Genomic DNA, 57671 nt, shown 5'->3' on the forward strand with positions numbered 1-57671 from the left:
TTTTAAAGTCGATAAGGTGATTAGGACTTCGTGTTCGACTGCCTCATCTTGGCCAAGACAATAGCCGTTAAACAGGCCGTATATATGGTAGTTAACCTGCGCTTTTAATCATACTACTGACTTGCAATACTGGGGGAGAGCATATATGTGAGCCACAATACTCAAATTGGACGCCGTAATCACCAAACTAGACCCAAACCAAAACTGCCAAGCGAGGGGAATCACTCTTAAATTGTTTGTGAGATGCCCGACCGCTGAGCCTGGTTTAGTAGTGGTAACGACATGAAATTATTGTGATCGCTTGCTCATCGACTGCGTAAACAAGCCTATTAGTGTCGTCAATACGGCGAGACCAAAAGCCAGATAAGTTCTCTTTTAACGGTTCAGGTTTACCGATACCCTCAAAAGGAGAACGCTTAACATCATTGATAAGTTTGTTGATACGCTTAAGTGTTTTCTTATCTTGGCCTTGCCAGTACAGGTAGTCGCCCCAAGCCTCATCAGTCCACGATAGTAAACGTTGACTACTACTCATCAATTAACTCTCGTGCAGTTGTTTTTCCAGCACGGTATTGTTCTATTGACCGGTTTAGATGTTCAACATTTTGAGGAGAGCGTAGTAAGTGCACTGTCTCCATAAGGCTATTGTAGTAGTCTAAAGACATAACCACAGCATCCTCAGAGTCACGGCGTGTAATGATTGTTGTATCTGCGTCATTGACTACACCGTCTAAAACAGCTTTAAGACCATTTCTAGCTTCAGTAAAAGATACGATTCTCATAAGAACCTCCACATGTACAATTAATGGAACAAGTATAATCTTCACTCATATACTTGTACAGTAAGTTGAACATGCGATATTGATAAGGCATTTTACGCCACACTAAGACGAGAATAACGCCAAGCACCTATCACAAGCCATTGAATTATTTACATAAAAGTCAACTTTAAGCTAAAAAATGCCAAGTGCTGGGAATGGCTTCTGAACGCCTTGTTAGCTTTTAATACCTGCCCATACCATGGAAAACCCCACCAAATACCGCAGCTAGAATAGAAAAGACAATGCTCAAAATTATGAAAGCTGGAATCGATGCAATCGCAAATTTGACCATAAAAACAACCATGGACATAAATGGCATTTTCACGTCTACAACAGTAACTTCTTGCTTCCCATTTTCTACAGACATAACTGTTTCCTCATTAACAATAATACGCAACTAATCTAGCATGGCGAATGATGTAGTTCTTTGAGGTAACGTGTGCTTCTGCCTTGAAAACTAACGAATGACATGGATTCCCCCTCCCGAGGATCTGCCACACTTAAGTGGCATACATTTGCACCATGTCTGATTATTCTTATTTCTGCGGTATCGACCTAGTTAAAAACCACTTTAGTCTTCATGCCGTAGACCAAAATGGTAAGGTCATACTTCATAAGTCAGTAACCTGCTCTAAACTGCTGACTACAATAGCAAGTATGCCACTCATGCGTATAGAGATTGAAGCGTGTTGTGGTGCACATTATTGGGCAGAGCACTCAATAACTTGGGCATGATGCTCGTATTATGGCCGTTAAATACGTCATCCCTTATCGAACCAAAGGAAAAAACGACCTCAATGATGATGCGCGCGAAGCCGTACAACCCCCTCCTAGCCTCCCCCTTGTTTGGTTTGTAGGCCAATTTTCTATGGCGCAGGGGGAGGAACGAAATACCGAATGCTGAAAGCAATCACCACACGAGGGAAAAATTCAGGACGAATTTTTAGCTTTTCGGCGTCGGGAACGCCTAAAAGCGACCGGACCACACCATCGATCCCAAAGCGCCTTTCTGATGACTCTTTGGCAAGACAAAGAGTTATTGGCCCGCATTCACAAGATGCAAGAAAATCATCTAATTTGTAAGCGGGACATGCTGATTTGATAACTCTTATTAGATAAACAAGAACTCAAAAAAAGACAGGACAAATTAACCATTCACATATTGGCTTTGTGATGTCCCAGCGATCCTATCGTATTTTCACACCAAGCCGTACAACCCCCTCCTAACCTCCCCCTTGTTTGGTTTGTAGGCCAATTTTCTATGGCGCAGGGGGAGGAACTAAATACCGAATGCTGAAGCTACGCACTACTCGAGGGAAAATTTAGGACGAGTTAACCATTCACATATCAGCTTTGTGTTCACCAAGCGCTCCTATCGTACTTTCACGCCAAGCCGTACAACCCCCTCCTAACCTCCCTCTTGTTTGGTTTGTAGGCCCATTTTCTATGACGCAGGGGGAGGAACGAAATACCGAATGCTGAAGCTACGCGCACACAAGGGAAAAATTCAGGACGAATTTTTAGCTTTTCGGCGTCGGGAACGCCTAAAAGCGACCGGACCACACCATCGTTCCCAAAGCGCCTTTCTGATGACTCTTTGGCAAGACAAAGAGTTATTGGCCCGCATTCACCAGATGCAAGAAAATCATCTAATTTGTAAGCGGGACATACTGATTTGATAACTCTTATTAGATAAACCAGAACTCACAAAAAGACAGTACGAATTAACCATTCACATATCAGCTTTGTGTTCACCAAGCGCTCCTATCGTACTTTCACACCAAGCCGTACAACCCCCTCCTAACCTCCTCCTTGTTTAGTTTTTAGGCCAATTATCTATGACGCAGGGGGAGGAACGAAATATCGAACACTGAAGATTCGCACCACTCGAGGGAAAAATTCAGGACGAGTTAACCATTCACATATTAGCTCTGTGTTCACCAAGAGATCCTATTGCACTTTCACATCAAGCCGTACAACCCTCTCCTAACCTCCCTCTTGTTTGGTTTGTAGGCCCATTTTCTATGGCGCAGAGGGAGGAACGAAATACCGAATGCTGAAGATACGCACCACACGAGGGAACGAATGAAATACCGAACGCTGCAGATGCAGTGACAAACGCGATATTTCAAGGCCGCATTTCGATTTTACCTTGCGCTAAACAGGCGTGATATCGGATACTTACCGTTAAGAAACGACCACTATTTCTTTGTGTTTCAGTGTTTATTGTCTTTTTGGTTATATAGTGAGCTTGTTTTAGCCATAATAGTTAAAGCAAACAGCCAAACTGGTAGAGACATTGTGACTTCTCAGCGGTCAGCAAAATTAGGTTTATACACGCCCCATGAATACTACTGAACAAGCAACATTCTTCTTTTTCGACTACGAAACGTGGGGCACAAGCCCAGCGACTGATCGCCCGTGCCAATTTGCTGGTGTTCGCACCGATATGGACTTCAACATTATCGGTGAACCATTGGTGATTTACTGCCAACCACCTGCCGACTACTTACCCGCTCCAGAAGCTGCGTTGATTACCGGAATCGTACCGCAAACGGCAGTGAATCAAGGTTTACCAGAACCAGAATTTATTGCAAAAATCCATGCTGAGCTTGCGAAACCCAATACCATCAGTGTTGGCTATAACAATATTCGTTTCGACGATGAAGTGACTCGTTATACTTGCTACCGCAACTTTATCGATCCTTATGCTTGGAGTTGGAAAAATGGTAACTCTCGCTGGGATCTCCTCGACGTTATGCGCGCGTGTCATGCGTTACGTCCAGAGGGCATTGAGTGGCCTGAAAACGATGAGGGTTACATCAGCTTTAAGTTAGAACATCTTTCTGTTGCCAATGGTATTGAACATGCAAATGCCCACGATGCGATGGCCGATGTGATCGCCACTATCGAAATGGCCAAGAAAGTGAAACAAGCCCAACCTAAGCTTTTTGATTATTTCCTTTCTATGCGTCATAAACGTAAGCTGAATGAGTTAGTTGATATCGTTAACATGACACCACTAATGCATGTGTCAGGTATGCTCGGTCGTGAACGCAACTATACCAGTTGGATTGTTCCAGTTGCATGGCATCCAACCAACCAAAACGCTGTGATTACCGTCGACTTAGCACAAGATCCACAAGTGTTGATCGATTTAACCTCAGAGCAGCTCACCCAACGCCTTTACACGAAACGTTCTGAACGTGAAGAGAATGAACTTCCTGTCCCAGTTAAGCTCATTCACTTGAATAAATGCCCTATTTTAGCTCCGGCTAAAACACTCACCGCTGAAAATGCGGCGATCATTGGCATCGATCGAGAACAATGTTTGCAAAATTTAGCGTTACTTCGCCAACACCCTGAAATTAGAGAAAAATTATTGGGCGTGTTTAGCAATGAGCGTGAATACGAAAAAAATGGTGATGTCGATACTATGCTGTACGACAACTTCTTTTCACCAGCCGATCGCGCTTCAATGGATATTATCCTAGAGACAAAACCAGAGAACTTAGCCGCGTTAGATATTAGCTTTAACGACGATCGCATCGCACCACTGCTGTTCCGATACCGTGCGCGCAATTATCCATGGACACTCGACGAAGCTGAACAACAACGTTGGGCACTGCACAATCGAGAGTACTTCGAAACGCGTATTGAAGCGTATATGTTGAATCTAGAAAACTTAGTTCACGAATATGAAAGTGACCAAAAGAAGATCACTATTTTAAAATCGCTATATCGTTACGTTGAGAAATTGATTTCCTAATCGGTTAACTGTCTTACTCGCTTGTTTCATTATTTAACGGGAAATAAGCGAGTGGATTGAACGCTTGTGTTTTCACTCTTAACTTCACCACAACTTAAGCATCAATGATGATTACAACAATGCTCAAATACGCCGTGTCGATGGGGCTCATTTTTTTGTGTCTTTTTGCCGGAACTCATATCCAACTTTTACTCGATGTTTCCATACCGGGTAGCATCTTCGGCATGCTGATTCTGTTTGGCTTAATGGCAAGCGGACTGGTTCCCGCTGACTGGGTTCAGCCAAGCGCCTCGCTTTTTATCCGTTACATGATTTTGCTGTTTGTCCCTATTAGTGTGGGATTGATGGACCACTTCAATACCTTAATGTCAAACGCGCTTCCGATACTAGCAAGTGCCGTTGGCGGAACCTTTATTGTGCTCGTTCTATTGGGCTTGATGCTGGATCGTTTACTAAAGCGAGGTGAACAATAATGTGGTTACTCGTCACTATTGTTGTGTTTTTCTTTGCTCGCTGGCTATGCAAAAAATGTAATACACCAATTATGAACCCTCTTTTGGTTAGTTTGGCCATTCTTATACCTTTACTAACCTTGCTACATATTCCGTTCGAAACGTATTATGCCGACAACAAATGGATCAGCTACCTACTCCAACCCGCTGTCGTGGCGCTTGCCTACCCATTGTATGAACAAATCCCACAGATCCGAGCAAACTGGCGAATTATACTGCTCGCTTGTGGTGTTGGTAGCGTCATGTCGATGCTGACCACCAGCTTGATTGCCGTTTATATGAAAGCAGATATCACGCTAATCGCGAGCTTATTAGGTAAATCAGTAACAACCCCTATCGCAATGGAAGTTTCTAGTCACCTCGGCGGCGAGCCAGCGGTTGCTGCTATCTTGGTTTTGATTGTGGGTTTATGTGGCGCTATCGCGGCCTACCCAATTTACAATATTTTGAATATTACGCACCCTATCGCTAAAGGGTTAACAATGGGGACGGTTTCTCACGCCCTAGGCACCGCAACCTGTGCGGAAAAAAATGGACAAGATGCGGCCTTTAGCTCGTTAGCTCTAGTACTCTGTGGTGTCATTACTTCGGTACTGGCCCCATCCTTTTTTGCTTTTGCTCTTTGGTTGGCTCACTAGCACGTTCTTTTGCGTCAAATTGCACATCAATTTGTACTTCAATTCATCAGTATACTTTGCGCTGAATTCGTAAAAGAATGCATGAGACATAACAAACCCCACTGCTGAGTCACTTCATCAGTGGGGTTTCTTTTTAATTTATCACCCTTCACTATCATTTTCTTACTTGCGCATTACGCACACCATTGCCTATCGCGCTGACCAAAAATTGTGTGACCTCACTCTAATTGTGAAAGCTCAGTGCAAATTGCAGTAAAAAGTGTGATTAAAGCATGATTAAATCTACAAATTTGACATACAATGCAAAGCCATAGCCAATGTGTTATTGATGCTGTTTACCGTAACGTTAGCAAAGCAAATGACGTGTCGCGAAAATATCGCGATTAATGTTTCGGCCAGTTAAAAAGTTTCAGCACGTTAGTTTAGTAATGAGAAGAACAAGGATTCACTATGAGAAGCCGCATTGAACAAGCCTTGAAAGACGCACCTCAACCGATCGCCGAGTATTTATCCCCAATCCTGCTCGCTGACGATTTTGATGCGACGTTATCACAAGATCAATTTTCCGATCTTTTATCCCTCTCTGGACTCGATGATGCAGAATTGCGCGTTGCGCTACTGCCTTTTGCTGCTGCATTTTCTCACGCACCGATTTCAAACTTTTACGTAGGCGCGATTGCTCGTGGCTTAAGTGGACGTCTTTACTTCGGAGCTAACTTAGAGTTTTCTGGCGTACAACTTGGTCAAACCGTTCATGCGGAACAGTCTGCAATTAGCCATGCTTGGATGAAAGGTGAACACGGACTGACTGATATCACGATTAACTTCAGTCCATGTGGTCATTGCCGTCAGTTCATGAATGAATTGAACTCAGCACAAAACTTAGTGGTTCAATTACCACAACGTGATGCAATGACGCTACAAGAGTACTTACCAGAATCATTTGGCCCTAGCGATTTAGGCATTGAATCTGGTCTAATGGCTCCTGTAAATCATGGTAAACAAAGTGATGATTCTGATGCGCTCGTGCAATCGGCATTGCAGGCGTTAAACATGAGCCACGCACCTTATAGCCATAACTTAAGTGGTGTAAGCATCCAAACGACTCATGGTAAAACTTACTTAGGTTCTTACGCAGAAAATGCAGCGTTCAACCCAAGTTTGCCACCATTGCAAGTTGCGTTGGTTTTGTTGATGCTCGATGGCAAAACCCTTGATTCAATTGAAGCCGTAGCGCTAGTTGAATTAGAAGATGGTAGCATTAGCCACCTTGCTAACACGCAAACAACGCTTGAAGCCATTAACCCTGACGCTCCCGTGACTTATTTATCACTGTAAGTTTATCTCGGTCAGATCAAAAAAGGCGCGTAAGCGCCTTTTTTACATTCATCGTTTTATGTCGCCTTTTAATATTCAGCGGCAATCATTTACATTTCAAAAAATGGTGTCGCATCCACTTCCAAATTATGTGGCGCAATCGCACGATCAATTTTGTGCTGTGACGATTTCAAATCAATATAACTGACTTCAATAAAGCGTGAATATTTTCGTGAATAGAAACACTTCACTTCCGGCTTCAATGGTTCATCATGATTAGATGTCCATACAATACCGACTCGGCCATCACTCAGTTCAACAATTGAACCCACTGGGTAAACGCCAATGCAGTTAATGAATTTGTATACCAAGTCTTTATCTAAATGAAATGGTGTTAATGAAAGCAAAATTTTAAACGCTTCGGCTGAACTCATTCCGCGTTTATAGCAACGGTCTGCGGTCAACGCATCATAGATATCAACAATACAACTCATTCGACCGTGTACCGGGATCTGCTCGTCTTTTAACCCAAGAGGATATCCATTACCATCGAGCTTTTCATGATGCATTAAACACACATCACTACTGACATCACTTAACCCTCGAACATTGGTAATAATGTCTCTTGCATAGACCTGATGTAACTTAATATGTTCAAACTCTTCTGGTGTCAATTTGGCTGGTTTATTCAATACCTTATCATCGATATGAATTTTGCCTACATCATGAATAATGCCGCCAATCGCCATTTGCTTTAGCGTTTCTTTTTCTAAGCCAAGATGTTTACCAAACGTGACCAATAAACAAGCAACATTGACAGAGTGCTCTAGCAAATATTTATTCTTATTGCGTAGTGCCGAGACACATTGTAATGCGTCTGAATCAATCAAAACCATCTCAATCAAATCGTCAGCCCAATCATCAATGTTCGAAACGTCGATAACCTTGCCTTCAAAAGTTTGGCTGATGAGCTTTTGTGCTAAACCTCTTGCTTCGCGAATAATTCGAGCCGATCGCTTTTGATTAGAGAAACGGCTGGTCGGCTTTTTCGGTGGCGGAGAAATATTATGTGATTCTGAAATGACTGGCTCTTGAGCCGTGGGTACGGGTTTAAATACACAACCGTGAACAGATAAGCTTTGATCTACCCACGCAAATTTTATCCCTTTACGAATCAGTTGCTGAATACTGACGTTATTCGGAACTCGACCTGCATTGGCAAGATTAATTCGCTTACTATCTTCAATAGCGGTGACGAACATACCTATCATCAATGTATCAATTGGAATTTTTATCGAATTTTTCAGGTCATACTGCATAGGAATTTAGGGTGAGTTGTTCTTTAACTAATGAATTATATCGATTATATGATTCTAAGAATAACTTTACTTCTGCATTTCGTCTGTTTGTATAAATTAAAACCAAATATGCATCCAACTTGAGAGTCAGAGCAGGTTTATAAAATGCTTTTGATAAAAATGTACTTATAATGAGACTATATTTTACGCTATAAAACCAGAAAATATCTATATTAAATATAAGGTTATTGTATTAAACGGATACCCCCCACCTTAATTGGTGAGGAATCAATGGGTGTTATATTAGTAAATAAATCATGACCGCACTCGTGATAGAAAACCTCTATTCGCCTCAACCGAAAGAAAAACGGCGTAATGCAACCTAATTCAAAAGTTTAACTCCATCACAGGGAGCTCAGACTCGCTTGATAAACACGAACAACATTAAGCTTAAGCGACACAAACATAAGCCACATATCACTGCAGCTTAAGTTTGCTGTCACCATCGCCACAGCTTCAAGCAAAACGACATGTCATTTTTAATCTGTCGCTATCGTAGACGTTTTAGCACCACATTTTGATCTAAGTGCTGATGGTAATCACTGTAATCAAGGCCAACGTCAAAAATGTACTCAGTCGTTAATGTTCTGATCGCCTCAACCAAAATTTGTGCTTTCCACGGTTTTTCAAAATATTGATCTATACCAGCCTGATTGATGGCGTTTATCGTATCTGTGTGCGTTGCCTGTCCCGTTAATAAAATCTTCTTCGTTTCAACAAAACGAGAATCTTGAGAGACCTCCGTCAATAACTCCACACCCGTTTTACCCGGCATCACATGATCTGACACCAGTACTGCGATATGTTCACCTTGAGCGTCTAGTTCATCCATTAGCTCTAAAACTTCTGCTGCCGATTCACAATCTTCAATGTTGAGCCAATCCGCTAGCGACTCAAGATCTTGCAACACGGCACTTAATACTTCTCTTTGATCGTCAACACAAATTACATTAAGCCTGTCCATGTTCATCCTCGATAGGTAATTTGATTCTAAAAATGGTTTTTTCAGCATTACTTTTAACGGCAATGCTGCCACCATACCCAGCAATAATTCGTCGGACTATTGAGAGACCAAGCCCCAGTCCAAACGACAATCCACCTTTTTTAGTGGTAAAATTCGGCTGAAAGATTTGACGCCTTGTCGCTTCATCAATTTCAGGGCCGTTATTAGAAATTGTGATTAGAACGCGCTGCTTACTCACCTTAGTTTGAATTTCGATTTCAGGATCGCTGGTTTCCATCATCGCATCACACGCGTTCTTAATGATATTGATCCATATCTGTGCTAGTTCCGTTTGAGAGCCACGAAATGGGGGCAATTCAGCGGGTCTTATACGTACGGAAACTCGTCTTAAATCACTTTGCATTAAAGTAACAGCACGATGAATACTGTCATTTATATTTAGATCTTCCTCCTGGTCGATATCGCTACGGCCTAACTGTTTCACCGATTTCACGATACCAACGGTATGATGAGACGCTAAACGCAAATCATGCAAATCGCGTCCCATTTGCCAAAAACGGATCGCCTCTTTTGGGTTAGCTAGCCACTGAGAGGGAATGCTATCGGCTAGCACCGCACGCGCGAGTGCTTTTGCGATAGGTTTTGATAGTCCATATTTTCGCTCAAATAATGCACTACGCTTACGCGCCTCAATTGATGAGACTTTCTGCCCTTGCGTCAAACCTAAATCAAAAAATTGACTCGCTTCCGGATGCATTTCCTCAAGCAAGCTCATCACTTCAGTTTCTAACCGTTCAGTTTTGCTACTTACCACACCAATCGCGTTATTTAACTCATGGGCAATACCGGCAGCTAACTGCCCCAACGTCGTCATTTGTTCGGCTAAATTCAGCTTTTGTATCGCCTTTTCTTTCGCTAACGCTTCCTGAGTCGCTCTTCGCTGTCTTCGAGACAACTCATTCATGATCACTGGTGCAAACTGTGCCGTCAGTGGGCCATACTTGTCTTCGTCGATAGCTGCTATATTGCGGTCAACCCAAGCTAACTTAACTTGAGATTGTGCGATCACCGTTGAAGAAGCGGTCCAAGTTCCCGAGAAAAAACTATGTACTCCAATAAACGCGCCATCCCCAGCGAAAAACACCTTAATTAGATCTTCTCCGAGATAAGAGTAGTAACCAGCAAGTTCACCAGAAAGCACATAGTAAAGACGATCGTTATAGCCATTTTGTTCTAGTAACGTCGTTCCTTTCTCTACCGTTATAATTCGTTCCGGTTGATTAAAATAACGACGTACTAGCGTGTCGAGATCCGATTGATACTTCATTAATTAACCAATATGTCCGACAGTGTGAAGTATCCAGACCAAGACAAAACTCAGTAAAACCCCAACAATACCTAACACAACCCCCGCTTTGGCCATTTCGTTACTCTGAACATGTCCGGTGGCATGGGCAAGTGCGTTGGGCGGCGTACTGATCGGCAAAGACATACCGAGCGATGCTGCGAACGTAACCACTAGAATAAGCGTCACTTCCCCACCAAGTGGCGCCAGTGACGTCATTGATGCACCTAAAGCTGCCATGATAGGCATCAGCAAGTTTGCTGTTGCTGTATGTGACATAAAGTTTGCCATTAATAGACACAGGAATGCTGCACCTAATAACACAACATAAGGTGAATACTGATCAAATGGGATGCTGTGCACCACCAATTTCGCTAAGCCGGTTTTATCTAATGCAAGACCTAAGGCTATACCGCCAGAAACCAACCACAGCACGTCCCATGAGATTTTTTTCAAATCCTCTTTGTTGATAATTCCCGTCAAAGAGAAAATTGCAACTGGGATCAACGCTACTGTGTACGAGTTCATTCCATGAAGGGAACCCATTAACCACAGCAAAATAGTTAAACCAAAAGTGATATAAACGACGATCGCTTTAGGTGTTTTCAAAAACGAACCTTTAATCGTCAGTTCAATTTTTTGCTGTTCTGCTTTGTAGAGAAAATCAATTAAGAACCAAGCTAATGCCATCATGACCACAACAAATGGCACACCAAACGCCATCCATTCACCAAATGTAATCAGGTTGTCACCCACTAAATATTTCAGCGCGATTGCGTTAGGCGGAGTACCAATTGGCGTGCCAATGCCACCAATGTTGGCTGCGACAGGGATACATAAAGCGAATGCAATTCGACCAGGATCTTTGGGGCCAAATACGGCGATAACTGGGGTTAAAATCGACAACATCATTGCCGTTGTTGCCGTATTCGACATGAACATTGAGAAGATCGCAGTAATCAACATCAACCCTAGCATCACGTATTTAGGTCGATGACCAAACGGCTTGAGTAACACTCGCGCCAAGTTCACATCCAAACGATATTTAGTTGCGGCCATCGCCAGAAAGAAGCCGCCTAAAAACAGCATAATAATCGGACTGGCAAAGGTCGCCATAATCTCATTATATTGCAGCAACTCTCCGAAGTGCGCTTCTCCCTCATCTAAACGGAAAAAGATGATGCCCTTATTAGAAAGAAGTAGCAGTTCCAAGACTATAATTACGACCGAAGTGGCATAAATTGGGATGGGTTCAAAAACCCAACACAAGGCTGCCAATAGAAATATTGCGATCACTCTCTGCTGGATGATGGTAATTCCATCAAATGGGAAAGCACTCAACGGCATTAGAAGCACCAATAATGGGATCACTATCGGGATAATATATTTGATATAAGGGCGCATGGAACAACAACTCTTCCTGAGATTAGACATGATGGGCAAGCAAGCCCGCTTAATCATCCTCCCCCTTTCGCTCCAGAAAATGGTTTTAGATCAATGAAATTTGAATCAATCACTTAGGAGAATAGGAACTGTGCAGCATGTCTAATTTTTGTACGCAACAATGTTACAATAACACACTACGCAAACGTTTGCTTTTTGGTAAAAATTGCGTATGATCATGGCCAGTTTTCACGGTCATGGGAAAGATAGGTCTACTATGTTTGGTACTGCTACTCGCAATAATGCTACACGCGTTCTTCTATTAGGTTCTGGTGAATTAGGTAAAGAAGTCGCTATTGAATGTCAACGTTTGGGTATCGAAGTTATAGCGTGTGATCGTTATGCAGATGCTCCTGCTATGCAAGTGGCTCATCGAAGCCATGTGATTGATATGCTAGATGGCGATGCACTAGAGAAGCTAATCGAACAAGAGAAGCCTGATTTCGTCGTACCGGAAATTGAAGCTATCGCAACGGATAAACTGGTTGAACTCGAAGCAAAAGGGCTGAATGTCGTACCAAGTGCAAAAGCGACGAAATTAACCATGAATCGCGAGGGCATCCGCCGTCTCGCTGCCGAAGAATTGGGCTTAACCACTTCCCCTTACCGCTTTGCTGACAGCTATGAGGAGTTTATAGCGGCTATCGAAGCTGTCGGTATTCCTTGTGTATGCAAACCAGTTATGAGCTCTTCTGGTAAAGGTCAAAGTGTGATTAAAACAACACAAGACATTGATACTGCATGGCAATACGCGCAAGAAGGGGGGCGAACTGGCGCTGGACGCGTCATCGTCGAGGGCTTTATTGATTTTGACTATGAAATTACCCTATTAACGGTACGTGCATCTGATGGTGTTCACTTCTGTTCACCTATTGGCCATCGTCAAGAAGATGGGGATTACCGTGAGTCTTGGCAGCCTCAAATTATGGCAAAAGCTGCCCTCGATGCAGCACAAGATGCCGCAGAAAAAATCGTTAATGCTTTAGGTGGTTACGGTATTTTTGGTGTAGAGCTGTTTATTAAAGGAGACAGTGTCATTTTCAATGAGGTCTCGCCTCGCCCGCATGACACGGGTTTGGTGACTCTTATCTCTCAAGATATGTCCGAGTTTGCACTTCATGTCCGCGCTTTTACCGGTATGCCAATCAATAGTATTACTCTATTTAGCCCGGCGGCATCTGCCGTAATTCTTGGTCAAGGTACATCTGACAATGTTCGTTTTGATGGTATTGCCGATGCGTTAGCGTTACCACAAACGCAGATTCGTCTCTTTGGTAAACCAGATATCGACGGTCGACGTCGCTTAGGTGTAGTCATCAATCGTCGTAACAACATAGAGCAAGCAATTGAAGATGCAATTGAGAGCGCATCAAAGGTTCGTGTTATTTACTAACGTTCTCAGTTATTGAATAATAATCGTAAAAAAACGCTTGCCGATGGCAAGCGTTTTTTCATTTTAATCAAAAGATTAACTTTGGATTAGATACACTTCTTCAGCAAAGCGCGACAATCCTTGCTTCGCTATCTTAGGATGCATCTCACCCGCTTCATCTCGTAGTAGTTTAGTGACGGTAAATTCACTATACAGCGCTCTCACTTCAGATTCGGGCACTGAAAACGGAGGTCCTGACATTTCGTCTTGAATATAATCAAGCGTTACCAACAAAATTCGACCACCTGGTTGCAGTAAACTCTTTAGACGCTCTACATATTCCAAGCGCATTTCTTGCGGAAGTGCGACTAGAGCTGCGCGATCATAAATAAGATCCACTTTCTCAATCGGGGCGGTAAAGAAATCACCTGCATAAATGGTCAGTTCATCAAATTGATAGCATTCATGTCGGCCATTAAGCGTGGTCACTGTCGGAGTATAGAAATGCTCAGCAAAAAATGAACGCACGGCTATTTGACTTAGTTCAGCCCCTTGAACGTCGGCGTGTTTTGACGCTAGCCATACTAAATCTTCTGACTTACCGCACAGTGGCACCAACACTTTATCGTCAACGTTTGGTTCAGTTTCCTGCCAATATTTAATCAATAACGGATTGACGTCTTCAAGATGGAAACCAATTTGATTGGAAGCCCACTTGCTATGCCAAAATTCTGTATCTCTCATAACTTTCTCTTTTTTATAATTGTTCTCACTTTCCACTCGGATGGACATGTACCAGTAACATGAACCCAATATCTAAGATCTAAGGCTGAAAAGTGCTAAGACTGACTTGTAAACGTGATGATTAGCGTGATTAAACCAACTCAACACCACGATACCAATATAGACTATATGAATCTCTCAGATTATAAACCCATAAAATCGAACTCCATTAAACAAATCATGCCCACACAACCCCACATTTTATTTACTGTAGCGATATCTAATAGGTAGAAAATAGATATTTTGGTCTTAGCATACGCTATTCCCATCACTCCCCTTTATGAGTATTTTGTTCATATTATGTTCAGTGAATATGAATATAATTAGTTACATCTTATGAATGAACTGATTGAAAATTTCATACTCAAAAAGAATGAGATAGAAAGTGTGAGGGAGTTCGTAGATTACAATTCATTACACATTTAAAGCTTGTTTAAAAGGTCGTAGACCCCACATTATGTAGTGTACGATTTGTTTGCTTAGCAATGACCTTTAAGTATCTCTTTTACTAAGTGACCACAAATCAAAGGAGAGTGAATGAGCCTATTTCTGAGAACTACGGCGCTAATGCTTTTAATGCTAAGCCGTACTCCAGCGTTCGCCGCTATACCTGTTCCACCAAGTAACAATGGAAACAATGCGACCAACCAAAATGAAGTGTGTTCAAAGGCGTTCAAACACAATTTAAGTGGCCTATACGGTATTAAATCCGTCGATTTCAATCCTGTTCAACCTTACAGCGATTTTGATGTGCTTTACTCAAAGGCGCACCAAGCACAAGCTGAGCTCGAAACTATTTGTAAAAGTACCGCATTATTAACCTCAACAGACGCATTATTCGCCGGCGTGAAGTCATCTCATCGTGCCAAAGAGAAAATTGCACTAGAACTCAACAACCAACCCGAACGTATTACCGATTTAGCTCGTGCAACAATTGTTGCTAACGATGTAGCGAGTTTAATGGAGGCTTATGAAGTTCTCAGTCGAGAAACAACCATTGTTCGAGTAAAAAACCGCTTTAAAAAACCCGTAGCTTCTGGCTATCGTGACCTTAATATTTTGGTCAAACTACCAAAAACGAATTTGATTGCCGAAGTTCAACTTCACCTTAAAGCGATTGCAGATGTGAAAAGTGGCCCAGAACACAAACTCTATGAGCAAATTCAGTACATCGAACGTAACGCTGCTATTGATGCTCGTGAGCTGAGCCAATTTGAGTTAGCTCAAATCCAGACAATTCGCAGTCAGTCTCGTGAGCTGTATCAAAATGCGTGGCAGCCTTACATCACCACTCACCTTATTGCAGCATAAATAACTTGCACCATAAATAACTTAGTACTAACAAGCGCTTGTCTAGATTGACAAGCGCTTTGCGTTTATAGGAATAACCGAGTTAAACCACTCATATTCGGATAATGTTTTTTAAGGGCAATTACCGTTAAGTAATTGATTTTTTAAGCAATTAACCTTTGAAGAATGGGTTTTTTAAAGAATCAGTTTTAAGGAAGATAATGATGACACCGCAACAACGAGATTTCTTATCTCAATACCTCGACACACTGAGTGAAGCCGAGCGACAAACGATCCCCCAATTTATAGCTGAGTACTACTGCGCCGATGAATACAATGCCAATGAATGTGCTCGTTTGGTCAACGCCGGAATTAAACGTGCCTCTTGCAGCCTAAAAGCAGGGTATGAGATTGATAATGAACCAGTTCCACAAGTGGGCAGAATCACTGTTGTACTCAATTGGAATGAAGAGCCGGTCTGTATAGTTAAACATATTGAAGTCACTACCAGCCCTTTTAATCAGGTGAGCGAAGCCTTTGCTCAAGAAGAGGGCGAAGGAGATGGCAGTTATCAGTGGTGGCGCGATGCGCACATCCAATTTTTCACCGAGTATGCGCAAGAATTAGCGATTGAATTCACCGAAGAATCTGAATTGGTCCTAGAACGATTTGAAAAGGTCTACCCGCTTTAATACTTAGTCCGTCCTAATACCTAGTCCGTCCCACATGAAATAGCGAAATCTACTGCCACCGCCTATATTGTATTCAAGGTAGGTGGTTGTATGATTCGAGATATCAACGTTTGTTCATTGCTATCACGGGCAAGGCATACTTGGTTCAAAGCCAGCTCTTGGTTTGCAATATCACTGTTCATGTCTGTGGGGCTTTATAGTGCTAATACATTAGCCATTGAGCGCTACGGCCCTGTTCAAACCTATGCTCAATCCCCTTTTCACACCAATAGTTTGTCACCACAGCTTCGTTCTGGATTTGGATTATCAGCGAACACCATTGAACTGTATGGAACAGGTACTATTGCCAGTATTTGGGCTGAAACCAGTGACTATCAACTGGACTATTACCAAAATCAAATTGCTTTGGGCGGGAAATGGCAAATCAATGAACAATGGCAACTCGATTTACACTACCGTTGGAACTATGCCGGAAACAATCATCTTGATACCTTAACAACCCACTTTCACGATTGGTTTGGTATCGATCAAAATGGTCGAGACATGGTTGATGACCACAATTTCAATATTTATATTCCAGAATATGGCATTGAACTTTCAGATTTTCGCGGCGAAACGCTGAGTCATGGCTATACCGCTTATCTGCAATACCAACTTGTCGAACAAACCCATCACGGCCTATCTCTCGGTATGGCGCTTTACTTTAATGATGCTGAACACGGGATTTTTAGCTCAACAAAATTCGAGCAAGCATTGCAGTTGAACTACGGCTATAGACACCAAAAACACCAATTGGATGCGATTCTTAGTATCACTCACCGCAAAACGCCATCAGTGTTTGAGCAACTACCTTATCGTTCCACCACTTGGTCTACAGGCGCCAGTTACCAATATGCAATAGCAGAAAGGCATGAAGCAATCGTGCAGTTTATGGTGTATGAGGGGACTTCGAATGGGGATGACGAGTTTTCAAAACCATCCACGGAATTTACTCTCGCCTATCGATACCGTATGGACCAGTCGGCGATTGAATTTTCGATTATTGAAAATGTTTTTTATGCCGATAACAGTACCGACATCGCATTCACATTAGGCTACCGGTACCGGTTTGATGGGGGATTTTAGAAAAATCCCCCCACAAAGGATCTAAAACTATTTAGACGTTTGAAATAACACTAGATTGATAAAATGCGACTCACTGCGGAGCGAACTTGGTCGTCACTCGCGTTCACTGGCAAATCAAACGAGATGTATTGATCTCCGCGTCCACCAAACGAGCGATCCACCTCAGCTAAACAATGCATCGTGTTACCGTTTAAGATAAATGAAAGCTCGATCTCTTTTTTGTTAATAAAGCCATTATTACGAAACTCAATTTCTTGGTAGAAACCCGATCTTGATGAGAATGTATTGCCACGTAAGTAGCCTTTCTCAACATCCGCTTTCACCATGCCAAAACCCGCTTGCTCTATTGCTGTAATCACTTTCGCCGCGCAACCTAGTGGTTTCACTTCAACATGGTCACGATCAGATGGATCGACAGCAAAATCAATATCCAACGTTGTTTCAAGCCACACATGACATTGATTTTTATAAGCGTTTAATGCAGTAATGGGCGTTTCATCATCCAATTTTAATTCAAACGGTACTTGCTTTGTTTCATTCGGTTGAATGACAAATGGCTGAACGGCTTTCAATGTGCCAATAACAAAATCCTGATAGCTTGCACCATTTTCACTTTCCACTTTGACTTCAGTGCAGAGCTTCAAATTAATCGCATCAATCTGTTGTTCTACATCACCGCCTTGGATATGAACCGTGCCCCTTAGAGTTTCACCTTGGAAAACAGACATACTATTTAGGATGGTATCGACCTTGGCGGCCCCGATACCGAGGGATGCTTTGAGCTTGCCGAACATGGCTTTTCCTTATCATTCATTTTGTTAGTCTTTCTATCTACCGTGCTTAGGCCATAAGTTCAAGCTATTTACTATTAGAAACTGTTGCACCGTGACTGATAGCGCGACTCTTATCACGTAACTTGCTTTTTGAAGACCATTCGTTAATCATTTGTATAGTCAATTAATCAAAATGAACTCGATATGTCTCAAGCCCCGCTTTACTTGCAAATAAAACAATTTATTCACCAAAAGATCCTGTCAGGTCAGTGGCCAGTTGGGCAACGCATTAGTACAGAGTTAGAGCTAACGGAGCAGTTCAACGTCAGTCGAATGACAGTGAATAAAGCGATTCGAGATTTAGTGAATGAAGGGCATCTTCAACGCCGCCCCCGCCTTGGCACTTTTGTTTGTGCGCCAGAAGAAAAAGTCCAATCTCCCTTGCTTGATATCAGAAACATTGCCGAAGAAGTGACTCAGCGTGGCAAGCAATACAGTAATAGCGTCATTAAACAATCATCAATACTAGCGGATGAGCATACCGCAACCAAGTTAGGCGTGATGATTAACTCAACCATTTTCTATAGTGAAATCATCCACTTTGAAGACAAGTCTCCAATTCAGTTAGAAATACGCTGGGTCAATGCTAGCTATGTCCCTGATTATCTCAATCAAGATTTTTCGACAATCACCCCGAACCTCTATCTCTCACAATCTTGTCCCTTAAGCGCCATAGAACACACTGTAGAAGCCGTAGTTGCCGATGATAAAGTTCGCGATGCGCTCAAACTTAAAGCCAATGACCCTTGCCTATTATTGAACCGAAGAACATGGAGCCATGACAAGCTAGTTAGCTGCGCATTACTCTACCATCCAGGCAATAAATACAAATTAAGTTCCAAGTTAATAATGAATTAAAGGTATTTCATCTATTTATCGATCACATTTTTGCAACATCGCTCTTGATCAAAATTTAATCTTGAACCAATATTTGTATATACATTTATTAACATTGGTTTTGTCATGCAATCAGAGATTGATTTTGTTGTACTGAATGCTCGCATTGTGTCTATGCTCCCTACCGCCAACGGTTATCAAGTGAGTGACCCCTGCGCCATTCGGTTTCGTGATGGAAAGATCCATGATGTAGATCCAAGTAATCTCCTGCCTAGCGGCATCGCCAGCTTCGATTGCAACAACCAGTTAGTCACTCCCGGTTTTATTGACTGCCATACCCATCTTGTTTTTGCTGGTAACCGTGCCAACGAATATGAGATGCGCCTGCAAGGCGTTCCCTATCAAACCATTGCTCAAAATGGTGGCGGTATTTTATCGACCGTAAAAGCGACTCGCCAAGCAAGCCAAGAGGAATTAACACAATTAGCTCTGCCACGTCTCGATGGGTTAATTCGAACTGGGGTTACTAGCGTTGAAATTAAATCGGGTTACGGTTTAACACTCAATGATGAAATCAAAATGCTTAAAGCAGCCAAAGCATTAGAAAGCCATCGTCATATTCGAGTTTCTACCACTCTCTTAGCTGCGCACGCACTGCCTCCTGAATATGCTGGACAAGCAGATAGTTACATTGATTTTGTGTGCCAAGAAGTCATACCTGCGGTTGCCGAGCAACAACTCGCCACCAGCGTTGATGTGTTTTGTGAATCGATCGGGTTTAACTTACAACAAAGCGAACAAGTGTTTCTCGCCGCAAAACAACATGGTTTAGCGGTCAAAGGCCACACGGAACAACTTTCTAACCTCGGTGGCAGTGCATTAACCGCGCGATACCAAGGTTTATCTGCTGATCATATTGAATACTTAGATGAAGCTGGAGTTATCGCCCTTTCCAACTCAAATACGGTTGCTACGCTATTGCCCGGTGCTTTTTACTTTTTAAGAGAAACCCAATCTCCTCCAATCGAATTACTACGCCATCATCAAGTTCCGATGGCAATCGCCAGTGATTTTAATCCCGGCACCTCACCGTTTGCAGATTTAACTATGATGATGAATATGGGGTGTACTTTATTTGGACTCACTCCTGAAGAGTCGTTACGCGGTGTCACTTGTCATGCAGCTCAAGCTCTAGGTTATGGAGCCAGTCGCGGGCAAATCCGTGTTGGTTTTGATGCAGATCTTGCCATATGGGACGTAGAACATCCTGCTGAATTGAGCTACCAACAAGGCATGCCAAGGCTAACGGCGCGATTTATCAAAGGGGAACTGGGTTATGTCTGATGTCGCCAACACCATTTTGGACTTTCATTGGCAAGGAAGAGACGATGCTGAAGATGGCAATCTAGGATTGCGAGTCCATCACGTAGTAAAGCAAATTTCGATTAACGACATCAATACAAAACATAACGCCGTCAGCATTCTCGGTTTTTGTTGTGATGCAGGAGTCGCTCGCAATAAAGGACGTATTGGCGCGCATAAAGCGCCGGATCTGATTCGTCGCGCTCTTGCTAATATGGCTTGGCACAATAAAAGCACCCTCATTGATCTCGGCAATGTTGTTTGCGAAGACGATAAACTCGAAGAAAGCCAACAACATTGCGCCGATGTGATTGCTAAAGCACTCCCCTCAACTCCCGTTATCACGCTTGGTGGTGGTCATGAAGTGGCGTGGGCTTCGTTTCAAGGGTTAGCTCGATATTTTGAAGCGATTGATCCTCAACATGTGCCTAAGATAGGCATTATAAACTTCGATGCGCATTTCGATCTCCGTCGCTTTGATGGTTCTTTAGGTGAACATAAAGTCGCAGGAATTAAGCCAAGTTCCGGAACGCCATTTAACCAAATTCATCAATATTGCCAAGAGCGCAACTGGCCGTTTCATTATGCATGCTTAGGCGTTAGCCGTGCCAGCAATACTCAAGCTCTGTTTCAACGAGCCGATGAACTCAATGTTTGGTATGTAGAAGACAAAGATTTATGCCATCTCAACCACATTTATCATCTCACGCAGCTACAACATTTTATTGATAATTGCGATTTCATCTACCTTACCATTGATTTGGATGTCTTCCCTGCAGCTACAGCGCCAGGTGTAAGTGCACCTGCGGCTCGAGGTGTCAATATGGACACTCTCGCCTTATTTCTCGACAGAATTTTGCATTACAAACAAAAGCTGCTGTTGGCGGATATCGCTGAATATAACCCAACATACGATGTCGATAGCCAGACTGCTCGGTTAGCAGCGCGTCTGTGCTGGGATATTGCCAACGCTTTTGCCCAAAAAGAACCGTAATTTTTATCCAATATAAACCTAATTAACAAAAACAGTCATTTTACCTAATAAGAACAATAGCCCCTCACATTTACCCAAAGGGAAAATACGCCATTTGGGAAGTGAGGAGAACGTGAAACACAAGGAGTCTTACCATGACGGAACGCCAAGTTGAAGATAAGCGTCTCGATACCACTCGTACCATCCGTGCCCCACATGGCACTACATTACGCGCGAAATCTTGGTTAACGGAAGCGCCCCTGCGCATGTTGATGAATAACCTCGACCCCGATGTTGCAGAGCACCCCCATGCTCTTGTGGTATATGGCGGCATTGGCCGAGCAGCTCGTAACTGGGCCTGTTACGACAAGATTGTCGAAGTTCTCGAACGCCTTGAAGACGATCAAACGCTACTCGTTCAATCGGGTAAACCTGTTGGGGTTTTTCCTACCCATAAAAATGCGCCACGTGTCTTAATCGCTAATTCAAATTTGGTGCCCCATTGGGCTAATTGGGAGCACTTTAACGAGCTCGATAAACAAGGCTTGATGATGTATGGACAAATGACAGCAGGAAGCTGGATATACATCGGCTCTCAAGGAATTGTTCAAGGCACTTACGAAACCTTTGTTTCGGTTGCCAAACAACACTTTGATGGCAAAGCTAAGGGACGCTGGGTACTAACAGGTGGTCTTGGCGGTATGGGCGGTGCACAGCCACTCGCCGCCACCATGGCCGGCTTTTCAATGATCGCTGTCGAGTGTGATGAAAGCCGTATCGACTACCGCCTAAGAACCGGCTATGTCGACAAAAAAGCCACCAGCTTAGATGAAGCACTGACGATGATCGATCAAGCCGACTCACCGATTTCAGTGGGCTTACTTGGTAATGCCGCTGACGTATTTGCGGACATTGCTGAACGTAATATCACTCCGGACGTCGTTACCGATCAAACCTCAGCCCATGATCCTCTTAACGGATACCTACCTCAAGGTTGGAGCATGGAATACGCCGCGACAATGCGTCTTGAAGACGAAGCCGCCGTGGTTAAAGCCGCTAAAGCTTCTATGGCAAAGCAAGTTCAAGCCATGCTTACGCTGCAAGCCCAAGGCTCTGCGACGCTAGACTATGGTAATAATATTCGTCAAATGGCACTTGAAGAAGGCGTTGAGAATGCCTTTGATTTCCCAGGCTTTGTACCAGCATACATTCGCCCACTATTTTGTGAGGGAATTGGCCCATTCCGTTGGGTGGCATTATCAGGCGATCCAGAAGATATTTATAAAACAGACCAAAAAGTAAAAGAGCTGATTCCTGATAATCCGCATCTACACAATTGGCTCGACATGGCACGTGAACGTATCCAATTCCAAGGGCTCCCTGCTCGTATCTGCTGGGTTGGATTAAAAGATCGTGAGCGTTTAGGTCAAGCATTCAATGAAATGGTAAAAAATGGTGAACTAAAAGCCCCTATCGTCATTGGTCGCGACCATCTAGATTCAGGCTCCGTTGCCAGTCCAAATAGAGAGACTGAGGGAATGATGGATGGTTCGGATGCCGTTTCAGACTGGCCATTACTGAATGCTCTCCTCAATACTGCTGGCGGCGCAACTTGGGTTTCTCTTCATCATGGCGGTGGTGTTGGTATGGGATTCTCACAACACTCCGGTATGGTGATTTGTTGTGATGGTAGTGATGACGCCTCACAGCGTATTGCGCGAGTGCTGCATAACGACCCAGCAACCGGTGTGATGCGTCATGCGGATGCCGGTTACGACATCGCCAAGCAGTGCGCCGTAGAGCAAGGTCTCGATTTACCTATGATGGACACCACTTCGCTTAACTCTCAATCAGTACCAAAGTAAGGGCCGAGTCATGTTGAACTTAATCTTAAAACCGGGGCAGCTTAACTTAAGTACACTGCGTAAAGTAAGCCGTTCGCCGATTAACCTCTCTCTCGATCCTAGTGCATTCGAAGCTATCGATGAAAGTGCAAAAGTGGTTGAACAGGTCATAGCTGAAGATCGTACTGTGTATGGCATTAACACAGGGTTTGGCTTATTAGCCAATACCCGTATCGCGCCAGAAGACCTCGATACTTTACAACGCAGCATTGTACTTTCCCATGCTGCTGGTATCGGCAAACTCATGGCTGATGAAACCGTACGCATGATGATGGTACTTAAAATCAATAGCCTTTCGCGCGGTTACTCAGGCATTCGACTTAAAGTGATTCAAGCACTCATCGATTTAGTAAATGCTCAGGTTTATCCTTGTGTACCGCAAAAAGGCTCTGTCGGGGCCTCTGGGGATCTTGCCCCTCTCGCCCACATGAGTACGGTGTTATTAGGTGAGGGCCAAGCAAGACACAATGGCCAAATCATCTCAGGTTTAGAGGCTCTCAAAATTGCAGGACTTGAACCTATCGCTTTTGCACCGAAAGAAGGGTTAGCTCTACTTAATGGGACACAAGCCTCGACAGCTTTCGCTTTAGAGGGATTGTTTGCCGCAGAAGATCTGTTCGCTTCAGCGATTGTGTGCGGCGCGATGTCAGTAGAAGCGGCTTTGGGTAGCCGACGTCCATTTGATCCTCGAATCCACCGTGTACGTGGCCATCGTAGCCAAATGGATGCCGCTGCTGCTTATCGACACATCCTCGACACGACCAGTGAAATAGGTGAATCACATACTGCTTGTGAAAAGGTACAGGACCCTTATTCATTGCGATGCCAGCCTCAAGTTATGGGGGCGTGCCTTCAACAAATCCGCAATGCTGCTGAAGTCTTGCTGATAGAGTCCAATTCTGTATCCGATAACCCTCTTGTTTTTGCCGATGATGGTGACATCATTTCAGGGGGGAACTTCCATGCAGAGCCAGTAGCGATGGCCGCCGACAATCTTGCCCTTGCCATTGCAGAGATTGGCAGTTTGTCAGAACGTCGAATGGCGCTACTCATCGATAGTGCATTAAGTAAACTCCCACCATTTTTAGTTGATAACGGCGGGGTTAATTCCGGTTTTATGATTGCACAAGTTACTGCAGCTGCATTAGCAAGCGAAAATAAAACCCTCGCACATCCCGCTTCAGTTGATAGCTTACCAACGTCAGCTAACCAAGAGGATCATGTTTCAATGGCTACTTTTGCGGGTCGACGATTACGTGATATGGCAGAAAACACCCGCGGAATATTGGCGGTAGAATACCTATCAGCCGCGCAAGGTTTGGATTTCAGACGTCCAAACATTTCATCACCAAGAGTCGAAGAGGCAAAAGCCATTCTGCGCAATAAAGTGACGTTCTACGATAAAGATCGCTACTTCTCTCCAGATATTGAACAAGCAAACTCGCTGCTGAAAATGGCAGTGCACAACACGCTAATGCCAGAGCAACTGTTGCCAAGTGCCTGATAAAAATAAATAAACGTTAATATTAAACAGGGACACACACTGTCCCTGTTTGTTTTATCCCACCGCTCAAAAATAGGCTTTTCACTGGATTGACCAGTAAAACCAAAACCTCCTATATAATTCATCGCAGTTTTGACTAGATACCGGAAATTATGTTCTTAACACCTTACTTCTCTTCACTGGATAACCAATTCCAATTTACCCGTCAGCAAGCAAGCCATTTTGCTAAAGTTGTTGCCGGTGATTTCAACCCACTCCACGATGAAGATAACAAACGCTTCTGTGTACCGGGTGACCTTTTATTTGCGGTACTACTGCAAAAAGAAGGCATCAGCCAAAAAATGCGTTTTGAGTTTTCAGGCATGGTTGGCCAAGGGGTCGCACTCCAAATAGAGAACAAGTGTCAAAAAGAAGCCAGCGTCGTCGACGCAAATGGCAAAGAATACTTACGCATGAGTCGCGAGGGTGAAGTTACCCATAATGCTGAGCTTATCGAGTATGTTGTGACTAACTATGTCCAATTTTCCGGTATGAACTTCCCGCATATCATGGTGCCACTGATGGAAGAAAAGCAGATGATGATCAACTGCCAACGTCCATTAGTGATCTACGAGAGCATGGAAGTAGAATTCCAACGCCTAGATTTAACCTCTCCTGAAGTTGCATTCTCTGGTGCGACCTTTGACGTTGATGGAAAGCGTGGCACAGTAACGATGAATTTCGAATTTAAACAAGACGGCGAGATCGTTGGCAAAGGCATCAAACGTATGGTTGCAAGTGGATTAAAACCCTATAGCCAAGATGATGTTGATGATTTGGTTAATCGTTTCCACGAACGAAAAGATGCGTTTTTAGCCATTTACAATCAAGCTGATTGAACGCTTCATCCCTGATATAAACAAACCCGCTCAATTGAGCGGGTTTGTTCTATTCAAAGCTTATAAATTACAGTCGGTAAATAATCGGACAAATCCCTAAATCCAACGTCGCACTCTCTGCTTGTAATCTAAATACTCTTCACCAAACAATCTTTCCAATGCCTGCTCTTCTGGCTGTATTTGAAATCGATTCATATAAACAATAAAACCAAAAGAAATAACTAAACCAAGCAGATTTTGATGCCAATAAGCATAACCAAATAACAATAAAAACAGCGCCAAATACATCGGATTTCGTGTATAGGAAAAAATACCACTATCTACGACACTGGTTGCTTTATCTACTGTTACCGGGTTAACCGTCGTATCGGCTTTACGAAACTCATACACACCCGCGATCCCGATGCCTCCTGCCAATAAAAAACAGAGGCCAAATACAACACCCGGTAAAGGAAGTGGTAAATCCGCTAAGTGAATGCAACGGCTTAAATAATTAATGATAACCACCATCACAATGAAAACCGCAACCGGTGGTATTTTTCGTTCCAATTGTTCCATTTCAACGTTCCAGCAAGCGAGTCATACTCGTTGATAAAAATAGCCCAGTATTTGCGACTGGGCTAGATCGGATTATTCTCTAAACCGAATGGTTTTCAAGATAGCAAGACTAGGTCCACTATTTCAGTTCAAGGTTTATGAGGTCAATATCTTAACCAGCGCCTGCAATGGATGCTTTGTTTTTAGATCATCAAAACGCTTAACTTGGCTACGGCATGAATACCCGGTCACTAAGCAACGATCTTTTGGTAGCGATTCAATACTCGGCTTCCAGCTTAACCCATAAATATCTTTCGACATTTGCAATTTATCCACCTCATGACCAAACGTTCCCGCCATACCACAGCAGCCAACAGGCACGGTTGTTAACTGTGCACCAAAGTGGCTAAAAATAGCGCCCCACTCTTTTTCTGCATTTGGCATCTTGGTTTTTTCTGTACAGTGAGCCAGTAAATACCATGGCTGAGAGCTCGCTTGTGTTGACGTTTTATTTTCAACAAGACATTCATTCAAGCGTGGTAGTAACCATTCATGCACGGTCAGTACGTCGAACTCTCCGCGTTTATCACCTAACACTTCATCATATTCATCGCGGTAGCAAAGCACCAAAGCAGGATCAACGCCGACCATTGGGATCTCCAAATCTGCTACTTGCTGGAGAAATATCGCCGTCGATTGCGCAGTTTGAGAAAAACGTTTCAAGAACCCTTTTATATGCTGAGCTTTACCATTAGGTTTAAACGGCAATAACACCGGCCTTTTGCCTAGCTTGATAGCAAGTGTGACAAAATCTTCCACGACATCTGCATCGTAATAACTGGTAAATGGGTCTTGAACGATTAACACATGGTTTTGCTTATCTTGCTTCGACATTGCCGCGAGTGTTTGCATGTTAAATGCATCCAGATGTTTAATTCGAGACTTTAACAGTGGTTGAGACAACAACGGCGCATCCACATAACCAATACTCGATGCGGTTAATTTCTGAACCCATTTTTGCTTTAGCGCACCATTGACTAACGCGGGTGCATGCGCCATTAGTGGCAACATGGTTTCAATATTCGCCACGAGGTAATCTTTAACCGGGCGTTGATAGCGGCTGTAATAGATATTAAGAAATCGAGAGCGGAAACTAGGCACATCAACCTTTATTGGACACTGACTTGCACACGCTTTGCAGGCTAAACAACCATTCATCGCTTCATAGACTTCATGAGAGAAATCATATTCATGACGTTTATTAAAACGATGACGAATACGATCAATCATGGTCTTCACGGTTGGAGTACTTTCAAGAACTTCTTTTTCAAGATCAAGAATATCGACACCTTGCTCCGTCAATTGGCGTAGCCATTCACGAACTAGCCCAGCTCGACCTTTTGGAGAATGACGACGATCCGCCGTCACTTTCATCGACGGACACATTGGCGAGGATGTGTCGTAGTTAAAGCATAATCCGTTGCCGTTGCACTCCATCGCTTGTTTGAAGCTGTCTCGTACTTGGACATCTATTTGGCGATCGTAATACCCTCGTTTAGTACCCGTCACTTTAACCAGTTGCTCTAAACTACCCAGTGGCGTGCATATTTTCCCAGGGTTCATTTTATTGTGCGGATCGAACGCCGCTTTCACTCGGCGTAATTCAGTAAACAATTCTTCGCCAAAAAACTCCGGTCCATATTCTGAGCGGAAGCCTTTACCATGCTCCCCCCACATCAAACCACCATATTTAGCGACGAGCTTAACCACTTCATCAGAGATTTGATGCATTAATAGCTCTTGCTGTGGATCGCAAAGATCCAATGCAGGACGAACATGCAACACACCCGCATCAACATGCCCAAACATGCCGTAGTTCAACGATTTTTCGTCTAGCAACTGACGAAAATCAGCAATAAAGTCAGCTAAATGCTCTGGTGGTACACAAGTATCTTCAGCAAAGGCGACAGGTTTTGCTCGCCCTTTCGCTGCGCCAAGCAGACCTACTGCTTTTTTACGCATCGTATAAATTCGACCGATACTTTGCACGTCGCTACATACTTGATAGCCAATAATACCACTCTCGTTACCCGCCATCATCGCATCTAAGCGGTGAGTCAAATAATCAACTTGCTCAGTAACAACTTGTTCATCTGCTCCAGCAAACTCAACCATATTGATTCCGAGCATCTCTTTACCCGGAACGTCACTAATTAAGTCACTGACGGTGTGCCAAACAATATCCTGTTTAGCCAAGTTAAGTACTTTAGAATCGATCGTTTCAACCGAAAGAGCCTGTGCTTCTACCATAAAGGGAGCATTTCGTAGTGCGGCGTCAAAAGTATCGTATTTTACGTTTACTAACGTGCGCGCTTTAGGGATCGGCGTAAGATTTAACTTTGCTTCGGTAATGAAAGCTAATGAGCCCTCTGCACCACACAGTACCCGGGTTAAATCAAACTGATCGGTCTCTTCATTGAGGGCGTTTTTTAAATCGTAACCGGTTAAGAAACGATTCAACGGAGGAAATTTCTCAACAATTTGAGGGCGTTTTTCACGGCAAACTTGCTCAGTGACGCTCAGCGCTTGATGTGCATATTCACCCTGTTGTGGTTGGCCGAGAGACATATCTGACTCTAATACTGAACCGTCGGCGAATACCGCTTGTAACGACAACACGTGGTCTGAGGTTTTGCCATATTTAAGTGAACCTTGACCTGACGCATCGGTATTGATCATTCCCCCAACGGTTGCACGATTACTCGTCGACAAATCTGGTGAGAAAAAATAGCCATATGGGCGTACAGCGTCATTAAGTTGGTCTTTAATCACCCCAGTTTGAACTCGAACCCAACCCTCTTCAGCGTTGATTTCTAGTACTTGATTCATGTGGCGTGAAAGGTCAACGACAACGCCGGTTGTTAAAGATTGTCCGTTCGTTCCAGTACCACCACCACGTGGTGAAAATTTCACTGATTCGTAACGTTCTTTAATACTCACCTTACCGAGAAGTATGACATCTTGGGTGGTTTTGGGATGTACGACGGCTTGTGGGAGTTGTTGATAAACGCTGTTGTCTGTTGCAACTGCAAGGCGACTGGCATATTGGGTTTCAATATCGCCGCTAAAACCTGCCGCTTTTAACTCTTCAAGAAAACTCAAAACAATTGAGTCGACATCCGGTTTTGAATGAAGTCTTGGTAACATTTGCTTCCTGCCCCTACGGCGCTGATCCTATCAGCATTGGGTTGTTTTATTTGTAGTTTCGTCACTTTACAACATTTAAAAGAGTGATTAAAACAGAATTACCATCACACGATAGAAGATATCGCCCCACCTCAATGACATAGCGATAATAAAATGACTGATGAACTGATATGAAACTCTACTTAAACTGATGAAAATCGTGCACAATACACCGTATCGTTGATTCGATAGCACCACCAATCCTTATATACTCGGTGACAACGCAAAGACCAAATAGAGTAAGTAGATAAAGGGACAGACGCCCCACTTATTACTCATTTTTTGCGCTATTTATTTGCGCTAAGTCCCGTGCTTAATGATTAAATGCTCCACCAGTGTGCTATGCCACAAAATAAGTGCCACGATAACAATACGACCGAGCTTCGACCCACGGTTCAATATTAGAAATAAGATATCAGTACATTAGCTTAGTGGTGTTTCATTCCACTTCTAGGCCGCCTTTATAGAGCTATAAATAAATGAGAAAGCACAAAATCGTCACCACAGAAGACATCCTGTTAAAACTTTGCCAATCAGTATCAGGCGTTCTAACTTCCGCTACCGCCTCTCCTGTTACCTATTCTGCTATGGTACAGAAAATCAGCAAAACCAGCTTAAAACCCGATTTTGGCTGTTTTGTTCTTTTTGATGGTGGATTTTCTGGTCTTGTGGTGATCAACTTTACCGCCAAAGCAGCGCTAGAGTTATACACCAAATACATGCGTAACATGGGCATGCCTGAAGACGAGTTAGCCGTGAGCCATACTTCTGATGAAGTGGGTGACGTACTGGGTGAGTTAATGAACCAACTTGTTGGCGACTTCACCAATAAAATTCGTAAAGAGCTACAAACTCATATCACCCAGAACCAACCTAAGATGCTAGCGCTCAACAAACAAGTTGTATTGTCGGTTGATACTAATCTAGATCGCCCTCAAGCTCGTCGCGTTACTTTCTCTACTGAAAATAACCATATTTTTTATCTTGAGCTTGCGATGGATAAGACTGAGTTTATTCAACTTGAAGAGTTTGAAATTGAAGACGACTGTCCCGACTCTATTTTTGAACAGACGCAACAACAGATGCGCAATAAAAGCGAGAACAGTAATAAGTCAGCCTCTGAACATGCCGCTTCAGAAGCGGATGATTTACTCGACCAACTCGGTTTATAGTATCTAGCTTGAGTTCGAGATAACTTGAGTTTAACTCGATTTAGCTCCCCAAATAGAACTTCCTCAGCGCTGGATTCCACCAGCGTTTTTTTACCTTTTCACTCTTTTATCCTCACAAGGATTCAGTTTTTGCTCAGAACGCGTTAAAATGTCCGACTTTGTCAATTTAACGAGATTTGTTGTCAGCGATGAGTAAACAAAAAGCCCTCAAAAAAATTGCTAAATGTCTCGAACTAGGCAACTCAGCAAACGTAAATGAAGCAGCCAATGCGATAAAAATGGCGCATAGCTTAATGCTCAAATACGGCCTAGACAAAGATGACATTGAGTTCATCAAAATGGGCAAAACCCAATCAACACATCTATTGCCAGCCAGTGTTAGCTCAAGTTTATTGCGCGTTATTCGTGGAATTAACACCAAATTTGGTGTAGAAGCAGTACTGCTCAACCACAAAGGCTTGAAACGTGTTGAGTTCATCGGTGAGGCTGATCGCGCTATTTTTGCAGCGTTTGCTTTCGATATTATCTATCGTGAAATGAACGAACATACCGGTAAGTTCCGCAACAGTTTTGCAGGGACAGGCACATCAACGTTGGAAGTGACGCGCCGCGTAAACTCATTCGTCTCTGGTTGGGTTGAAGGAGCGCTCGAAAAGCTGCCTATCATCACACCTGATGATGAGTCGAATAATAAAATCAACAATTACATTGATAAAGAATTCGAAAATATCGATCGTGAAACCTTTAAACAACAACTTAGAGAAGCGATGAAAAACCTAACTGAAGACTATGAAGTTGGCCTTAAAAAAGGTCGCAAAATCTCAGTTAGCCGTCCAATCAATGGAACGCAAGCGCCTAAACTACTGCGTTAACATCATTACCCCGCCTCTATTGCATATCCTTATATCCGAGCAATATCAGAATGCTCGGATATATATTCAGCATTCGTTAATATTCGGTCAATTACTCTATCTCTAAATTGACATAAAGTACGTCATATAGTTTATTACGCCCCGAAACATCATAGACATTTATGGAGACGTTCTCGTGAAAAAAATCACGCTTGCTTTAGCAATCGCTATCGCGCTATCTGGCTGTCAGGCGACTCAACGCCAAAACGCCACTACAGGCGAAACAGAAACTAACTCAACAACGCAAGGTGCTCTTATGGGTGCTATCGCGGGTGTTGCTATCGGCCTAGCGACAGGTGATGATGCAAAAGAGCGTCGTAAAAATGCTCTAATTGGTGCTGCTGGCGGTGCTGCTGTTGGTGGTGGCGTAGGCTACTACTTCGACCAACAAGAAGCGGCTTTACGCAAACAATTACTAGATTCAGGTGTTCAAGTTGAACGCGTTGGCAAAAACCAACTATTGCTACGCCTAGAAAATGGCATTGGTTTCAACAGCAGTTCTTACCAACTGGATCCAAGCATTCATAACACATTACGTGGTGTTGCTCGTATTCTTGTAGAATACCCAGACACTAGCTTAGTAATTGATGGTTACACAGATAGCACTGGTGGCGAATCAAGCAATCAAATTCTTTCTGAACGTCGTGCTGAATCTGTTCGTAACTACCTAGTACAACAAGGCGTTGCGGCTGGTCGTGCAATTGCACGTGGCAACGGTGAACGTTACCCATTATGTTCAAACCAAAGCCAACAAGGTCGTGCTTGTAACCGTCGTGTAGAAATTCAAATCCTACCGCTAAAATAATACTTAGTAGACGACTGACCGTTAATATAAGTAACAGAAGTAAAGCTGGTTGATCCGGCTTTACTTTTCTTCGCAATGCCTGTGACTTCTTAGACTCTTTGAAATGCAGATCGACGCCAAATGACCTCATCTCCTGAGGTTCGATGACCGATGTCATTAGATCGCTCGAATCTATCCTGTAGTTCCCTTGGTTTCATTTTTTCCGATGAATATTAACGATTTATTTCGCAAAAATGATACGATGCCACACCATAATCCCATTCAATCAAATCAAACATAAACCACCAAGGACAGGTGTTCTCTTGCGAATTCTAATGCTATTGCTTGCGCTCTTTACTAACTTCATATTTGCTAACATGGTTGTAGCGAATGTCACTATTACAAATGAAGCTATAAATGAAGCCCCAACAAGAGATACGATAACGGCACTGATAGAAAAAGCCCAACAGAACGATAAGATTGCACAATACCAACTCGCTATGGCCTATCGTTCTGGTCAAGACACTCCCCCATCAGAACACGAAAGTTTATATTGGCTCAAACAAGCAGCAAGTAATGGTTCCAAACCAGCGGCGTTCGAATTGGCAAATCAATATCTGAATGGCAAAGAATCTCAAGAAAATACCGAACTGGGAATCTATTGGTTAACGACATTGGCTCTACAAGGTGATTCAAATGCCCAATTTCAATTAGGTCAATGGTTTGAAAAATCCAACGTTCCAGTTTCTGCTCACGATCTCGCCTCAGTGTGGTACCAAATTTCTGCACCAACTAATCAAGATGCCAGCAATGCTTATGACCGCCTGCTTGAGGCGCAATTCAACGCTCAACGCGCCAAACGAATTGCGGCAATGAATAAGTTAGACTCCCAAGAGATCGAGACCAGTAACGTACTAAACGATGCCTTGCCTAGTGAAGCTTTACTCAATGAAAAGCAAACAGTTTTATCCAAGCCTGAGATACTCTCTATCGATTTATCTGGCTTAAATCTGCCAGCCAGTGCACTGACCATCGAAGCAAAAGATAATGCGTTGATGCTATTAGGTGTGACTTGCTCCGCGCTCAGTCTATTTTCATTCGCTTTATGGCGAAAACTCTCTCGCTTTACAAAATCTTCATCTCAGCTCTTTTCATCTAGCGCCTCTTTAACTAGAGAACCACTATCACGACGCGCTGGCATTTCTTCCAATAATGACCGCCAAGGTGAGTTACAAAACCATTATGAAGAGCAGATAAAGATAAGAGATAAAAAACTGCAAAAACAAAAGCAGCAACTCGACGCGCTCTATCAAGCGTTTAAAACTCAGCAAAATGAAAATGCACATAATAAGAGAGGCATGGAACGCGATTACTCTGGTGATTTAACACACGCCTGCGCCATGTTTGGCTTTGATGCTAAATTGATTCCTGATCAAAAAGAGATCAAAACTCGCTATAAGCAATTGAGCAAAGTTTATCATCCTGACCGTTTAGGTTCCCAAGAAGAAATGAAGCGTTTGAATCAAGCGTTAAAAACCATATCCACACATGTTAATAAATAGTTACATTTAATGTCTAATGGTTTTTCTAGCGACTCAAACGCTTATATACCAACGAACTGCAAACGTTTTCTTTTTTAATTAGGTAACAATTACTTAACGCTTAATAACTAAATGTGTCATAATAAAGGTTCAAAATAACGCCTAGTGATAAAGGCGAGGAGAAATTATGTTCACTATTGAAGGTCTTTGCGACTGGTGCAAAAAACCGAGTTTATTAACGAAACACGAATACATTGATGGTCTTTGCCATCACTCTTGTAAATCATGCTACGACTTAGCGACGTTAGATGTCCGCCAATTTAATATCGAAGAAATACAACAAAGAGAGCGCCAAGCTCAATCAATGCGTTAACCCATTGATTTTTTTGACACTCCATGGATCACACTCTATCAACATCAGTTAATTTGCATCAGGTTGGTTTTCAGGAGCGGCATCAATAAAAGCAGGATGACTGCGTAATGCTTGCACCACCCTATCAATAGTCGGAAACGTTGAAACATCCACGTTAAAACGCTCCGCATTATAGACTTGAGGCACAAGGCATAGATCGACTAACGTTATACTGTTGCCAACCGAATAAGCGCCTGCCGTTGATGCTAGGTTTTTCTCTAAAGCATGAAAACCCTGTGTGATCCAATGTTGAATCCAACGCTGTTTCTGCTCCGTCTCAATACCGACATCATCCGCAAGGTACTGTAATACGCGTAAGTTATTTAATGGATGAATATCCACTGCAATATCTTGGGCCAATGCTTTGACGAGATAACGGCTTTTTAAATCTTTTGGTATCAGAGGAAACTGAGGATAAACCTCATCCAAATAGTCCATGATGGCCAAAGATTGGTTCAAAGTGACCTCTCCATCTATAAGCACCGGTACCAATTCATTAGGATTAATCGAACTAAAAAGAGGGAGATGTTGCTCCCCTCCATTGTTTAACAGATGAATGAGGTGTTGCTCATAAGCAAGATGTTTTAAATTCAGGGCAATACGAACCCGATACGTAGCCGATGATCGCCAGTAACCATACAGAACGCGTTTATGACTCATGATTGGCCTCATGATACTGAACCACTGTTTGGTCTATCGCTCCGAATATCGATACACCTTGTGAATCAAGCATTTCAATTCGAACTGTATCGCCAAACTTCATAAATGGGGTACTTGGTGAGCCATCGCGAATGGTTTCAATCATACGAACTTCGGCTATACATGAATAACCGACTCCCCCCTCTGAAATCGCCGTTCCATATTCGGTACCTTGTTTATTTGAAACCGTCCCTGAACCAATAATGGTCCCCGCCACTAATGGACGTGTCTTCGCCGCATGAGCAATAAGTTGGGCAAAATCGAACGTCATATCAATGCCAGCATTTGGGCAACCAAAGGGGGCCTTATTGTAATAAGAATGCAACGGCAAACTTACCTTGCTACCCTGCCAATCAGCACTAAGCTCATCAGGCGTGACCGCAACAGGAGAAAAGACTGAAGAGGGTTTCGAATGGAAAAAACCAAATCCTTTAGCGAGTTCTGCAGGAATCAAACCTCTCAGCGAAACATCATTTACCAACATCAGCAAATAAATTGAATCTTGCACTTGATGTTTACTCGTACCCATTGCCACATCACCGGTGATAATGGCAACCTCTGCTTCAAAATCAATTCCCCATGCTTCATCAGCGAGCGGAATATCATCACATGGGCCAAGAAAAGAGTCTGAACCTCCTTGATACATCAATGGATCACTCCAAAAACTCTCGGGCATTTCAGCACCGCGCGCTTTACGCACTAATTCAACATGGTTTACATAAGCAGAACCATCTGCCCACTGATAAGCTCTAGGTAATGGTGATTCGCACTCCAACGGGTTAAATGGTTTCACAGATAAGTGACTCGACAAGCCATCAACATCTTGATTCAAGCATTGATAAACTTCGCTTAACGCTGGGCTAAGCTGCTGCCAGTTATCCAATGCCGATTGCATCGTCATCGCGATATCCGGTACCGCTACACAATGAGTGAGCGCTCGGTTAACCACAACAAGCATTCCATCTCGAGTTTGATTTTTTAACGTCGCCAATTTCATGGGTTATTCCTTCCCTGTATGCGTTTTCCAGCTATTTACGTAATCTTGGTTTTCTACTGATTTTGCCTGTTCTGAAAATGACAATGCATGCCGTGTATCTATCATCACAGCGACTTCATCAGTAAAAGATTTTTGACTTTCTCGACCCGCTTGAAATGCTTTCGGATGTGGACCATGAGGAAAACCAGCTGGATGAAAAGTCACCATGCCTGCGTCTATATTATCGCGGCTAAAGAAATTACCGGCATGATAGAAAAGCACCTCATCATAATCATCATTATTATGATAAAAAGGCACCTTTAACGCGCCTGGATCGCTTTCTATCGGCCGAGGAACAAAAGTACACACCACAAAGCCATTACCAACAAACGTGGTATGTGCAGAGGGTGGCAAATGATAACGATGTGACATTAAAGGGCGAATGTCTCGCCAGTTAATCCTCACCACTGACAAATCACCATGCCAACCAATGGCATCAAGAGGGTTAAATGGATAAGTCACGGTGCTGATCTCACCGTGGCGTTTGATACTGACTTGTGTCTCTTGCTCTGAGTATTGCGCTTTGAACTCGCTATCAATGGAGGGAGTATCCAATGCGGCTGGATCAAAAATAGCGTGATTACCAACCAATCCTTTTTCTGGCAAGGTATAGGCTGCATCGGTATTCTCAATCATTAAAATCACCAAAGGCTCGATCATTTCCAAGCGCCAATTGGTTGAACGAGGAATCATCACATAATCCCCCTCTGAAATACTCATGTGGCCATAATCACAATAGAGCTCAGCCGAACCCTGATGAATAAATAGTAACTCATCGCCATCTGCATTACGTACCAAGTGCTTCATGGTCTGATTCACACGCCAAAAGCGGATACGGCATTGCTGGTTATGAAGTAAATCCGGTAGTAACCAAGGGTTCTCTTGCTCTGATTGTTCAAGTAGATTGAAATCGAACGCTCGAGGGCGCAGATTGCCTTGCCAATCACTCCAACCCGTCGGTGCATGTTGGTGATGGAAGTGCGCGGCTGGGCCAAAAAAACCACTACGCCCGACTTCCCGTTCATAGATAGCATTATCAGGAAAATCTGCATGAGCCTGCTTAGAACAAGTCCCTTCTCGGTGTGGGAAGCTGATCCATTTATTCATCACTTAGCACTCCTCGACGTATTTGATCTTCTTCAATCGATTCAAACAACGCTTTGAAATTGCCCTCCCCGAAGCCTTCGTTTCCTTTACGCTGAATAATTTCAAAAAAGACTGGGCCAATGACGGTTTGAGTAAAAATCTGCAATAAGATTCCATCTTTCATTGGTGCGCCATCAATCAAAATTCGCAGATCTTTTAATGCTTGAATATCTTCCGAATGACCGACTACGCGGTCTCCTACTTTTTCATAATAAGTATCTGGTGTTGGCATAAATGACATGCCGCGATCTCTAAGAGTTTGGACAGTGTGGTAGATATCATCGGTGCTCAATGCGATGTGCTGAATCCCCTCACCATTGTATTCACGGATAAACTCTTCTATTTGTGATTTATCATCGGATGATTCATTGATTGGAATGCGAATTTTGCCACAAGGTGCTGTCATTGCCCGGCTAACAAGCCCAGTCAACTTACCTTCGATATCAAAATAGCGGATCTCTTTAAAATTCCCAAGTCGCTCATAAAACCCCGACCATACATCCATATGTCCTTGTTTAACGTTATGGGTTAAATGGTCAATCTCTAACAAGCCAACATTCTTTTGTTCCAATCGTTGTGCGACATCTGGGTAGAAAACAAAATCAACTTCATAAATATTATGGCTACCATAACGGTCAACAAAATAGATCAAACTATCACCGATACCGTAGATGGCTGGAATACTCAGTTCCATCGGACCCACTTGTGTGACGTATTTTTTGCAGCCTTGTTTTAAAGCATGTTCCATCGCTATTGCAGAATCATTCACACGAAAAGCCATCCCGCACACTGATGGACCATGAAGCTTGGCAAATGCTTCAGCCTGGCTATGAGGTTGGGCATTGACGATGAAACTGATGTCCCCTTGGCGATATAGCCAAGCCTGTTTAGATCGATGTTTGGCAATTTCAGCAAAACCTAATGAGCTAAATAGTGCCTTTAAACTGGCAATGCCCTCGCTATCTGCTGCGGTATACTCTACAAATTCAAAACCGTCCGTACCCAACGGATTATGTATGGCGCTCATTTGCTACTCCTTTGCCTTTTGATTTTCCTTTAATTCTTTAATGTTGGCTAAATCGGTTAGGAATGAAACTTTTCCGTTGAATTCAAACAACTTTGCAGTACTGAAATTTTTGTAAAATGTGCACATTAGAAAAGCCACCAGTACATAACTCATTGTAATTTATAAACTTGAACAAATAGATCTTGTAACAATTTATTTACATTCAAACTCCCATACGTCGAAAAAAACAGCACTTAAGCAGCAGCGTAATAAACATTGATTTACCTCAGTGTTTCCCTCTGTAGCTAAGGGGTAATGTATCTCCCTCTGTTCCCTTACGAGATATAACAATGACTCAAATTAATCGCGAAAGACTTGTAGACCACTTTATTGAACTAGTGAAAATCGACAGTGAAACAGGCAATGAACTCGCAATTGCGACCACTCTTGCAGAACAATTGGGCATGCTTGGTTTTAGCGTACAAAAATTGCCAGTACCTCAAGAATTCACCAATGGTTTCAATATCTATGCGCGTTTAGAGGGTGAAATTGAAGACAGCATCGTACTAAGCTGTCACATGGATACCGTAACTCCGGGCATCGGCATTGAACCCATCATTGAAGACGGTATTATCCGCTCAAAAGGTAATACAATTTTAGGCGGTGATGACAAATCAGGTATTGCTGCGATTATCGAAGCGGTTCGCTGCATTCAAGCTGAAAATCTTGCGCACAAAACCATCGAGATTGCTTTCACCGTTCACGAAGAAGGTGGCCTACACGGCTCAGAACACTTCGACATGGGATGCATCACCTCAAATAAAGCGATTGTTCTTGATACTGGCGGCCCAATTGGCACCATCGTAAACAAGGCTCCGGGTCAGCAAAAAATTGTTGCTACGATCAAAGGCCGCCCTGCTCATGCGGGACTAGCACCAGAAGAAGGGATTAGTGCAATTGGTGTAGCTGCAGATGCAATCACTCAAATGAATCTACTACGTATCGACGAAGAGACAACGGCTAACATCGGTATTGTCCATGGTGGTAACGCGACTAACATCGTCATGCCTGAACTTGAAATCATCGCAGAAGCTCGTTCATTAAACGATGATAAACTGACCGCTCAAGTTAACCATATGATTGAAACGTTCGAAGCAGCGGCGGCGAAACACGGTGCAGAAGTTGAAATTGAATCAACTCGCGCTTACAACGCATTTGTGATCGCTGATGACCACCCTCACATCGAAACAGTTAAAACCTCTTTCTCTGCTATTGGTTGTGATCCAATAACTAAAGCAACAGGTGGCGGTAGCGACGCAAATAACTTCAATGCGAAAGGTTTAACGACGGTGAACATCTCAACAGGTATGGCAAAAGTGCACACAACTGAAGAGTTCATCGCTATCGAAGACATGGTTAAAGTTTGTGAGTTCGTTAAGCACTATCTAACGCATTAATCACTTACGTTTTAAGTAGTGAAATGACAAAAACCACTCTATCGAGTGGTTTTTTGCTAGTTACTCTGAAGCAGCGGCTCTCTATTTAAAAATTTGCGATAAAAGCGTTCCCCCCTACACTCTCAGCCCATTTCCCCCTTACATATAATTAATAATTCTCATTGCCAAGTTGTAAAATGCCGTGCTCATGTCTACGTTATTTACATATCTTTCCCTAGATTTAAAGCGGTGCCGGGAAAGAGTAAAAAAACGTTGAGGCTTTTAGTTAAACCTGGGATTACTAATAATATCAGTTCTTCCAGAGGCAAATAGGGCTGAAACTGCGGATGAATACACTCAATTAATTCGGCAATTCAAACTTTAGAGACAGTGACTATTTAGTAATTAAGTGGAATGAAACCAGCGTCAAAACTAACGATTGACGCCACAGTCTCTTTTTATGTGATTGTCACGTAAGAATTACAAGCAACATACGCGTACAATAATATGCAACCCGTGAACTATTACAAATGGACATGACATGAAACCCCTTATTTATGAAACACTTGTAAACCTTGCTAACCAAGACCCAGAACAACACGCAACCATAAGACAAAACCTATATGAACAGTTGGATTTGCCTTTTGATAAACAGCTTGCTCTGTATGCTGGTGCACTTGGGCCAGCGAGTTCCGGGAAATTAGAAAGCCACGAAGCCATCAGTAATGCGGTGGATAGCGTTATTCACTTGTTAGAAACTCCTGAACACTAAATCTCTATACTTTCTATATTGGCTCTTTTCCCGAGAGCGAATTTAACGACGTCCGTATAGCGCCTATTGAGTCGTGAGCAAGGCTATCAGAGCCTTTAAGTCGATAGCACTTAGGCCTACAGCACTTAAGTTTTAAGTTTTGAAATGGAAAAACCACTCTATCGAGTGGTTTTTTATTAGAGTAAGCCACACTAATCCGCTTGGATCATTATCAACTTAGCTTAAAGCGGCCAACAACGTCCCCAAGCTGAGTATTGGTATCAGTAAGCTGGTGAGTACTATTCACCGTTTGTTGTCCGTTGTGACTAATGTTGTTGATCATCTCTTGAATGCTCGTCATATTACGGTTGATTTCTTCAGTCACCACACTCTGTTGCTCAGCTGATGCTGCTATTTGTGTAGTTAAATCATTGATTTCTATAATTGATTCAGTCATTGAATCCAGCGAGTTCATCACACGAGCCGTGGTTTCTGAAGTCTGCTGACAACTCGATTGCGTAGTTTTCATCGCATTCACAACGGTGTTATTTCCATTGCGTAGCTTAGTCAGCATTTCATTGACTTGGGATGTACTTTGCTGAGTACGAGCTGCTAGCGTGCGCACCTCATCTGCAACAACGGCGAAACCTCGACCTTGTTCACCAGCGCGAGCAGCTTCAATGGCGGCATTTAGAGCCAGCAGATTGGTTTGCTCGGCAATTTCGCCGATAACACCAAGAACAGAGCCAATCTGGTCAGTATCTTTACTCATTGCGGTAATGGACTGAGACATGCTAGCAACCTCTTCAACCAAAGCTGAAACACTTTGCACCGCTTCTTGCACAACCGCTTTCGACAAATTTGCTTCATCGTTTGTTTGATGAGTCAATTTTGCTGCATCAGCAGCACTTTGCGCGACAGATTCTGCAGTAGAACTCATTTCCGTAATAGCCGTTACAACTTGCTCAGTCTCTTTCGAATGGGCCGTTAGTAGAGTTTGGTTTGAATCTGCATTGTCACTAACAACATTAATACCCTGTTTGATCTGTTCACTCGATGCTGCCACCTCCAACATCATAATTTGCAGTTTTTCAATAAACAGGTTTATACCCGTTGCGATCTTCCCTAGGTCATCTTGAGTATCTATCTCTAAGCGACGGGTTAAATCTCCATTCCCTTGAGAAAGATCCGTGACAATGTTACGTAGTGAAACGATCGGCTTAAAGGCAATATTAACGGCGACAATACTAAGGGCGATAATAATGATCCCAGAGATAACTAAGGCAAACGTAATGCCATTATTAAGTTTGGCGGTATTTTGCAAAATATAGACATTATCAATATAGCCAGTTAGGCTCCATTGACTTCCACGAACGTCAAAAGTGTCCGGAAGTGGAATAAGATCCCCCTCAATTTTGTTTGAGAACAGGACATTGTTGCTTGGGTCGATGAGTTCCATGTAGCTACCATCAACCGCAGATGAAGCTAAAAGTTCTTGCGTATCGCTAAGATCAATATAGAAAATATTTCCTCCATCTTTACCGCTAGGTACAATGATAGTTAAAAGAGGTTTACCATCTTCATAAACGATATCACTGACTCTCACCTTACCATTGACCGAAGCAATCATGTCAATGAACGGTTGCGCTTCATCAGGGTTATCAATGCTCCCCTCAGGATTAAAGACTAAGTCACTCACCACTTTTACGATGTTATAAAACCCCGTTTTTTCTTGCGTGGATTTAATTGCGATCAAACCAAAGTTTAAGTTTTCCGCCAAAATAATTTTATTATTTATATCTTCAACCAATTTGTCCTTTACTAGGTTGATTTGACTATTGATGTTTTCAGTGTCGCTCTGATAAATGTAATTACTAATATGGTGACGAGCGCTGAAATATGACGTCAAAATGGTAATTGAAGTGATAATGATGAAAATTAAGATAATTTTCATCTTGAAAGGGAGGGATTTCTTCATCGATAGTACCAATTCCTTTTATGTGCGGCGGACATAATATCCCTAAATAAAAGAATGTTTTATGATGACAATCCTGTATTAAAATTTTATTTCATTGATGATACAGCGATCACAAAGCCACATATATTCAATTGGTTACATAGGTTTTCACAACAGAACTGTAGCCCGAATTTAACCACTGTCGAGAAGATAAATCCATTATCATCCTGCTATGCTTAACGATTCTTAAAGCAATATTCATACGTTATGCATGACCAATAATACCATATAATTTTTGAATAAATAGTCATCTGGCGATGTGTCATATTCAAAACTGGTATCGCGACATTCGTTCTACTCTCGCGAGTTACTCTCTAGCTATCTTTCTCAATAAATACCAAATAGATACCGGAGTAAGCATAAGAATAGAAAGTGAATGGTAAACAGGAATGAAACTTGATACTGCGATCTTACTTATATATTAACTCTATTAATTCTCTGACCAAGATATCGATAACTATATAAAACAAATAAACGTTTATTTCTTCTCAAATCAGTCGTGAAAATACCTATCCGGTAATGGTCGCAAATAATCCGGACGGCGTATTTATTAATAATTAATTGTGATAGGCTTATAGAGAGAATACAAAGCCATTTTTGCTATGTAAAAACATCAGGGATAAACAAAAAATCTATAATCTCTTTCATTAAATTAATTTTTATAAAGGGAAAAAACAGAAAAATGCGTCAATAATTGCTCATTGACGCAATAATCAGATATTATTGTTAAATCAGAATTTATAACCTACTTTAATAGATGCCATGGTATTTTCTATAGTAACTCCATCATCTGAACCTTCAAATTGAGTCACTTCTAGTCCAGAATATGCACCATTAAATGATTGATACGTGATACCCAAACCATAAATAAAATCAGTCCCACTCAAATGAATTGAGTAAGGTAAATCCGCACCCCAAGACGTAAAGCCCGCTTTTGCGTAAACATCAACCTCTTTTGTCAAGGAATAGCTTACAACTGGTGCTAGTGTGATGAATGTGAAATCAGCCTCTTCTGTGGTTCCATAGTCCAACGTTGTAATATCAACCCCAAGATTAACACCTAGTTTTACCTTATTTATCTCGTTATCTGATATAGGTGATAAAAGTGTATATTCGATGCCATACATATTTCCTTTGTCATCTGCTTCACCAACAAAACCATTCAGGCTCGTTGTTTGATCCAATCGACTAAATTTAATGCCTAATTTATGTTCAACATCCGCAAGAGAACCAAAACTGACTGCTGATAAGATCACCAACGGTATAACTCTATTCATTTTATAATCACCTAATAAATAACGGAAAATCCACATATGCAACAATGCCACACATCATATATCAGTGAGTTTTGGGATTGTATTGAATAGTTATAAATATTAGTTAACCTTGTCGCAAAATTAATAGCATCTGTGTTTACAAAAAACCTCGCAGTCAAAAAAGCATAAGGGACACACGCCATAACTCCTCCATAATTCACAACCACAGATATCTAAAGTTAAAGCTGAAAAAATATTATTAGTGTTTTCAAACAGGCTACCAACAACAAAAATGTATCCATACTGTCACGATATTGTAGCAATAGAGGAAAGTGATAATTGACGATGCCAAAACTTGGCTATCATTCATTATTGAGATGTTTTTTTTGATTTAATCAGATAGGGCGCTCTTTATCCATCCATACGAAATAGATGTATCCTTTTTTTATTTAAAGCATGTCTAACTATTCTTAGATCCTGCATGCAACCTACTGCCGAACTTCGGTGCTTCTCCAGTTCGGTGCAAGCTTTCAACCAATTAAGTTGAGTTAAATTAAGTCGCTGTAGGATTGGTGGCGTAGCTGAATTTAGAGAAGCTTTGTTCTCTCTATATTGCCGTGCAGTCCAATCAACTAACTCAATATAATCCATCAAGCGAAATGGGATACCGTCTAGTTTTTCGTCGGTTGAGTTACCAATGAATGGATGTAGGCAAGGAGCTGTTTCTTGTTGGTGGTTTAATGCTTCCAATCTCGCCTGAATAGAAGTGAATTCCGATGTTTCTGGCGTTGTAGCAACACCGACTCTTAACGGATTCAAGTCGACATAAGCCATCGCAGCAGCTAATGCTTGCTCATCCAGCAAAGCTTGGCTTTTAAAGCGGCTCTCCCAAAAATGTCCTCGACACTCATCTTCTCTATTAGCTTGACAAGCGATGTCATAGTTAAGCTCTTTCATGAACCAACTTAGATTCCACAAGCGAGATCGCCACGAGTCAATGATCGATACACACGCTTCTGTTTCTGCACGACTAATTAATTGCCCTGCTAGCCAACGCATAATTAGTCCAGGGAGTTTATGGTCTTGTCGCCAGCGCTCAACCACTTCATGGTTAGACAGAGCCAATGCTTTATCTTGATTAATGTGCACGACCAAATGATAGTGATTGCTCATAATCGCGTAGGCGCAGATATCAATGCAGTAAACTTGAGAAAGCGTATATATTTTCTGTTTTATCCAGTCTCGGCGGTGCTCGTAATTCTGCTCTGTTAGCGGGTCAATACCACATAAAAAACTACGTCTGACACAACGGGAAACACAATGATAATATGGTGTTACATCCACAGAGATCTGTTGTTTTCTAGCTATTGTCATCATCGTCCTTGTTGCTGTATTTAGTTTATTTAGCATAAGAAAACTAAATACAGCGGCAAGACTGAATTCCCCAACTTACAGCAAAGTTAACAGCAATCCATACTTTGCTTACTTTATAGTGTGTGTCCCCGTTAACTTTGACTATAACTCCCCCGCCTAACTCAACTATCAACCGTCATAACGATAAAAATAAATTATTGAATTATATAGATTTTATTGAATTAAGATCACATACACAAAGTGGAATATGTGCATACCTTTCATTAGAGTAAGAGCATATGGATTTACAGTATGTCCAACTCTAATTGAGATTGTTATGAAAATTAAATATTTACCAGCTGTGATAGCATCACTGTTGTCAGTCAATGCTTATGCAACAACTAACGATGCAGAGCAAAGTTATTTCAAATCAACTTCTGAAACCATGCATCAGAGCATCGTGAATAAAATTGATGAACTACGCATTTATGCGTCAGATGCAAATAATGTCATTGTTGAAAATGGCAAACGTAAAATCGAAGTGAATGGACAAAAATACTACATCACTGACGATAACTATATTTTCTTTGATCTGCCTAAACCTTTTTTAGATGAAACAGCATTCCGCAATGTATTCGATTTCATTGATAACGACTGGGAGCTAACTTGGTATGACGGTGGCATGGTTGTCGTTAACAAGCGATTTGGTAACTATGATTATGGTAATGGCTGCTTAATGGAGTATTTTCCAGACGGTACTGTAGATGCAAATGGCCCAACTCATGTAGCCCTTGAAACAACATCTTGTAAAGTAAACGATTTTGAAACGACTCAACAGTACTTTAGTAATGGCACATTTATTACTGCTGAACAATTGGGCGTTGACAATCTAGCAATTACCGCAGTTGAGCGTTATCAAGATAGATTATTTGTAACACAAGATACGAATCCAGCGTTTATTACTATTTTAGACATCAACACGAAAGAAATAATCGGTCGAATTGAAGGAATTGATACTCCTCGTGGCTATCAAGCATATAACCGTATTAACGAAATATCGATTACAGACGGTCGTTTATATGTTTCTTCTTTGTCGTCGAATCGTGTTGATATCTTTGATTTAGAAAACAACAATGAACTGATTGTATCTTTAGGTTCTGGCACTGGGTCATGGTCTGGGGTTAATGGACTCATTCATGCTCAAGCTTCTGCGGCAACAAACGACTATGTTTTTGTAACCGATGCTCAAACACGTATATCTGTGTATCGTCAAAAAGACTTAACGCCTGATAATCCTAATTTTGCGAAACGGGCTGGCTTCCTTACTTTCGAAGGAAAGTACAGTAATCGTAAAGTACAAATGCACACCATCGGTGATCATCTCATTGTTTCTACAGCAGATCGTGGCTACTTTATTTATGATTTAACAAAGGTAGAACAAGCATTAATCGATGGTGTTGATTTAGCGGCTGAAAAAGTTGTTTCACTAAACGTTCAAAAAATTGACTTAGATAACAATACATTAGTTGTTACCTTTAATAATCGCATTGAATGGCATGATGCAGAGACATTTGTCCAAAATGGGTTTGAGTTTGGCGAGCCACAAAAAACTATTAAAGCACTAGATGGCAAAGCTATTTCTAATTTAAAAGATATTCATTTCTCAAACAATGAGATGGTAACTGCAACTAGTGAACGAATTTCAATTAATCATTTATTGAACAACGAAATCACGTTTATATCCGGTGATACCATTGAACAAGATACGATTAAATTTGATCAGTTGATGCCAACGTCAGTAACTCAAGTATTGGGTAATGACGAAGCTCATGAGGTTTTAACTAACCGCGAGTTGCGTTCTGTCAATATTAATTCTTTGGTGCAAACTAAGCTGTTAGATAATAATACCGTTCAAATTACCAACTACGCAGCCAAAGAACTCCGAGATATATCATCAGAACTGAAACTTAATGGTGTAAATAAATGGTTTACATTAGGCACTATTGACCGTATCCCAGCTTATGCCCAAATTGTGCTTCCATTATCCGCATTTAGTTCAAATTACCAATTTAACAGTGCTAACCATGATGGCGTATTTGATCTTGCGGATTTATTTACTAGTGATATCGAAATTAAAGACCTATTTGAACATCGCTTTAGCTCAAGTTCAGATGAGTTTGCACAAAAACTATCTCGTTTAAAACCGACATGGGAAATTCGATTTGCAGGCACCGCTGATCACAAATGGCGTGATATGAATGGGCTATATGCGCGTGAATGGTTGATCATTATGACTAACTTTGCACACCTGGTATCATCAGATGAATTTAAACATGTTTGGTTTAATTTTGAAGATATTATGGACTACAACATGCACGCGTATGCGGGCCCAGTAGATCAACCCGGCGGTTACTTCACTGCTGAAGATTATGAGTACTACTACAACAGCATGTTGAAACGTCCATATGTGAATGCAGGTATCACCGCAATGGGTGGTGGTCTAGGTTCTGCAGGTATTATGGGGGTGGATACGTGGATGTTCTACAGCCACTACTATGGTCAATGGGGTATTATTGCCCATGAATTTGGTCACGGATTCGACGGAAAATCTTATGGTCACAACACCAGTTTTGCGAATGGAGGCAACGGCTGGCAACCATTAATGACTGTTGTTGCGAACTACCACATTCGCAAAGGTGATATGCCGTACATGGACGACAATATCAATGGCTTCTACAAAGAAGAAAACAGCGCGTACCACTATGCAGGTATAAGCCATGGTAAACGTAAACATCGTAGCGAATCACACATGTATCCGCTTGATGAGTACTTCATGACGTTCTCTGACATGCCTCAAGGTTGGTTTGCTCATTCAGAACAATTCACACCAAAAGCTCTTAACAATCAAGAACGCATGATGCTGGCGAAAATGCCGATCCATGGTGATGATCCGTACCTGTGTCGTTTTGAATACACAACAGAAACTGGCTCAACAACGTTACATGGCTACGTTGAAGCCGTTGATGATACACAATACCGTTGTACTGGTGGTGAGGAGATTTCTTATCGCCTACCAAATGGAGATAAAGTGAATGTCGCCTCTTCTGTTAATGAATTTGAATGGTTATCACTGTACTCTCCCGAGCAAAAAGGTGAGCAAGTTGTAACAGATAATGGACAAGCACTGTGTGCGATAAATAAAACCGATTTCTACGGGATTGGTTTCGTAAATAGTGGAAGCCAATGTACACAACAACCTGAAGTGTTCTGGTCAAATGGAAATCAATGGAAGTTCTCAAACGGTTGGATTGATTACAAATACCGCTAATTTGATATGACTGAATCATAATTTCTCTTGTTAAAAGTTCCACACGAGAAATTGAGATCCCGCCAATAGTTGAACAAGCAATTATTGGCGAGACTGACTTAATTTATCAGCAATTCAGCTTGTTACCATAGAATAGCATGGTAACAAGCTATCCCCAAAAACTTCCGTATACGTCAGCATTTAGAACGTCGAAGAAAGCATCAAGACAAGTTACCTCGGGCACTGGCTCATAAATATGCCATTTTAAATCAGACTTCATCCAATAGACTTTCCATCCGCCCTGTGATTTGTTGAACTTCACTTTTGCTATAGGGCTTTCCATTTTTTCACTCGGAGCATTCCATTTGGGGCGAACTGTGAATATTTCTATTGCTTGCCCTTCTATCCGATAGCCGATATCCAACTTTTTTCTCATCTCTACTGGTGGTCGACGAGAGTCGAGATAAACTTCAACTGCTTTTCCATATCGCTTTTGTTCGAATTCAGAGAACGCCATTTCTCTCCCAAAGCCTTTGGCTGTTAAATTCCATTTTGCTAATATTAGCTTATCTAACGCGCATGTTAAGCTATTATGATTCATATCTCGCAAGTCGCACCATTAATAGATCGACAACTAAAACTCTTACAACCGAAAGATGCCATTCAGTTTAAAACTTACAAGAAAGATCGCGGTTTTCTTATTTACTGCATTGATCCAGCTCACTTCCAAATTGTTGAAACTGGATTTACTAACACTTCATTGATCACAGATGTCGTGAGTATCAAAAAATACGCGCATAAAGCATTAAAGCGTGAGTTTCCTAGAAGTAACATGGTTTGGGTAACACATCATAGTAATGTAGATTCACCGTTTAACATCAACGACTCAAATTCACAGCAAGGTTCGTTATTTTGATGTCGCTTATCTTTGCAAAGATAAGGCAAGATACAATCGATGTTGATTTAAATTTTGTATCGTTACCTGATACTGGCATTCGAGTCGATGTTGGGTAAGTGTTCTCAATGAAATGTTTTTACCGCTTTCTGGGTCTTCTTCTGCATGCTAACTATGAGGAATATTATTTATGCATGCTGTAGAAAATAGTTCGAAGCAAAATAACATCGGATACCTTATCGGTGTTTTTGGGGTTTCATTAATTCTAGCTTGGATTGGAATCTATAAATTTACCCCTACCGAAGCGAAACTCATTCAACCACTGGTTGAAAACCATTTCGCGATGGGTTGGCTATATGACGTCATCTCCGTTCAAGCGGTATCTAATATCATTGGCACAACAGAAATTATTGTTGCTATTGGGCTTATCATTGGTATTAAACACACCAAAATAGCTTACTTTTCTGGCATAGCTGCAACGATTATTTTTGTATCTACATTAAGCTTTCTTCTGACTACCCCGAACACATGGAAAGTCTCTGACGGGATATTGATTACCAATTTTTTCTTAGTCAAAGACATTCTGTTTCTAGCGATATCAATCAGTGTTATCGAACGAAACAAACCTAAGAATTAATCATCAATATAGAGCCGAAATAAGTCACCTTTAAAGTAAGCTCTATTAGTCCTCATTTGTATAATATGTTTGCTCGTTTTTTTCTGTTAACAGTTGGAAAACAAGCAGGTATTGCCACGAGATACCATGAAATGAAGTCGCGATGTATGATCAAGTCATTGAGATGTTATGACAATACCGATCTTACTCGTTTGAAAAAACAGCAGCATAATTGAGGGATTGAAGCGGTTACTTTCTTTTACTTTGTTGAACCAACTTTTCATGCCATGCTGTGTTTCCGTCTCGCTTGCTTACGTCGTACTCTGAACAGAATTGCGATATGGTCATGTTGTTGTCACCAGTTGCTAACTTCAACGCCAATTCAACTTGTTGAAGTTTGCTTTGAAGACGCAGAATTTGACCAGCATTGGGACTTTTTTCTTTAGCGTATTTTAGGGCTGCATGCTTACGCTCTGCCGCGCCAGCTCTGCGGTCAGCTTCTCCTAACAAAAACTTTAATTGTGCGACCCCTTTCCCTTTTTTAAAAACAGGCGTGATCAATTCTACACAATCATCAAATGTCGGATCTAAGGTATATGGATCAATTTTACGAGCTTGTTGACGCATCCAGTCTAGTGCTAGTTCTTCATCTGACATAATGAAATCTTTACGTATAAAAAGGGCATCTATACTAGCTCTTAATAGTAAAGTTCTGCAATAACAGATTGATCGGCACAGGCTCTTTTCATTTATGATTCTTGGTCAATTTTAATCGCCACTTAGTCACAGCATACAAATCCATCAGAGAACATGATTCTGTTACTTGGATGCAAATAAATGTAGATACTTATTCGAATAAGTGGCTTGAATATCACACTATAACAAACACTTAAATGTAGGTTATTCGATGAGTTTATCGCTCACCCAAAACTTCAAACTCATCACTTACCATGCGAGCTTTACCGTCCACATCTAGCGTCCAGTGCTCACGATGAACCACACCAAGTGCTTTATTCATTGTCCAACTGGCTGATAAGACATATCCACCATTTTCGGCGATTTCCCACTTCACATCGGTGTAATCAACACTGTGAAAACCTTGATCCATAATGCCCTGCCAAAATGCTTGAATAGCTTCGCGCCCTTTAAACTCACCAAATGGTTTCGCAAGCATCACTGCATCTTCTAAATAAGCAGCAGCGCAACCAGCGGCATCTTGACGGTTAAAAGCAAGTTGCCAGTCAGCGATACCACGTTGACAGATTTCCAATTCAGATGAAGACATAGTTATTTCCTAATAGTGACAGCCCAAATTTTACGAAATAGTTGGGTATAGAAACGATACCAATAAGAATAGTCATTTGAATAAGGAAGAAAAACACCTATATTAAAATTCATTGTTTAATAAAACAGAACAATCACTATGAATCGCTTACGTCAGATGTCTCTCTTCGCTCATATCGTTGAATGTGGTTCTATTACCGCAGCAGCCGATGCTTTAGATCTTTCCAAATCGGTGGTAAGCCAACATTTAAAATCGTTGGAACAGGAATTGGGAGTCAGTTTGCTTAAGCGAACCACTCGCCGACAAACTCTCACGGTCGCGGGCGAATCTTTTTATGCAGGTTGTCGATCACTCAATCAAGTGGCAGACTCTGCATGGCAAAATGCCCAACAAGGCTTAACGACACCAAAAGGCTCTATCCGTATTACCGCACCAAATGCGCTAATGGAAACACTCATTAGCCCTGCTATAGCACAGGTGATGCAGCAATACCCGCTATTGGTACCTGAACTCATTAGCAGTGATGAACATTTAGATCTCATTGCTGAAAATATCGATTTAGCCATTCGCGTTGGTCATTCACGAGAAAGCTCTCTCAAGCAAAGGCGTATTGGGGAATTTCGAGATGTGCTATGTGCAACGCCTAATGTTGTCGCCGCGTTTAATGCAGATACGACGCCATATATTGCTAATTCATGGCAAAGCAAACAGATTCATCATATTTTGGAAAGTGCATCGCTGGGCGATATTGAATTGAAATGTGAAGCTAAATGCATCACAAACTCTTTCTACACCTGTGTTTCATTGATCAAAGCAGACGCTGGTGTTGGATTGGTTCCAGACTTTCACTTAGGCACGTTAGCGCCGATGTTAGTTACCCTATTCCCTCAGCACGTTTTACCCATTAATCCTATTTACGCACTGCACTCTTTCAATCATACGCCGCCTTTGAGCGTCTCGGTTTGTCTTGATGCGATAGAGCGTCAGTTATCTCAAACCGCAGGTCATTAATCTAGCTATGCTTAATAGATAAAAAAAACGGCGCTTTATAGACGCCGTTGATCCCTTAAGTCCACTCTCCAATAGCTTCATAAAACCTGTTATTCATATTGCCTATCGTTATAAAGCTCATCGTTACAAAAAAGGGAACTACCTATTAACTTTCTTTCATTGCTGAAATCACTGATGGGTCATTCAGTAGGTTAAACAATAAGCTCTTCGCTGATGAACGCTGAGCATCAGACAGCACTTTGCTTGGATTCTCTCGGGTCAGGGTAAGAATATTTTTGATGAATTTACTGTTAGTGCCTGAGATTTCGTATACAAATCTGAGTGTATCGAGTAGTTCATTCTGAGGAAGGCTATAAACCGCCATTTCACAACTCAGCCCATCCATAGCAAGTAGGTTATTGACCACCAGCATCTGCTCAGCCTTAAACTGTTCTTTGGCAACGTGAGCATCGATTAACGTTTGCACTCGTTCGGCAACGGCGACTGGAACTTCCATTGTTACTGTTTCATGGGTCATTAATGACTTCTCCTGATCTTGCTGGAATATGCGAACTTAAGTGTACGCCCTAGTTCACCTCTCGGCATTAACTTTAGCATTCAATGATGTAGGAAATCACTATAGCGTGATCTCCGTGAAGTGATTTCCTACAAAAAAGCCCCACATGTGGGGCTTGATTAATCAGCAGAAAACCATTGGCGAATTAGCAGATCTGACCAGCAGTGATCGCAATGTCTTTTTTATTGTCTAATGTAGCTTGAGCAATTAGGCGTAAACCCTCTGCAATCACATCCAAAGACATAGTTGCTTGGTTACCGGTTGTATCTTGCTCTGGCAACAATGGAATGTGAATAAAACCATGGCCAATGTTTTTATCGCGGAGGTAGTGCTGAACACCGTAGAACACGTGGTTACAAACAAACGTACCTGCCGTGTTAGAAACTTGGCAAGGAATGCCTTTCTCTTGCAACGCGCGCGTAATCGCTTTGATTGGCAGCGTAGTAAAGTAAGCGTCTGGGCCATCAACAACCACTGGCTCATCAATTGGCTGATTGCCGCCGTTATCAGGAATACGGAAGTCATCCACGTTAATCGCAACACGTTCAGGAGTGATCGCCGCACGACCGCCCGCTTGACCAACCGTGATAACAAAATCAGGTTGCTCTGCTTCAATCGCTGTGATGATGGTATCAATCGATTCGTAGCGAGTCACTGGCACTTCGCAGATAACAATCTTGCCACCCTCTAGCTCAATACCATCCAGTTTTTTAACCGCTTCTAATGCTGGGTTAATCGATGCGCCGCCAAAGGGTTCAAAACCAGTAATTAGTACTTTTTTCATAATGCTTCTCTAGGTAGTTAATCTCTAGGTGGTTAATTTTAAAATGCAAAGGTGTACATAACGAAGATGTTGAACATCAAAACTACCATACCTGGCATGACCTGCATCAAAATGACATGGTGTTTGTTTTTCAACTCTAATAGTGCCGCAGGTACAACGTTAAAGTTGGCTGCCATCGGCGTCATTAACGTACCGCAGTAACCAGATAACATGCCTAACACACCAATAATGGCTGCGTTACCACCGTGTTCAACGATTAACAGTGGAATACCAATACCTGTCGTTATTACTGCAAATGCCGCGAAAGCATTACCCATAACAACGGTAAAGATCATCATGCCCGCACAGTAAGCGATCACATTCACTAATACCATGTTTTCAGGGATCATCATCTTAACGATCTGAGCAACGGTATCGCCCACACCTGCTTGATTGAATAGAAAACCTAGCGCCGCTAAAAATTGCGACAAAATCGCAGCCCAACCAATAGAGTCAATCAAACGTCGACCTTCATTCAAACTGTGCATTGGGCGGCTTTTGGTGATCATCAACGCAACAAAAATCGCCGCGATTGAACTCACACCTAGGCCCACGAGTGCGCCCAATGAAGTGAATTGGCTGATTGCCACAGTACCAACAGGCACGATTACCGCAGGAACAAACAACTTATTTTTAAGGACAGACGCTGTTTCTGTACGCTCTTCATCTGATGTCGTGCCGTAGTTACCAATGCCCATAAAGCCACCAGCGGCTAAAGCTGTCAGCATTAACACCATCACACCCGTTACCCAGTGAGGGATCATCGCACCAAAAATAAACGTAATACCGTAAATCAGCCAAAATAAACCGCTACCGATGCGTTTTGGGTTCTGTTTATCAAGGAAACTCTGTAGTGAGAAAGCAAGTAACAACAAACCTGTTGTTTGGTAGATATACTCAAGCATGATTACTTCCCTTCTTCTTGTGCAGTTTCTGTCGTAGAAGTTTCAGTCACAGCATCTGCTGATTGACGGTTCAAGCGAGATTCAATGAATTTCGCAAACAATGAAAACACCACAAATGAAGCAATCGCTGTTGGCAAAGCCCAAAGCGCCATTGTTTCAAGTTTTACGTCCAACTGGTTGTCAGCCATTACGCCTTTAATCAACAAAATACCACCAGTGCCGATGAACAATAGCTGACTAAAGAAGTTACCGAAGTTCTCACTCGCCGCAGCCAGCGCACGAATTGATTGACGTTTCTCGTCTGAAAGATTTGGTGATGATTTCTCAGCCGCCGCTTCTGACATAGGTGCAATTAACGGACGAATCATTGATGGATGACCACCAATACTCAGCCCCATACCATTGGTCACTTTGCGCAGTAAAAGGTAGGTCATTAAAATTTTACTTACTGACGCTTTTTTCATAGAACCGATCAAAGCTTCTGCACGTTGACGTAAGCCGTAACGCTCAAGAATGCCGATCATAGGTAAGATAAGGATGAAAAGAGACATGTAACGGTTTTGAGTAAAAGATTGTCCTAATATCGATAGGATCTCCATTACCGCGATATCCGCGACCAAACCAGTTGCAACCCCGGCAACTAATATAACTAACAACGTATTCTGCTTGAGAGCAAGACCCACGGTTATTATCACAATGCCAATCAATGGCCAAAAATCAATCATAGGTACCCTCTGTACTTCCTGTTTATATATTTGTTATCAATGAAATACAAAAATCACCGATGCTTCGAGTATACGGAAGCGAATGCAAACGATTCAATTAGATATTTTTGTGATTTCAATCACTTTTATTTTTCGAAAATAAGATTCCAATTTAATATTTTTATAGAATTAGCCTTTAGAAAAACTGTTTTAAAAATCTCTTGCCACCTTATACCTGCTACCTTTCGCACTGCGTACAACCCAATATTCAATACTAATTTGAAAACCAAATAACATCGTCTTGCAGGTTATTCATAACTGAGTGAATCCCAAGATCTGAAATAAAAACTGACACTCTTAGTTGACTTTACCCTAGGGGTAAGCTTTATATTCCATATATCTCTTTATTTTGATTGGCTTATTTGAATGTCATCGGTTACGTTGAAATCGACATGGTTAACTCTAGTTACAGCGCTCACCTTATTGGTGTCTAGCGTCGTTTCTAGTGCGCCGCTTATGACATTTCAAATGATCGAAGCCAACACGAAAATGACGATGTCATCGCATGACGACAATAATGATGAATTGATGCATAGCTCAGGGCACAACGACTCTAGTCATCATGCGATGAATCAGAGTATGGACCCCAATCAAACGCATCATGCTTTAACTAGAGCACCATCTAATAGCCCACATCACAATTCAACTAGCGTTGAGAATGAGATTGGCAGTAACAATATCGATAGCATGATCAACTGCGCCGATGGTAATAACATGAGTCATAACTGTTGTGATGCAACCTGCACCAACGTCATGGCTGCCCTCTCTCAAGCCCGTGCTTCGCATTTTCAACATACTCAGCTCGCACTAATGCCTCTTGAGGGGCTTACTGCAGAAACCTTCGAGCCAAGTTCGCTCTACCGCCCCCCTATAGCTTAATTCTGTTCTCCTTTTCGGCCCTCGACACTTTCTCTCGAGGTGATTAGTTGCGCCTATACATTAGAGGCCATTCGCCCTAAATGTATGCGCTTAAAGAATGGATATTTTTGTGATGAACAATCCAAGCGTTTTGGCTCACTCCTTGTGCGCCGTGGCAGTTATTTCCGCGCCAATGGCAATGGCTCATAACAGTGAGAGCCCCCCTCGCATCGCTGTTTCACACTCGATAACAAGATTAATCGAACAAGCTATTACTCATGATGCAACTCGCAAGCAGTTTGCCGCGCAATCACAAGCGGTTCGTGAAACTGGTATAGCTAGTGCCACTCTTATGGATCCAAAAGTAAAAATCGGCGTTGGTGGGCTACCCACTGACAGTTTCAAATTCGATGACGACCCTATGACCAACATCTCTTTGGGTGTTATGCAGCAATTTGAGCGTGGTGACACATTAGATTTACAACAGAAAAAAGCTAACCAACAAGCTGATAGCATCACATTACAAAGCGCAGCTCGGGAATTAGACATTGCCAATGCGATGAGCCAACTGTGGCTTGAACTTGGCTATCAACAAACAGCGCAGCAGATTTTGCGTGAAAATCAGCGTCTATTGAGAGAACTCGAAAACGTCATTCAAACCAATTACGCCATTGGCACCAGTGAAGCTCAAGATCTATTACAAGCTCAACTTCAAGTTAGCCAGTTAGATGAAAAGCTCAATGCAAATCAGCAGATGCAGCAACGCATCATTGCGCAGCTTTCAGAGTGGCTCGGTTCAAAATGGCTCGATAATAATCCATCCAACCCAAAACCAAATTTACAGGCGACCAATCAACTCGACTGGATAAAGCTTGATGGGTTAATCGATACAGAGCGTGATCAGACACAACACTATCGCCTACTCGCACAACATCCAATGGTAAAAATGGCGGATATCGCCATTGCGACTAATCACACTCAAGTAGAGATAGCTGAACAAGCCTATCAACCGCAATTTGGGGTTGAAGTCATGTATGCCTATCGACAAGCCAACAATATGCGTGGAGAACCGGCCTCAGATCTGGTCAGTGCATACCTCACCATGGATATCCCCCTATTTACAGGTAACCGACAAGATCGAACTCATGCTGCGACGCAATATCAACTTGGAGCAACACAGCAGCAAAAAGACCGCCTATTGGCGCAAATGAACGCCAATGTGAATCGCCTCTTGGTCGATAGAAGTAACCTAACTCAGCGATTAGAACGCTACAGCCTAACCTTGTTACCACAAGTAGAAGCTCGAATCGACGCTGTAGAACGTGGCTATCAAAACAACACGGCACAATTTAATGATGTGATTTCAGCTAGTCGTGAAGCGCTGAATCTGCAACTTGAACAAGCTCGTTTAGTGACGGATCTGAATATTGTGAACAGTAATTTGGCGGCACTATTAAGTGCGTTTGATTACCAAGTCACGCCAGCGACTTACTCAATTCATGATACTCAACCGACAAATTAGGACAATCCAATGAGCACACATACAAAAACAAATCAGACTTCTAAGCACATTACCAAGATTGCCCCTGTCGCTTTATTAATCGGCATTGCACTGGGCGTGGGTATCA

53 protein-coding genes and 1 pseudogene (1 of these 54 cut by a window edge) are annotated in these 57671 nt (G+C 42.2%); 29 read left to right on the forward strand and 25 right to left on the reverse strand.

Annotated features, from left to right (window positions below; genetic code table 11):
* Nucleotides 1–265 precede the first annotated feature (265 nt).
* From DZ860_RS07190 to DZ860_RS07200, 3 genes are all read right to left on the reverse strand, one after another.
* Nucleotides 266–535, reverse strand: coding sequence for a Txe/YoeB family addiction module toxin (locus DZ860_RS07190; protein WP_120030252.1), 270 nt, complete (start codon nt 533–535; stop codon nt 266–268).
* Nucleotides 528–782: a type II toxin-antitoxin system Phd/YefM family antitoxin gene (locus DZ860_RS07195; RefSeq protein ID WP_120030253.1), complete on the reverse strand. Its 255-nt coding sequence runs from the start codon at nt 780–782 to the stop codon at nt 528–530. Before DZ860_RS07195 ends, DZ860_RS07190 begins: the two co-directional genes overlap by 8 nt.
* A gap of 220 nt (nt 783–1002) precedes the next feature.
* The gene (locus DZ860_RS07200) at nt 1003–1188 is read right to left on the reverse strand and encodes a hypothetical protein (protein ID WP_120030254.1); all 186 of its coding nucleotides are present in this window, start codon (nt 1186–1188) and stop codon (nt 1003–1005) included.
* 155 nt (nt 1189–1343) lie between these two features.
* Between DZ860_RS07200 and DZ860_RS07205 the strand changes: the two are divergent.
* The 5 genes and pseudogenes from DZ860_RS07205 to cdd all read left to right on the forward strand — a co-directional run.
* Nucleotides 1344–1650 (forward strand): annotated as a pseudogene (locus DZ860_RS07205) (IS110 family transposase); the annotation flags it as partial.
* A gap of 1515 nt (nt 1651–3165) precedes the next feature.
* The gene (gene sbcB / locus DZ860_RS07215; RefSeq protein ID WP_120030256.1) at nt 3166–4590 is read left to right on the forward strand and encodes an exodeoxyribonuclease I; all 1425 of its coding nucleotides are present in this window, start codon (nt 3166–3168) and stop codon (nt 4588–4590) included.
* Between the two features lie 107 nt (nt 4591–4697).
* Nucleotides 4698–5063, forward strand: coding sequence for a CidA/LrgA family protein (locus tag DZ860_RS07220; RefSeq protein ID WP_120030257.1), 366 nt, complete (start codon nt 4698–4700; stop codon nt 5061–5063).
* Nucleotides 5063–5740, forward strand: coding sequence for an LrgB family protein (locus DZ860_RS07225; protein ID WP_120030258.1), 678 nt, complete (start codon nt 5063–5065; stop codon nt 5738–5740). The genes DZ860_RS07220 and DZ860_RS07225 overlap by 1 nt, the downstream gene beginning before the upstream one ends.
* 450 nt (nt 5741–6190) lie before the next feature.
* Entirely contained in the window at nt 6191–7078 is an 888-nt protein-coding gene (gene cdd / locus DZ860_RS07230; RefSeq protein WP_120030259.1) for a cytidine deaminase, read from the forward strand.
* A gap of 89 nt (nt 7079–7167) precedes the next feature.
* Here cdd and DZ860_RS07235 read toward each other — a convergent pair whose 3' ends face one another.
* The 4 genes from DZ860_RS07235 to DZ860_RS07250 form a co-directional block, all read right to left on the reverse strand.
* On the reverse strand, nt 7168–8376 hold the full coding sequence (locus DZ860_RS07235; RefSeq protein ID WP_120030260.1) for a cyclic di-GMP phosphodiesterase: 1209 nt from the start codon (nt 8374–8376) through the stop codon (nt 7168–7170).
* 529 nt (nt 8377–8905) lie between these two features.
* Nucleotides 8906–9379, reverse strand: a complete 474-nt coding sequence (locus DZ860_RS07240; protein ID WP_120030261.1) for a response regulator — start codon at nt 9377–9379, stop codon at nt 8906–8908.
* Entirely contained in the window at nt 9366–10706 is a 1341-nt protein-coding gene (locus tag DZ860_RS07245; protein ID WP_120030262.1) for an ATP-binding protein, read from the reverse strand. Before DZ860_RS07245 ends, DZ860_RS07240 begins: the two co-directional genes overlap by 14 nt.
* A gap of 3 nt (nt 10707–10709) precedes the next feature.
* A complete protein-coding gene (locus DZ860_RS07250; protein ID WP_120030263.1) occupies nt 10710–12128 on the reverse strand; it encodes an SLC13 family permease in 1419 nt (472 codons plus the stop codon).
* Between the two features lie 256 nt (nt 12129–12384).
* Between DZ860_RS07250 and purT the strand changes: the two genes are divergently transcribed.
* A complete protein-coding gene (purT, locus tag DZ860_RS07255) occupies nt 12385–13560 on the forward strand; it encodes a formate-dependent phosphoribosylglycinamide formyltransferase (protein ID WP_120030264.1) in 1176 nt (391 codons plus the stop codon).
* A 75-nt stretch (nt 13561–13635) separates the two neighbouring features.
* Here the strand turns inward: purT and DZ860_RS07260 are convergent, their stop codons facing one another.
* Nucleotides 13636–14283, reverse strand: a complete 648-nt coding sequence (locus tag DZ860_RS07260) for a thiopurine S-methyltransferase (RefSeq protein WP_120030265.1) — start codon at nt 14281–14283, stop codon at nt 13636–13638.
* Between the two features lie 576 nt (nt 14284–14859).
* On the opposite strand from DZ860_RS07260, the gene DZ860_RS07265 reads away from it, so the two are divergent.
* The 3 genes from DZ860_RS07265 to DZ860_RS07275 all read left to right on the forward strand — a co-directional run bounded on the left by DZ860_RS07265 (nt 14860) and on the right by DZ860_RS07275 (nt 17429).
* Nucleotides 14860–15633, forward strand: coding sequence for a nucleotidyltransferase family protein (locus DZ860_RS07265; protein WP_120030266.1), 774 nt, complete (start codon nt 14860–14862; stop codon nt 15631–15633).
* 203 nt (nt 15634–15836) lie between these two features.
* Nucleotides 15837–16304 carry an ASCH domain-containing protein gene (locus DZ860_RS07270; protein WP_120030267.1) on the forward strand — a complete coding sequence of 156 codons (468 nt, stop codon included), beginning with the start codon at nt 15837–15839 and terminating at the stop codon, nt 16302–16304.
* Nucleotides 16305–16484: 180 nt separating this feature from the next.
* A complete protein-coding gene (locus DZ860_RS07275; RefSeq protein WP_120030315.1) occupies nt 16485–17429 on the forward strand; it encodes a DUF3187 family protein in 945 nt (314 codons plus the stop codon).
* A 50-nt stretch (nt 17430–17479) separates the two neighbouring features.
* Here the strand turns inward: DZ860_RS07275 and DZ860_RS07280 are convergent, their stop codons facing one another.
* Nucleotides 17480–18223, reverse strand: coding sequence for a sporulation protein (locus tag DZ860_RS07280; RefSeq protein ID WP_120030268.1), 744 nt, complete (start codon nt 18221–18223; stop codon nt 17480–17482).
* Nucleotides 18224–18406: 183 nt separating this feature from the next.
* Here DZ860_RS07280 and hutC point away from each other — a divergent pair, with 183 nt between their 5' ends.
* From hutC to DZ860_RS07310, 6 genes are all read left to right on the forward strand, one after another.
* On the forward strand, nt 18407–19120 hold the full coding sequence (gene hutC, locus DZ860_RS07285) for a histidine utilization transcriptional repressor HutC (protein ID WP_120030269.1): 714 nt from the start codon (nt 18407–18409) through the stop codon (nt 19118–19120).
* Nucleotides 19121–19225: 105 nt separating this feature from the next.
* Nucleotides 19226–20443, forward strand: coding sequence for an imidazolonepropionase (hutI, locus tag DZ860_RS07290; protein WP_120030270.1), 1218 nt, complete (start codon nt 19226–19228; stop codon nt 20441–20443).
* Nucleotides 20436–21455: a formimidoylglutamase gene (gene hutG / locus DZ860_RS07295; protein WP_120030271.1), complete on the forward strand. Its 1020-nt coding sequence runs from the start codon at nt 20436–20438 to the stop codon at nt 21453–21455. Before hutI ends, hutG begins: the two co-directional genes overlap by 8 nt.
* Nucleotides 21456–21589: 134 nt before the next feature.
* Entirely contained in the window at nt 21590–23299 is a 1710-nt protein-coding gene (hutU, locus tag DZ860_RS07300; protein ID WP_120030272.1) for a urocanate hydratase, read from the forward strand.
* Between the two features lie 10 nt (nt 23300–23309).
* Nucleotides 23310–24842, forward strand: coding sequence for a histidine ammonia-lyase (hutH, locus tag DZ860_RS07305; RefSeq protein ID WP_120030273.1), 1533 nt, complete (start codon nt 23310–23312; stop codon nt 24840–24842).
* A 152-nt stretch (nt 24843–24994) separates the two neighbouring features.
* A complete protein-coding gene (locus DZ860_RS07310) occupies nt 24995–25720 on the forward strand; it encodes a DUF3581 domain-containing protein (protein WP_120030274.1) in 726 nt (241 codons plus the stop codon).
* A 96-nt stretch (nt 25721–25816) separates the two neighbouring features.
* On the opposite strand, the gene DZ860_RS07315 is transcribed toward DZ860_RS07310, so the two are convergent.
* Both DZ860_RS07315 and ydiJ read right to left on the reverse strand, forming a co-directional pair.
* Nucleotides 25817–26278, reverse strand: coding sequence for a methyltransferase family protein (locus tag DZ860_RS07315; protein WP_120030275.1), 462 nt, complete (start codon nt 26276–26278; stop codon nt 25817–25819).
* A gap of 135 nt (nt 26279–26413) precedes the next feature.
* Nucleotides 26414–29464 carry a D-2-hydroxyglutarate dehydrogenase YdiJ gene (gene ydiJ / locus DZ860_RS07320; protein WP_120030276.1) on the reverse strand — a complete coding sequence of 1017 codons (3051 nt, stop codon included), beginning with the start codon at nt 29462–29464 and terminating at the stop codon, nt 26414–26416.
* 518 nt (nt 29465–29982) lie between these two features.
* Here ydiJ and DZ860_RS07325 point away from each other — a divergent pair.
* The 5 genes from DZ860_RS07325 to DZ860_RS07345 all read left to right on the forward strand — a co-directional run bounded on the left by DZ860_RS07325 (nt 29983) and on the right by DZ860_RS07345 (nt 34284).
* The gene (locus DZ860_RS07325) at nt 29983–30675 is read left to right on the forward strand and encodes a DUF3334 family protein (protein ID WP_120030277.1); all 693 of its coding nucleotides are present in this window, start codon (nt 29983–29985) and stop codon (nt 30673–30675) included.
* Between the two features lie 188 nt (nt 30676–30863).
* Nucleotides 30864–31547 carry a DUF2786 domain-containing protein gene (locus DZ860_RS07330; protein WP_120030316.1) on the forward strand — a complete coding sequence of 228 codons (684 nt, stop codon included), beginning with the start codon at nt 30864–30866 and terminating at the stop codon, nt 31545–31547.
* Between the two features lie 175 nt (nt 31548–31722).
* Nucleotides 31723–32391: a YiaD family glycine zipper/OmpA-like lipoprotein gene (locus tag DZ860_RS07335; protein WP_120030278.1), complete on the forward strand. Its 669-nt coding sequence runs from the start codon at nt 31723–31725 to the stop codon at nt 32389–32391.
* Nucleotides 32392–32693: 302 nt separating this feature from the next.
* Nucleotides 32694–33932: a J domain-containing protein gene (locus DZ860_RS07340; protein ID WP_165862865.1), complete on the forward strand. Its 1239-nt coding sequence runs from the start codon at nt 32694–32696 to the stop codon at nt 33930–33932.
* A 166-nt stretch (nt 33933–34098) separates the two neighbouring features.
* Nucleotides 34099–34284: a hypothetical protein gene (locus tag DZ860_RS07345; RefSeq protein WP_120030280.1), complete on the forward strand. Its 186-nt coding sequence runs from the start codon at nt 34099–34101 to the stop codon at nt 34282–34284.
* 48 nt (nt 34285–34332) lie between these two features.
* Here the strand turns inward: DZ860_RS07345 and maiA are convergent, their stop codons facing one another.
* Genes maiA through hppD form a run of 4 tightly spaced genes read right to left on the reverse strand, consistent with a single transcriptional unit; the run spans nt 34333 to nt 38231 of the window.
* A complete protein-coding gene (gene maiA / locus DZ860_RS07350) occupies nt 34333–34983 on the reverse strand; it encodes a maleylacetoacetate isomerase (RefSeq protein WP_165862866.1) in 651 nt (216 codons plus the stop codon).
* A complete protein-coding gene (locus DZ860_RS07355) occupies nt 34973–36019 on the reverse strand; it encodes a fumarylacetoacetate hydrolase family protein (RefSeq protein WP_120030282.1) in 1047 nt (348 codons plus the stop codon). Before DZ860_RS07355 ends, maiA begins: the two co-directional genes overlap by 11 nt.
* Before the next feature lie 3 nt (nt 36020–36022).
* Nucleotides 36023–37165 (reverse strand): homogentisate 1,2-dioxygenase, encoded by a 1143-nt coding sequence (locus DZ860_RS07360; protein ID WP_120030283.1) that lies wholly within the window; start codon nt 37163–37165, stop codon nt 36023–36025.
* Nucleotides 37158–38231: a 4-hydroxyphenylpyruvate dioxygenase gene (gene hppD, locus DZ860_RS07365; RefSeq protein ID WP_120030284.1), complete on the reverse strand. Its 1074-nt coding sequence runs from the start codon at nt 38229–38231 to the stop codon at nt 37158–37160. Before hppD ends, DZ860_RS07360 begins: the two co-directional genes overlap by 8 nt.
* 329 nt (nt 38232–38560) lie before the next feature.
* Here hppD and DZ860_RS07370 point away from each other — a divergent pair, with 329 nt between their 5' ends.
* Together DZ860_RS07370 and DZ860_RS07380 are read left to right on the forward strand one after the other, a co-directional pair.
* Nucleotides 38561–39667 (forward strand): M20/M25/M40 family metallo-hydrolase, encoded by a 1107-nt coding sequence (locus tag DZ860_RS07370; protein ID WP_120030285.1) that lies wholly within the window; start codon nt 38561–38563, stop codon nt 39665–39667.
* A 520-nt stretch (nt 39668–40187) separates the two neighbouring features.
* Nucleotides 40188–40418, forward strand: a complete 231-nt coding sequence (locus DZ860_RS07380) for a PAS factor family protein (protein ID WP_120030286.1) — start codon at nt 40188–40190, stop codon at nt 40416–40418.
* Between the two features lie 211 nt (nt 40419–40629).
* On the opposite strand, the gene DZ860_RS07385 is transcribed toward DZ860_RS07380, so the two are convergent.
* The 3 genes from DZ860_RS07385 to DZ860_RS07395 form a co-directional block, all read right to left on the reverse strand.
* The gene (locus DZ860_RS07385) at nt 40630–42375 is read right to left on the reverse strand and encodes a methyl-accepting chemotaxis protein (RefSeq protein WP_120030287.1); all 1746 of its coding nucleotides are present in this window, start codon (nt 42373–42375) and stop codon (nt 40630–40632) included.
* A 770-nt stretch (nt 42376–43145) separates the two neighbouring features.
* Nucleotides 43146–43691: an outer membrane beta-barrel protein gene (locus DZ860_RS07390; RefSeq protein WP_120030288.1), complete on the reverse strand. Its 546-nt coding sequence runs from the start codon at nt 43689–43691 to the stop codon at nt 43146–43148.
* 390 nt (nt 43692–44081) lie between these two features.
* Nucleotides 44082–45044, reverse strand: a complete 963-nt coding sequence (locus tag DZ860_RS07395) for a transposase (protein WP_207890608.1) — start codon at nt 45042–45044, stop codon at nt 44082–44084.
* Nucleotides 45045–45360: 316 nt separating this feature from the next.
* Here DZ860_RS07395 and DZ860_RS07400 point away from each other — a divergent pair, with 316 nt between their 5' ends.
* Nucleotides 45361–48351: a YncE family protein gene (locus tag DZ860_RS07400; protein ID WP_120030289.1), complete on the forward strand. Its 2991-nt coding sequence runs from the start codon at nt 45361–45363 to the stop codon at nt 48349–48351.
* A gap of 148 nt (nt 48352–48499) precedes the next feature.
* On the opposite strand, the gene DZ860_RS07405 is transcribed toward DZ860_RS07400, so the two are convergent.
* Nucleotides 48500–48931, reverse strand: coding sequence for a DUF3024 domain-containing protein (locus DZ860_RS07405; protein ID WP_243641826.1), 432 nt, complete (start codon nt 48929–48931; stop codon nt 48500–48502).
* Here DZ860_RS07405 and DZ860_RS07410 point away from each other — a divergent pair.
* Nucleotides 48923–49246, forward strand: a complete 324-nt coding sequence (locus tag DZ860_RS07410; protein ID WP_120030291.1) for a hypothetical protein — start codon at nt 48923–48925, stop codon at nt 49244–49246. The two genes, DZ860_RS07405 and DZ860_RS07410, sit on opposite strands and share 9 nt — an antisense overlap.
* A gap of 169 nt (nt 49247–49415) precedes the next feature.
* Nucleotides 49416–49862, forward strand: a complete 447-nt coding sequence (locus DZ860_RS07415) for a DUF417 family protein (protein WP_120030292.1) — start codon at nt 49416–49418, stop codon at nt 49860–49862.
* A 228-nt stretch (nt 49863–50090) separates the two neighbouring features.
* Here DZ860_RS07415 and DZ860_RS07420 read toward each other — a convergent pair whose 3' ends face one another.
* Both DZ860_RS07420 and DZ860_RS07425 read right to left on the reverse strand, forming a co-directional pair.
* Complete coding sequence (locus tag DZ860_RS07420) at nt 50091–50498, reverse strand: hypothetical protein (RefSeq protein WP_120030293.1); 408 nt, start codon at nt 50496–50498, stop codon at nt 50091–50093.
* Nucleotides 50499–50754: 256 nt separating this feature from the next.
* Nucleotides 50755–51126 (reverse strand): YybH family protein, encoded by a 372-nt coding sequence (locus DZ860_RS07425; protein ID WP_120030294.1) that lies wholly within the window; start codon nt 51124–51126, stop codon nt 50755–50757.
* Nucleotides 51127–51264: 138 nt separating this feature from the next.
* Between DZ860_RS07425 and DZ860_RS07430 the strand changes: the two genes are divergently transcribed.
* On the forward strand, nt 51265–52137 hold the full coding sequence (locus DZ860_RS07430) for a LysR family transcriptional regulator (RefSeq protein WP_120030295.1): 873 nt from the start codon (nt 51265–51267) through the stop codon (nt 52135–52137).
* A 145-nt stretch (nt 52138–52282) separates the two neighbouring features.
* Here DZ860_RS07430 and DZ860_RS07435 read toward each other — a convergent pair whose 3' ends face one another.
* The 4 genes from DZ860_RS07435 to DZ860_RS07450 all read right to left on the reverse strand — a co-directional run bounded on the left by DZ860_RS07435 (nt 52283) and on the right by DZ860_RS07450 (nt 55146).
* The gene (locus DZ860_RS07435; protein ID WP_120030296.1) at nt 52283–52654 is read right to left on the reverse strand and encodes a hypothetical protein; all 372 of its coding nucleotides are present in this window, start codon (nt 52652–52654) and stop codon (nt 52283–52285) included.
* Nucleotides 52655–52838: 184 nt separating this feature from the next.
* Entirely contained in the window at nt 52839–53477 is a 639-nt protein-coding gene (pcp, locus tag DZ860_RS07440) for a pyroglutamyl-peptidase I (RefSeq protein ID WP_120030297.1), read from the reverse strand.
* Nucleotides 53478–53515: 38 nt separating this feature from the next.
* Nucleotides 53516–54421: a DUF979 domain-containing protein gene (locus DZ860_RS07445; protein ID WP_120030298.1), complete on the reverse strand. Its 906-nt coding sequence runs from the start codon at nt 54419–54421 to the stop codon at nt 53516–53518.
* A gap of 2 nt (nt 54422–54423) precedes the next feature.
* Nucleotides 54424–55146, reverse strand: a complete 723-nt coding sequence (locus DZ860_RS07450; RefSeq protein WP_120030299.1) for a DUF969 domain-containing protein — start codon at nt 55144–55146, stop codon at nt 54424–54426.
* 405 nt (nt 55147–55551) lie between these two features.
* Here DZ860_RS07450 and DZ860_RS07455 point away from each other — a divergent pair, with 405 nt between their 5' ends.
* The 3 genes from DZ860_RS07455 to DZ860_RS07465 form a co-directional block, all read left to right on the forward strand.
* Nucleotides 55552–56064 (forward strand): hypothetical protein, encoded by a 513-nt coding sequence (locus DZ860_RS07455; RefSeq protein WP_120030300.1) that lies wholly within the window; start codon nt 55552–55554, stop codon nt 56062–56064.
* A gap of 97 nt (nt 56065–56161) precedes the next feature.
* Nucleotides 56162–57565 carry a TolC family protein gene (locus DZ860_RS07460; protein ID WP_120030301.1) on the forward strand — a complete coding sequence of 468 codons (1404 nt, stop codon included), beginning with the start codon at nt 56162–56164 and terminating at the stop codon, nt 57563–57565.
* 9 nt (nt 57566–57574) lie between these two features.
* Nucleotides 57575–57671 carry the 5' end (the start) of an efflux RND transporter periplasmic adaptor subunit gene (locus tag DZ860_RS07465; protein WP_120030302.1) on the forward strand. The gene runs 1733 nt beyond the window's last position, so only the first 97 of its 1830 coding nucleotides appear in the window; its start codon is at nt 57575–57577; its stop codon lies beyond the right edge, outside the window.

Source organism: Vibrio sinensis (assembly GCF_003605645.1).
Lineage (GTDB): Bacteria > Pseudomonadota > Gammaproteobacteria > Enterobacterales > Vibrionaceae > Vibrio > Vibrio sinensis.

Bases quoted from the DNA above. Each gene is read 5' to 3' on its own strand.
- DZ860_RS07190 (WP_120030252.1), bottom strand. From the start codon at position 535: ATGAGTAGTAGTCAACGTTTACTATCGTGGACTGATGAGGCTTGGGGC.
- DZ860_RS07195 (WP_120030253.1), bottom strand. From the start codon at position 782: ATGAGAATCGTATCTTTTACTGAAGCTAGAAATGGTCTTAAAGCTGTT.
- DZ860_RS07200 (WP_120030254.1), bottom strand. From the start codon at position 1,188: ATGTCTGTAGAAAATGGGAAGCAAGAAGTTACTGTTGTAGACGTGAAA.
- sbcB (WP_120030256.1), top strand. From the start codon at position 3,166: ATGAATACTACTGAACAAGCAACATTCTTCTTTTTCGACTACGAAACG.
- DZ860_RS07220 (WP_120030257.1), top strand. From the start codon at position 4,698: ATGATTACAACAATGCTCAAATACGCCGTGTCGATGGGGCTCATTTTT.
- DZ860_RS07225 (WP_120030258.1), top strand. From the start codon at position 5,063: ATGTGGTTACTCGTCACTATTGTTGTGTTTTTCTTTGCTCGCTGGCTA.
- cdd (WP_120030259.1), top strand. From the start codon at position 6,191: ATGAGAAGCCGCATTGAACAAGCCTTGAAAGACGCACCTCAACCGATC.
- DZ860_RS07235 (WP_120030260.1), bottom strand. From the start codon at position 8,376: ATGCAGTATGACCTGAAAAATTCGATAAAAATTCCAATTGATACATTG.
- DZ860_RS07240 (WP_120030261.1), bottom strand. From the start codon at position 9,379: ATGGACAGGCTTAATGTAATTTGTGTTGACGATCAAAGAGAAGTATTA.
- DZ860_RS07245 (WP_120030262.1), bottom strand. From the start codon at position 10,706: ATGAAGTATCAATCGGATCTCGACACGCTAGTACGTCGTTATTTTAAT.
- DZ860_RS07250 (WP_120030263.1), bottom strand. From the start codon at position 12,128: ATGCGCCCTTATATCAAATATATTATCCCGATAGTGATCCCATTATTG.
- purT (WP_120030264.1), top strand. From the start codon at position 12,385: ATGTTTGGTACTGCTACTCGCAATAATGCTACACGCGTTCTTCTATTA.
- DZ860_RS07260 (WP_120030265.1), bottom strand. From the start codon at position 14,283: ATGAGAGATACAGAATTTTGGCATAGCAAGTGGGCTTCCAATCAAATT.
- DZ860_RS07265 (WP_120030266.1), top strand. From the start codon at position 14,860: ATGAGCCTATTTCTGAGAACTACGGCGCTAATGCTTTTAATGCTAAGC.
- DZ860_RS07270 (WP_120030267.1), top strand. From the start codon at position 15,837: ATGACACCGCAACAACGAGATTTCTTATCTCAATACCTCGACACACTG.
- DZ860_RS07275 (WP_120030315.1), top strand. From the start codon at position 16,485: ATGTCTGTGGGGCTTTATAGTGCTAATACATTAGCCATTGAGCGCTAC.
- DZ860_RS07280 (WP_120030268.1), bottom strand. From the start codon at position 18,223: ATGTTCGGCAAGCTCAAAGCATCCCTCGGTATCGGGGCCGCCAAGGTC.
- hutC (WP_120030269.1), top strand. From the start codon at position 18,407: ATGTCTCAAGCCCCGCTTTACTTGCAAATAAAACAATTTATTCACCAA.
- hutI (WP_120030270.1), top strand. From the start codon at position 19,226: ATGCAATCAGAGATTGATTTTGTTGTACTGAATGCTCGCATTGTGTCT.
- hutG (WP_120030271.1), top strand. From the start codon at position 20,436: ATGTCTGATGTCGCCAACACCATTTTGGACTTTCATTGGCAAGGAAGA.
- hutU (WP_120030272.1), top strand. From the start codon at position 21,590: ATGACGGAACGCCAAGTTGAAGATAAGCGTCTCGATACCACTCGTACC.
- hutH (WP_120030273.1), top strand. From the start codon at position 23,310: ATGTTGAACTTAATCTTAAAACCGGGGCAGCTTAACTTAAGTACACTG.
- DZ860_RS07310 (WP_120030274.1), top strand. From the start codon at position 24,995: ATGTTCTTAACACCTTACTTCTCTTCACTGGATAACCAATTCCAATTT.
- DZ860_RS07315 (WP_120030275.1), bottom strand. From the start codon at position 26,278: ATGGAACAATTGGAACGAAAAATACCACCGGTTGCGGTTTTCATTGTG.
- ydiJ (WP_120030276.1), bottom strand. From the start codon at position 29,464: ATGTTACCAAGACTTCATTCAAAACCGGATGTCGACTCAATTGTTTTG.
- DZ860_RS07325 (WP_120030277.1), top strand. From the start codon at position 29,983: ATGAGAAAGCACAAAATCGTCACCACAGAAGACATCCTGTTAAAACTT.
- DZ860_RS07330 (WP_120030316.1), top strand. From the start codon at position 30,864: ATGAGTAAACAAAAAGCCCTCAAAAAAATTGCTAAATGTCTCGAACTA.
- DZ860_RS07345 (WP_120030280.1), top strand. From the start codon at position 34,099: ATGTTCACTATTGAAGGTCTTTGCGACTGGTGCAAAAAACCGAGTTTA.
- maiA (WP_165862866.1), bottom strand. From the start codon at position 34,983: ATGAGTCATAAACGCGTTCTGTATGGTTACTGGCGATCATCGGCTACG.
- DZ860_RS07355 (WP_120030282.1), bottom strand. From the start codon at position 36,019: ATGAAATTGGCGACGTTAAAAAATCAAACTCGAGATGGAATGCTTGTT.
- DZ860_RS07360 (WP_120030283.1), bottom strand. From the start codon at position 37,165: ATGAATAAATGGATCAGCTTCCCACACCGAGAAGGGACTTGTTCTAAG.
- hppD (WP_120030284.1), bottom strand. From the start codon at position 38,231: ATGAGCGCCATACATAATCCGTTGGGTACGGACGGTTTTGAATTTGTA.
- DZ860_RS07370 (WP_120030285.1), top strand. From the start codon at position 38,561: ATGACTCAAATTAATCGCGAAAGACTTGTAGACCACTTTATTGAACTA.
- DZ860_RS07380 (WP_120030286.1), top strand. From the start codon at position 40,188: ATGAAACCCCTTATTTATGAAACACTTGTAAACCTTGCTAACCAAGAC.
- DZ860_RS07385 (WP_120030287.1), bottom strand. From the start codon at position 42,375: ATGAAGAAATCCCTCCCTTTCAAGATGAAAATTATCTTAATTTTCATC.
- DZ860_RS07390 (WP_120030288.1), bottom strand. From the start codon at position 43,691: ATGAATAGAGTTATACCGTTGGTGATCTTATCAGCAGTCAGTTTTGGT.
- DZ860_RS07395 (WP_207890608.1), bottom strand. From the start codon at position 45,044: ATGACAATAGCTAGAAAACAACAGATCTCTGTGGATGTAACACCATAT.
- DZ860_RS07400 (WP_120030289.1), top strand. From the start codon at position 45,361: ATGAAAATTAAATATTTACCAGCTGTGATAGCATCACTGTTGTCAGTC.
- DZ860_RS07410 (WP_120030291.1), top strand. From the start codon at position 48,923: ATGATTCATATCTCGCAAGTCGCACCATTAATAGATCGACAACTAAAA.
- DZ860_RS07405 (WP_243641826.1), bottom strand. From the start codon at position 48,931: ATGAATCATAATAGCTTAACATGCGCGTTAGATAAGCTAATATTAGCA.
- DZ860_RS07415 (WP_120030292.1), top strand. From the start codon at position 49,416: ATGCATGCTGTAGAAAATAGTTCGAAGCAAAATAACATCGGATACCTT.
- DZ860_RS07420 (WP_120030293.1), bottom strand. From the start codon at position 50,498: ATGTCAGATGAAGAACTAGCACTAGACTGGATGCGTCAACAAGCTCGT.
- DZ860_RS07425 (WP_120030294.1), bottom strand. From the start codon at position 51,126: ATGTCTTCATCTGAATTGGAAATCTGTCAACGTGGTATCGCTGACTGG.
- DZ860_RS07430 (WP_120030295.1), top strand. From the start codon at position 51,265: ATGAATCGCTTACGTCAGATGTCTCTCTTCGCTCATATCGTTGAATGT.
- DZ860_RS07435 (WP_120030296.1), bottom strand. From the start codon at position 52,654: ATGACCCATGAAACAGTAACAATGGAAGTTCCAGTCGCCGTTGCCGAA.
- pcp (WP_120030297.1), bottom strand. From the start codon at position 53,477: ATGAAAAAAGTACTAATTACTGGTTTTGAACCCTTTGGCGGCGCATCG.
- DZ860_RS07445 (WP_120030298.1), bottom strand. From the start codon at position 54,421: ATGCTTGAGTATATCTACCAAACAACAGGTTTGTTGTTACTTGCTTTC.
- DZ860_RS07450 (WP_120030299.1), bottom strand. From the start codon at position 55,146: ATGATTGATTTTTGGCCATTGATTGGCATTGTGATAATAACCGTGGGT.
- DZ860_RS07455 (WP_120030300.1), top strand. From the start codon at position 55,552: ATGTCATCGGTTACGTTGAAATCGACATGGTTAACTCTAGTTACAGCG.
- DZ860_RS07460 (WP_120030301.1), top strand. From the start codon at position 56,162: ATGGATATTTTTGTGATGAACAATCCAAGCGTTTTGGCTCACTCCTTG.